This is a genomic window from Streptomyces zaehneri (assembly GCF_032248645.1).
Classification (GTDB): domain Bacteria; phylum Actinomycetota; class Actinomycetes; order Streptomycetales; family Streptomycetaceae; genus Streptomyces; species Streptomyces coriariae.
In genome coordinates this window covers 173015-229286 of record NZ_JASTTJ010000011.1, presented here as the reverse complement: position 1 = coordinate 229286, position 56272 = coordinate 173015, and the positions used below count along the sequence as shown (strand labels likewise).

General features: G+C 72.6%; 51 protein-coding genes and 2 pseudogenes (2 of these 53 cut by a window edge). 27 read left to right on the top strand and 26 right to left on the bottom strand.

What is annotated here, in order from left to right; all coding sequences use genetic code 11:
- The 3 genes in view from QQM72_RS20475 to QQM72_RS20465 are tightly spaced (at most 36 nt apart) and all read right to left on the bottom strand, a layout consistent with a single transcriptional unit that may run on beyond the window.
- Positions 1-357 carry the 5' portion of a transporter gene (locus QQM72_RS20475; RefSeq protein ID WP_314222307.1) on the bottom strand. Its footprint begins 1251 nt before the window's first position, so the window shows 357 of its 1608 coding nt (coding positions 1-357); it begins with the start codon at positions 355-357; its stop codon lies off the left edge, out of view.
- Positions 354-1124 carry an ABC transporter ATP-binding protein gene (locus tag QQM72_RS20470; protein ID WP_314222306.1) on the bottom strand — a complete coding sequence of 257 codons (771 nt, stop codon included), beginning with the start codon at positions 1122-1124 and terminating at the stop codon, positions 354-356. Before QQM72_RS20470 ends, QQM72_RS20475 begins: the two co-directional genes overlap by 4 nt.
- A gap of 36 nt (positions 1125-1160) precedes the next feature.
- Positions 1161-1823, bottom strand: coding sequence for a bifunctional DNA primase/polymerase (locus QQM72_RS20465; RefSeq protein ID WP_314222305.1), 663 nt, complete (start codon positions 1821-1823; stop codon positions 1161-1163).
- A 335-nt stretch (positions 1824-2158) separates the two neighbouring features.
- On the opposite strand from QQM72_RS20465, the gene QQM72_RS20460 reads away from it, so the two are divergent.
- Positions 2159-3544 (top strand): transcriptional regulator, encoded by a 1386-nt coding sequence (locus QQM72_RS20460; RefSeq protein ID WP_314222304.1) that lies wholly within the window; start codon positions 2159-2161, stop codon positions 3542-3544.
- A 213-nt stretch (positions 3545-3757) separates the two neighbouring features.
- Positions 3758-5662, top strand: a complete 1905-nt coding sequence (locus tag QQM72_RS20455; RefSeq protein ID WP_314222303.1) for a hypothetical protein — start codon at positions 3758-3760, stop codon at positions 5660-5662.
- A gap of 95 nt (positions 5663-5757) precedes the next feature.
- On the opposite strand, the gene QQM72_RS20450 is transcribed toward QQM72_RS20455, so the two are convergent.
- Complete coding sequence (locus tag QQM72_RS20450) at positions 5758-7086, bottom strand: ABC transporter substrate-binding protein (RefSeq protein WP_314222302.1); 1329 nt, start codon at positions 7084-7086, stop codon at positions 5758-5760.
- Between the two features lie 118 nt (positions 7087-7204).
- Between QQM72_RS20450 and QQM72_RS20445 the strand changes: the two genes are divergently transcribed.
- Both QQM72_RS20445 and purU read left to right on the top strand, forming a co-directional pair.
- On the top strand, positions 7205-7705 hold the full coding sequence (locus tag QQM72_RS20445) for an SCO4402 family protein (RefSeq protein WP_078615735.1): 501 nt from the start codon (positions 7205-7207) through the stop codon (positions 7703-7705).
- A 94-nt stretch (positions 7706-7799) separates the two neighbouring features.
- Entirely contained in the window at positions 7800-8684 is an 885-nt protein-coding gene (gene purU, locus QQM72_RS20440) for a formyltetrahydrofolate deformylase (RefSeq protein ID WP_314222301.1), read from the top strand.
- A gap of 163 nt (positions 8685-8847) precedes the next feature.
- On the opposite strand, the gene QQM72_RS20435 is transcribed toward purU, so the two are convergent.
- Together QQM72_RS20435 and QQM72_RS20430 are read right to left on the bottom strand one after the other, a co-directional pair.
- Positions 8848-10425: an anti-sigma factor family protein gene (locus tag QQM72_RS20435; protein ID WP_314222300.1), complete on the bottom strand. Its 1578-nt coding sequence runs from the start codon at positions 10423-10425 to the stop codon at positions 8848-8850.
- Between the two features lie 50 nt (positions 10426-10475).
- Positions 10476-11066, bottom strand: coding sequence for a sigma-70 family RNA polymerase sigma factor (locus QQM72_RS20430; RefSeq protein ID WP_314222299.1), 591 nt, complete (start codon positions 11064-11066; stop codon positions 10476-10478).
- Between the two features lie 317 nt (positions 11067-11383).
- Here QQM72_RS20430 and QQM72_RS20425 point away from each other — a divergent pair, with 317 nt between their 5' ends.
- Positions 11384-11764: an STAS domain-containing protein gene (locus QQM72_RS20425; protein WP_314222298.1), complete on the top strand. Its 381-nt coding sequence runs from the start codon at positions 11384-11386 to the stop codon at positions 11762-11764.
- A gap of 174 nt (positions 11765-11938) precedes the next feature.
- Positions 11939-12451, top strand: a complete 513-nt coding sequence (locus QQM72_RS20420) for an EF-hand domain-containing protein (protein WP_054243966.1) — start codon at positions 11939-11941, stop codon at positions 12449-12451.
- Between the two features lie 179 nt (positions 12452-12630).
- Here QQM72_RS20420 and QQM72_RS20415 read toward each other — a convergent pair whose 3' ends face one another.
- Positions 12631-14145 carry a class I adenylate-forming enzyme family protein gene (locus QQM72_RS20415; protein WP_314222297.1) on the bottom strand — a complete coding sequence of 505 codons (1515 nt, stop codon included), beginning with the start codon at positions 14143-14145 and terminating at the stop codon, positions 12631-12633.
- A gap of 185 nt (positions 14146-14330) precedes the next feature.
- Between QQM72_RS20415 and QQM72_RS20410 the strand changes: the two genes are divergently transcribed.
- The 4 genes from QQM72_RS20410 (at position 14331) to QQM72_RS20395 (ending at position 18656) form a co-directional block, all read left to right on the top strand.
- On the top strand, positions 14331-15527 hold the full coding sequence (locus QQM72_RS20410) for an amidohydrolase family protein (RefSeq protein ID WP_314222296.1): 1197 nt from the start codon (positions 14331-14333) through the stop codon (positions 15525-15527).
- 39 nt (positions 15528-15566) lie between these two features.
- Entirely contained in the window at positions 15567-16700 is a 1134-nt protein-coding gene (locus tag QQM72_RS20405; RefSeq protein WP_314222295.1) for an acyl-CoA dehydrogenase family protein, read from the top strand.
- Between the two features lie 9 nt (positions 16701-16709).
- Complete coding sequence (locus QQM72_RS20400; protein ID WP_314222294.1) at positions 16710-17612, top strand: acyl-CoA dehydrogenase family protein; 903 nt, start codon at positions 16710-16712, stop codon at positions 17610-17612.
- Between the two features lie 531 nt (positions 17613-18143).
- Positions 18144-18656, top strand: a complete 513-nt coding sequence (locus QQM72_RS20395) for an ATP-binding protein (RefSeq protein ID WP_399077963.1) — start codon at positions 18144-18146, stop codon at positions 18654-18656.
- A 546-nt stretch (positions 18657-19202) separates the two neighbouring features.
- Here the strand turns inward: QQM72_RS20395 and QQM72_RS20390 are convergent.
- Complete coding sequence (locus tag QQM72_RS20390; RefSeq protein ID WP_314222292.1) at positions 19203-20129, bottom strand: cyclase family protein; 927 nt, start codon at positions 20127-20129, stop codon at positions 19203-19205.
- Between the two features lie 101 nt (positions 20130-20230).
- Here QQM72_RS20390 and QQM72_RS20385 point away from each other — a divergent pair, with 101 nt between their 5' ends.
- From QQM72_RS20385 to QQM72_RS20375, 3 genes are all read left to right on the top strand, one after another.
- The gene (locus QQM72_RS20385; RefSeq protein WP_314222291.1) at positions 20231-21148 is read left to right on the top strand and encodes an SDR family NAD(P)-dependent oxidoreductase; all 918 of its coding nucleotides are present in this window, start codon (positions 20231-20233) and stop codon (positions 21146-21148) included.
- A 131-nt stretch (positions 21149-21279) separates the two neighbouring features.
- On the top strand, positions 21280-22428 hold the full coding sequence (locus QQM72_RS20380; RefSeq protein WP_314222290.1) for an acyl-CoA dehydrogenase family protein: 1149 nt from the start codon (positions 21280-21282) through the stop codon (positions 22426-22428).
- A 32-nt stretch (positions 22429-22460) separates the two neighbouring features.
- Complete coding sequence (locus tag QQM72_RS20375) at positions 22461-23510, top strand: Zn-dependent alcohol dehydrogenase (RefSeq protein ID WP_314222289.1); 1050 nt, start codon at positions 22461-22463, stop codon at positions 23508-23510.
- Between the two features lie 74 nt (positions 23511-23584).
- Here QQM72_RS20375 and QQM72_RS20370 read toward each other — a convergent pair.
- Positions 23585-24247: pseudogene (locus QQM72_RS20370) on the bottom strand (GlxA family transcriptional regulator); the annotation flags it as partial.
- Between the two features lie 268 nt (positions 24248-24515).
- Here QQM72_RS20370 and QQM72_RS20365 point away from each other — a divergent pair.
- Entirely contained in the window at positions 24516-26045 is a 1530-nt protein-coding gene (locus tag QQM72_RS20365; RefSeq protein ID WP_314222288.1) for a multicopper oxidase family protein, read from the top strand.
- Between the two features lie 36 nt (positions 26046-26081).
- Here QQM72_RS20365 and QQM72_RS20360 read toward each other — a convergent pair whose 3' ends face one another.
- The 6 genes from QQM72_RS20360 to QQM72_RS20335 all read right to left on the bottom strand — a co-directional run bounded on the left by QQM72_RS20360 (position 26082) and on the right by QQM72_RS20335 (position 35054).
- The gene (locus QQM72_RS20360; protein WP_314222337.1) at positions 26082-26717 is read right to left on the bottom strand and encodes a flavin reductase family protein; all 636 of its coding nucleotides are present in this window, start codon (positions 26715-26717) and stop codon (positions 26082-26084) included.
- 62 nt (positions 26718-26779) lie between these two features.
- Entirely contained in the window at positions 26780-27556 is a 777-nt protein-coding gene (locus tag QQM72_RS20355) for an enoyl-CoA hydratase-related protein (protein ID WP_399077959.1), read from the bottom strand.
- Positions 27557-27783: 227 nt separating this feature from the next.
- Positions 27784-30009: an acetate--CoA ligase family protein gene (locus tag QQM72_RS20350; protein ID WP_314222286.1), complete on the bottom strand. Its 2226-nt coding sequence runs from the start codon at positions 30007-30009 to the stop codon at positions 27784-27786.
- Between the two features lie 136 nt (positions 30010-30145).
- Positions 30146-31621 (bottom strand): flavin monoamine oxidase family protein, encoded by a 1476-nt coding sequence (locus QQM72_RS20345; RefSeq protein ID WP_314222285.1) that lies wholly within the window; start codon positions 31619-31621, stop codon positions 30146-30148.
- A 259-nt stretch (positions 31622-31880) separates the two neighbouring features.
- Entirely contained in the window at positions 31881-33071 is a 1191-nt protein-coding gene (locus QQM72_RS20340) for a flavin-containing monooxygenase (RefSeq protein ID WP_314222284.1), read from the bottom strand.
- 318 nt (positions 33072-33389) lie between these two features.
- On the bottom strand, positions 33390-35054 hold the full coding sequence (locus tag QQM72_RS20335; protein WP_314222283.1) for a subtype B tannase: 1665 nt from the start codon (positions 35052-35054) through the stop codon (positions 33390-33392).
- A gap of 300 nt (positions 35055-35354) precedes the next feature.
- Here QQM72_RS20335 and QQM72_RS20330 point away from each other — a divergent pair, with 300 nt between their 5' ends.
- On the top strand, positions 35355-35759 hold the full coding sequence (locus QQM72_RS20330; protein WP_314222336.1) for a Zn-ribbon domain-containing OB-fold protein: 405 nt from the start codon (positions 35355-35357) through the stop codon (positions 35757-35759).
- A 272-nt stretch (positions 35760-36031) separates the two neighbouring features.
- Here the strand turns inward: QQM72_RS20330 and QQM72_RS20325 are convergent, their stop codons facing one another.
- The 3 genes from QQM72_RS20325 to QQM72_RS20315 form a co-directional block, all read right to left on the bottom strand.
- The gene (locus QQM72_RS20325) at positions 36032-36697 is read right to left on the bottom strand and encodes a pyridoxine/pyridoxamine 5'-phosphate oxidase (RefSeq protein ID WP_314222282.1); all 666 of its coding nucleotides are present in this window, start codon (positions 36695-36697) and stop codon (positions 36032-36034) included.
- An 18-nt stretch (positions 36698-36715) separates the two neighbouring features.
- Positions 36716-37711 (bottom strand): expansin EXLX1 family cellulose-binding protein, encoded by a 996-nt coding sequence (locus QQM72_RS20320; protein ID WP_314222281.1) that lies wholly within the window; start codon positions 37709-37711, stop codon positions 36716-36718.
- Positions 37712-37916: 205 nt separating this feature from the next.
- A complete protein-coding gene (locus tag QQM72_RS20315) occupies positions 37917-39098 on the bottom strand; it encodes a thiolase C-terminal domain-containing protein (RefSeq protein WP_314222280.1) in 1182 nt (393 codons plus the stop codon).
- 115 nt (positions 39099-39213) lie between these two features.
- Between QQM72_RS20315 and QQM72_RS20310 the strand changes: the two genes are divergently transcribed.
- Both QQM72_RS20310 and QQM72_RS20305 read left to right on the top strand, forming a co-directional pair.
- Entirely contained in the window at positions 39214-40434 is a 1221-nt protein-coding gene (locus tag QQM72_RS20310) for an acyl-CoA dehydrogenase family protein (protein WP_314222335.1), read from the top strand.
- Complete coding sequence (locus QQM72_RS20305) at positions 40431-40904, top strand: nitroreductase family deazaflavin-dependent oxidoreductase (RefSeq protein ID WP_314222279.1); 474 nt, start codon at positions 40431-40433, stop codon at positions 40902-40904. Before QQM72_RS20310 ends, QQM72_RS20305 begins: the two co-directional genes overlap by 4 nt.
- Positions 40905-41147: 243 nt before the next feature.
- On the opposite strand, the gene QQM72_RS20300 is transcribed toward QQM72_RS20305, so the two are convergent.
- Entirely contained in the window at positions 41148-41762 is a 615-nt protein-coding gene (locus QQM72_RS20300; RefSeq protein ID WP_314222278.1) for a LysE family translocator, read from the bottom strand.
- 82 nt (positions 41763-41844) lie between these two features.
- On the opposite strand from QQM72_RS20300, the gene QQM72_RS20295 reads away from it, so the two are divergent.
- Positions 41845-42297, top strand: coding sequence for an Lrp/AsnC family transcriptional regulator (locus tag QQM72_RS20295; RefSeq protein ID WP_314222277.1), 453 nt, complete (start codon positions 41845-41847; stop codon positions 42295-42297).
- A gap of 86 nt (positions 42298-42383) precedes the next feature.
- Here the strand turns inward: QQM72_RS20295 and QQM72_RS20290 are convergent, their stop codons facing one another.
- A complete protein-coding gene (locus tag QQM72_RS20290; RefSeq protein ID WP_310431760.1) occupies positions 42384-43019 on the bottom strand; it encodes a TetR family transcriptional regulator in 636 nt (211 codons plus the stop codon).
- Between the two features lie 134 nt (positions 43020-43153).
- Here QQM72_RS20290 and QQM72_RS20285 point away from each other — a divergent pair, with 134 nt between their 5' ends.
- From QQM72_RS20285 to QQM72_RS20275, 3 genes are all read left to right on the top strand, one after another.
- Complete coding sequence (locus tag QQM72_RS20285) at positions 43154-43876, top strand: VOC family protein (RefSeq protein WP_314222276.1); 723 nt, start codon at positions 43154-43156, stop codon at positions 43874-43876.
- Positions 43877-44064: 188 nt separating this feature from the next.
- The gene (locus QQM72_RS20280) at positions 44065-46446 is read left to right on the top strand and encodes a serine/threonine-protein kinase (protein WP_314222275.1); all 2382 of its coding nucleotides are present in this window, start codon (positions 44065-44067) and stop codon (positions 46444-46446) included.
- Between the two features lie 165 nt (positions 46447-46611).
- Positions 46612-47160 carry a hypothetical protein gene (locus QQM72_RS20275; protein WP_314222274.1) on the top strand — a complete coding sequence of 183 codons (549 nt, stop codon included), beginning with the start codon at positions 46612-46614 and terminating at the stop codon, positions 47158-47160.
- An 11-nt stretch (positions 47161-47171) separates the two neighbouring features.
- Here QQM72_RS20275 and QQM72_RS20270 read toward each other — a convergent pair whose 3' ends face one another.
- Positions 47172-47672, bottom strand: coding sequence for an ATP-binding protein (locus QQM72_RS20270; protein WP_314222273.1), 501 nt, complete (start codon positions 47670-47672; stop codon positions 47172-47174).
- Between the two features lie 213 nt (positions 47673-47885).
- Between QQM72_RS20270 and QQM72_RS20265 the strand changes: the two genes are divergently transcribed.
- From QQM72_RS20265 to QQM72_RS20245, 5 genes and pseudogenes are all read left to right on the top strand, one after another.
- Complete coding sequence (locus QQM72_RS20265; RefSeq protein ID WP_314222272.1) at positions 47886-48800, top strand: helix-turn-helix domain-containing protein; 915 nt, start codon at positions 47886-47888, stop codon at positions 48798-48800.
- On the top strand, positions 48757-48894 hold the full coding sequence (locus tag QQM72_RS20260) for a DUF397 domain-containing protein (RefSeq protein ID WP_314222271.1): 138 nt from the start codon (positions 48757-48759) through the stop codon (positions 48892-48894). The genes QQM72_RS20265 and QQM72_RS20260 overlap by 44 nt, the downstream gene beginning before the upstream one ends.
- Before the next feature lie 280 nt (positions 48895-49174).
- Positions 49175-49557 (top strand): annotated as a pseudogene (locus tag QQM72_RS20255) (hypothetical protein); the annotation flags it as partial.
- 113 nt (positions 49558-49670) lie between these two features.
- Positions 49671-50102, top strand: coding sequence for a DUF433 domain-containing protein (locus tag QQM72_RS20250; protein ID WP_314222270.1), 432 nt, complete (start codon positions 49671-49673; stop codon positions 50100-50102).
- A complete protein-coding gene (locus QQM72_RS20245) occupies positions 50092-50478 on the top strand; it encodes a PIN-like domain-containing protein (RefSeq protein ID WP_314222269.1) in 387 nt (128 codons plus the stop codon). The genes QQM72_RS20250 and QQM72_RS20245 overlap by 11 nt, the downstream gene beginning before the upstream one ends.
- 30 nt (positions 50479-50508) lie before the next feature.
- Here the strand turns inward: QQM72_RS20245 and QQM72_RS20240 are convergent, their stop codons facing one another.
- The 3 genes from QQM72_RS20240 to QQM72_RS20230 are packed head-to-tail and all read right to left on the bottom strand — an operon-like array spanning position 50509 to position 52892.
- Positions 50509-51282: an enoyl-CoA hydratase/isomerase family protein gene (locus QQM72_RS20240; protein WP_314222268.1), complete on the bottom strand. Its 774-nt coding sequence runs from the start codon at positions 51280-51282 to the stop codon at positions 50509-50511.
- Positions 51279-51695, bottom strand: a complete 417-nt coding sequence (locus tag QQM72_RS20235) for a Zn-ribbon domain-containing OB-fold protein (RefSeq protein ID WP_314222267.1) — start codon at positions 51693-51695, stop codon at positions 51279-51281. Before QQM72_RS20235 ends, QQM72_RS20240 begins: the two co-directional genes overlap by 4 nt.
- A 39-nt stretch (positions 51696-51734) precedes the next feature.
- Positions 51735-52892 carry a lipid-transfer protein gene (locus tag QQM72_RS20230; protein ID WP_314222266.1) on the bottom strand — a complete coding sequence of 386 codons (1158 nt, stop codon included), beginning with the start codon at positions 52890-52892 and terminating at the stop codon, positions 51735-51737.
- A 100-nt stretch (positions 52893-52992) separates the two neighbouring features.
- Here QQM72_RS20230 and QQM72_RS20225 point away from each other — a divergent pair, with 100 nt between their 5' ends.
- On the top strand, positions 52993-54573 hold the full coding sequence (locus tag QQM72_RS20225) for a FadD3 family acyl-CoA ligase (protein ID WP_314222265.1): 1581 nt from the start codon (positions 52993-52995) through the stop codon (positions 54571-54573).
- 88 nt (positions 54574-54661) lie between these two features.
- On the opposite strand, the gene QQM72_RS20220 is transcribed toward QQM72_RS20225, so the two are convergent.
- Together QQM72_RS20220 and QQM72_RS20215 are read right to left on the bottom strand one after the other, a co-directional pair.
- Positions 54662-54892, bottom strand: coding sequence for a hypothetical protein (locus QQM72_RS20220; protein WP_314222264.1), 231 nt, complete (start codon positions 54890-54892; stop codon positions 54662-54664).
- Between the two features lie 201 nt (positions 54893-55093).
- On the bottom strand, positions 55094-56272 hold the 3' portion of the coding sequence (locus tag QQM72_RS20215) for an AfsR/SARP family transcriptional regulator (protein ID WP_314222263.1). Its footprint extends 1800 nt past the window's final position; 1179 of the gene's 2979 nt are visible here — the last part of the coding sequence; its start codon lies beyond the right edge, outside the window; the stop codon is at positions 55094-55096.

Sequence of the window (56272 nt, the reverse complement as noted above, 5' to 3'; positions counted from 1 at the left end):
GATGCCCACCAGGGAGGCCGCCAGCAGCGCCCGCACCAGCGGCCGGGGCCGCAGCGGCAGCATCACCAGCCGGGTCGGGTCCAGGGTCTCGTCACCGCTGGGGAAGAACAGCGGCATCACCGCCCAGCCCAGCCCCAGCACCGCCGCGAGCAGCACCACCAGCGACACCGCGTGGTCGTGCCCGCGCAACGCGATCAGTCCGAGCAGCTGAAGCGCGGCGAACAGCAGCGTGACGACGGCGGAGGCGACGTACGCGGCCCGCCGCCCACCCGACTGCCGCAGCCCGTTGCGCAGCAGGGACAGCTTCAGCCGTACGACGGTGGGGACGAGGCCCGGCGGGGAGGTCGGCTCGCTCACCGGGCCGCCCCGCCGCCCAGCCAGTCGAGGTCGGAACCGGTGTCCCGCCCCTGCGCCCCGACGAGTTCGAGAAACGCCTGCTGCAAGGAGGAAGCCGAACCCCGCACCTCCTCCAGCGTCCCGTGCGCCCGGATCCGCCCCGCCGCCAGCACCGCCACCCAGTCGCACAGCGACTCGACGAGCTCCATGACATGGGAGGAGAAGACGACCGTCGCCCCGGACGCGGTGTACCGCTCCAGCACTCCCCGGATGATCTGCGCGGACACCGGGTCGACGCCCTCGAACGGCTCGTCGAGGAAGAGCACTTCGGGGTTGTGCAGCAGCGCGGCCGCAAGGCCGATCTTCTTCCGCATGCCGGTCGAGTAGTCGACGACGAGCTTGTGCTGGGCCCCGGCCAGATCGAGGACGTCGAGCAGCTGCGTGGCCCGCTTGTCGACCTCGGGCCCCGGCAGCCCCCGCAACCGCCCGCTGTAACCGAGAAGTTCACGCCCCGAGAGCCGCTCGAACAGCCGTAGCCCCTCCGGCAGCACGCCGATCCGCGCCTTCACCTCGACGGGATCGCGCCACACGTCGTGCCCGACCACCTCGACGGACCCCTGATCGGGCCGCAACAGCCCGGTCACCATCGACAGGGTCGTGGTCTTCCCGGCTCCGTTCGGCCCGACGAGCCCGATGAACTTCCCGGACGGCAGATCGAGATCGATCCCGGCGACGGCGACCTGCTGCCCGAACCGCTTCCAGAGGCTACGCACGCGTACGGACGTCATGCACGAACCCTACGGCGGAGAAAGCGCCCCAGGGGGTCAGCGATCCCGACCGCAGGCGTAGGCGAGCGGCGAGATCAACTCCTCCGCGTCCGGCAGCCAGCGGTTCGCGGCGGTGGGCCGGCACGCCCACTGCACGGCACCCCGGGACCCGAACCGTGTGGGCGGCGCGGCGACCCACATGCCCTCGCCGAGCGTCAGGAGATCGAGCGCGCCCAGCGACCAGCCCAGCTTGCGCACCAGGTCCGGCACCTTCGCCGACGCGCCCGGCAACACGAAGAACTGCATGCGTCGGTCCGGCGTCGACGTGACGGGACCGAGCGTCAACTCCATCCGCTCCATCCGGGCCAGCGCGAGGAACCCGGCAGTCTCCGGAACGGAGATCGCGTCGAACGTACGCCCGGTCGGCAGCAGGATCGAGGCGGTCGGCTGCTTCTGCCACATCCGGCGCGCGACCGTCGCGCTGCCGGTGGCCTGGGTCGCCCAGTCGGGGCCTGCGGGGTGCGCGCCCGGCGCCGCACACGCGCCGTCGCCGCAGGAGCAGCGCTGCAGTCCGTCGACGGGTTCCAGCCAGGTGCCGGGGAACACGTCCCAATGACGTTCCTCGGCGTAGCGAACAGCGGTCTCGAGCAGCGATTCCCCGCGCTGCTTCGGGATTTGAGTGGCTTCGGCGCCCGCGATGGTGTCTTCCACGATGAACACAACTCTAGCCGTCACCAGGGGTTACGCCCGCCACAGTGCGCGGGGGAGGAGCATCGATTCCGTGTCCGGGGCGCATGGGTGCACGGGCGGGGGCGCGCGGGAGGAACGGGCGCGGGAGCGGGTAACCAGGTAGAGGGGGGCGGGCGTCCGCCGGTAACCCGGCAATTCTCTTTATTCCTCGGCAAGTCTTGGCAATCCTCACATGCCTCGCATTTTCGCTGCGGCTGTGGGGCATTGATCTTCTCGGCCGGAACTTTTCGGTGGAAGACACGTCAACTCGGTGTGTGGGCGGGCACCCGCCGTCCCGGTCACCGCAGCCACAGGGGGTAGTGCCCATGGCCGCAAGGCCGCTAGTCGCGAGGCAGCCGAACGAACGGTTGCAGGCGCTCATCCAGGAGGCGGGGTGCTCGAACGCCGGGCTCGCCCGCCGCGTCAACATGTGCGGCGCCGAACACGGACTCGACCTGCGTTACGACAAGACGTCCGTGGCCCGTTGGCTGCGCGGACAGCAGCCGCGGGGCCGAGCCCCGGCGATCATCGCGGAGGCGCTGGGCCGCAAGCTCGGCCGTACGGTCACGATCGACGAGATCGGCATGGCCAACGGCAAGAACCTCGCCTCCGGCGTGGGTCTCCAGTTCTCGCCGACGGTACTGGGAGCCATCGAGCAGGTCTGCGAACTGTGGCGAAGCGACGTGGGCCGACGCGACTTCCTGTCCGGTTCGTCCGTGGCCGCCTCCGCGTTGGTCGAGCCGAGCCGCGACTGGCTGATCTCCTCCCCCGACGCGCAGGTGGCGCGGGCTGCCGGGCCCCGGGTGGGCCTCTCCGACGTCGCGGCCGTCAAGGCGATGACCCAGGCGCTGGTCGACCTGGACCACCAGTACGGCAGCGGGCACGTGCGCCCGGTCGTCGTGCACTACCTCAACAGCGTCGTCTCGGGCCTGCTGGCCGGTTCCTACCGGGAGGCGGTGGGCCGGGAACTCTTCGCGGCCGTGGCCCGGTTGACGGAACTCGCCGGCTACATGGCCGTCGACACCGGCCAACCCGGCCTCGCCCAGCGCTACTACATCCAGGCCCTGCGGCTCGCCCAGGCGGCGGGCGACAGGGGGTACGGCGGATACGTCCTCGCCGCGTCCATGAGCCATCTCGCCGCACAGCTCGGAAACCCGCGGGAGATCGCGCAGTTGGCGCGCGCGGCGCAGGAGGGGGCGCGAGGGCGGGTGACGCCGCGCGCGGAGGCGATGTTCCTCGCCGCGGAGGCGCGCGGGCACGCGCTGCTCGGTGACGTGCGCGGGGCGCAGGCGGCGTCCGGCCGCGCGGTGTCGGCGCTGGAGGCGGCCGAGCCGTCCGCCGGGGACGACCCCGCGTGGATCGCGCACTTCGACGAGGCCTATCTGGCCGACGAGTTGGCGCACTGTCACCGCGACCTGGGCCAGGCCGAGGCGGCGGCGCGCTGCGCCGAACAGTCCCTGGCCGGGCACCCGGAGAGCCGTGCGCGCCGGCGCGCCATCGGCTACGTCCTGCTGGCCACCGCGCAGGTGCAGCAGCGGGAGATCGAACAGGCCTGCCACACGGGCCTCAAGGCGGTCGAGCTCCTCGAGACGCTCCGCTCCAACCGGGGCGCGGAGTACCTGGAGGACCTCCAGCAGCGACTGGAACCGTTCCGGGACGAGTCGGTGGTAAGGGAGTTCGGGGCGCGGCTGGAGTTGCAGACCGCGGCGTGAACGGACGGGGCGCCGGCGCGTGAACACGCGGGAAACGGCGTGGTCGCGCGGAAGGAGGCGCGGACACAGCGCACGGCGCTCCGGATCTGTCACCCGAGTCACTGTCCGACCCGGTGGGAGGGAGATCACGTTCTGAGCTGCGTGGCACGGGGTTCCGGGGACCCGGTAGCGTGAACCGACGATTCCGAAGGTCCCCCATTCGTAGGAGTCCCGGTGACGCAGAGTGGACAGGGCGAGGAGCCCTCGGCGCAACCCGCGCGCGAAGGCATCGTGCTGCCCTCCGACGGCGGGGAACCCCTGCTGCCGGGAATGACGACGAACCCGCCGCGGCCGGTACCCCGCCAGGGACCGCCGTCGGGCGACCAGTCCGGCCAGTACGGCACTCAGCAGTACGGGCAGCAGCAGTACGGGCAGGACGAGTACGGGCAGGACGAGTACGGGCAACAGCAGTACGGGCAGCCGGACTACGGCCAGCACGGCCAGCACGCGCCCCAGGGGCAGCCTGGGTACGGGCAGCAGGCGCCGGCCGGCGGGCAGACCTGGGGGGACCCCTGGGGTCCCGGCCGCCAGACGCCCGCGCCGCAGCAGTCCGCCCAGGGCTGGCCGCTCCCGGCGGACCAGACGGACGGGCCGGGCCGATCGGACCAGGGACACCGGCAGCACCAGCCTCAGTACTCGCAGCAGCAGCAGCCGCAGGCCCAGTGGGACAGCGGGCAGGCGGCGCCCTGGAACGGCGGCACCCCGGCGGGAGCGGGCCCGCTCCCGCCGGAGAGCGCACCGGCGCCGGGCACACCCCTGCCGCCCGCCGCCCCCGCTTCGACCGACGACGCCGCGACGCAGTACATACCGCCGGTCCCGGCCGACCCGACTGCCGACGGCCGTGACCCGTACCCACCGCAGTTCGCCGGACCCGGTGCCGCCGACGAGGGCGCCACCCAGTACCTGCCGCCCGTCCCCGCCGCCCCCGTCGACGAGGGCGCCACCCAGTACCTGCCGCCCGTCCCCCCCGCCCCCGTCGACGAGGGCGCGACGCAGTACATACCGCCGGTCGTCCCCGGCGCGCTGCCGCCCGAGGTTTCGGCCGAGTCGACCCAGTACCTGGGCCGTACCCCGCACAGCGCCCCGGGCCCGATGCCGGCCCCCGGAACGCAGCCCGGCGCGTACTCCGACTCCGAGCCCACGCAGTACATCCCGCCCGTCGCCGCGCAGGCCGACGGCGACCGGCAGCCGCCCGCCGAGTTCGAGAACCTCTTCCGCAGCGGGCCGGCCACCGACAGCCCGGCAGGATCCACGCAGCAGCTCCCGCGCTTCTCCGAGCCGGACGCCCCCGGACGCGGCCACGGCGGTCCGGGCGGCCACGGTGGCGCACCGGGCTACGGAGCAGGGCCCGCCGCCCGTTCCCCGCAGCCCGCCTACACCCCGCCCGGTGACCCCGCGGCGGGCGGGCGGCGCGGGGCGCGTGGGGACGGCGGCGGCCGGGGAGGCCGTACCGGCTCGCGGCTGCCGTTGTTCGCTGCGGTCGGCGTGGCGCTCGCGGTCGTCGGCGTCGGCGCGGGGGCGATGCTCGCGGGCGGGGGCGGTGGGCAGGGCGACGACAACCAGACCGTCGCCGCGTCGGCCCCCGCGACCGAGGGGTCCGCGTCGGCGTCCACCGGCGCGGCCGAGCAGCAGGCCGTCGAGCTCGACAAGCTGCTCGCGGACAGCGGCAGCAGCCGGGCCAGTGTGATCAGCGCGGTGGCCGACGTGAAGGCGTGCGGCAATCTCGCCCAGGCCGCCACGGACCTGCGGGACGCGGCGAAGCAGCGCTCCGAGCTGGTCACCAGGCTCTCCGCGCTCAAGGTCGACCAGCTGCCGGACCACACCGCGCTGACCACGGCGCTCACCAAGGCGTGGCAGGCGTCCGCGTCCGCCGACGACCACTACGCGACCTGGGCCGACCAGGTGGCCGGCAACAAGAACAAGAGCTGCAAGAAGGGCTCGGCCCGCACCACCTCCGAGACCCAGGCCGGCAACCGCGCGAGCGGCACCGCCAGCGCCCAGAAGACGCAGGCCGCGAAGTTGTGGAACAAGATCGCGCGGACCTACGGCCTGACGCAGCGCCAGCCCACCCAGTTGTAGACGCGGACCGGCCGGCGCCGTCCCAGGGGTGGGACCGGGGCCGGCCGGGTGGGGCGGGTGACAGGGTGGGGCGGCCGGGCGAAGGGTGGGACGGGTCAGTCGACGTCGGCCTTCTCCAGGGTCTTCGTCACGTCCACGAAGCCCTTCTTGGCGGCCACCAGGCGGCCCTTCTGCACGGCCTGGAGGGTGACGTCGGCGTTGACCAGGCGGGGGAAGCCGATGGAGGCGAGCTGGTCGGTGAACTCCCAGCGGAGCGTCGGCGTGAGCCCGCCCGTGGTGACCTTCAGCCCGTTGTCCAGGGCGCCCCGTACGGAGTCGGCGGTCACCTCGCCGCCGTCCAGTGACTCCACGGCCTGCCGGAACACGGTGTAGGCGATCCAGGTGGTCTGCACGCCGGTGTCGGTGGGGTCGATCCGGGTGTCGGAGAACGCCTCCTCGCTGATCACCTTCTTCATCGGCGCCCAGGCGGGGTCGCTCGTCACCGGGTACCAGCCGGTGACGTAAGCCCCCTCGAAGGGTCCGGAGGCGGCACCGGCGGCGTTGATCACCGTCTGGTCGACGCTGCCGAGGACGGTGCCGGTGCGGACGTCGGGGTAGTCCGCGCGGGTGCGCCGGAACGAGTCCATGAAGGTGGCGGTGCGGTCCCCGAGCGCGGTCACCACGCACCCCTTCCCGTCCCCGGCCGAATCGCCGGTCGCGTTCCTCATGGCGGCCTCGGCCTGCGTCGCGTACTCGGTGGCGTCCTCCGGAGCCAGCTGGTCCTCGGCCTTGTCGTGCCCGCCCGCGGTCAGTCCGGCGTTGAGCATCGGGGGCAGCGCGTCGCCGGCGAGGGTGTCGGGTCGGACGAGCGAGACCGGACCGCAGGTCGCGCCGAGCTCCTTGCCGAGGCCGGCCAGCAGCGAGGGCTGGCCGCCGTTGACGGGGTAGGACAGCGGGCTGGTGAACTCGGCGTTCGTGACGCCGTAGCCGCCTATGTAGGGGATGCCGGCGCCTTCCAGATGCGGGAAGAAGGCGTCGGAGCGCTGGCTGTAGGAGCCGACCACGGCGACCGCGTTCTCCTTGACCGCGCGCCGGGCGCACGACGCCGCGGACACGGCGTCGTTGTGGTCGTTGCAGGTCAGGACCTTGAGCTTGTGGCCGTTGAGGCCGCCGTTCGCGTTGACCCAGCGGGCGTAGGCGAGGGCGAAGGCGGGCATGCCCGGCTTGTTGGTGGCGGAGGTCTCCTCGGGCGCCCACGTCATGACGACGATCGGGTCGTCCCCGGAACCCCCCGAGACACCGGGGACGACCCCGCAGCCGACGGCGAGTGACGCGCAGGCGGCCAGGGCACCCGCCGAGAGGGCGGTCGCTCTGACGGACCTGGTGAAGCGGAAGGACCTGGGGAGGAGGGTGCTTCGCGTTGATGTGCGTCGCTTGCCGGTCATGGACACGCACGATTCCGTCACATCGCTAACCTGGGAGTGACCCACGGTCAACGACTGGTGACGGCAAGGTGAATTACGGGGGCACCTGCGGTACGTGGGACGCGGAAACGTACGATCTATGACCGTGCAAGGTTCGGAGAACTCTTCCCGTCGCGGCCGTCGCTCCCCCACCATGGGCGGCATGCCACTCAACGACATGCCGTGGTGGCGCTGGCGCAGCAATGTGCGCTCCGCGCTGCACATGCTCTCCGACCCGGTGTTCCAGCAGAACGTCTGGCTGGCCGGCGTCGAGGGGTACGGGGACGTCACCGACGCCGTGTACCGCCTCGTCGAGGACACCTGGCTCGACAACTGGTCCGCCGAGAAGTACGTCGGCACGATCTTCCGCGACTCGCAGGAGGCGGCCCTCGTGGACACCGCCGTGCTGCGGGTGCTGCGGATCATGCACCAGGTCGGGCCGGACGCCCCGGTCTCCGCGTACGTCGACCACGAGGCGTGGCCTGAGGCGGTACGGGCGGCGCGGGACGCGCACGTGCGGATGGCGGCCAGCGACGGTGACGACGCCGACGCGCCGCCGCGCACCCTCGAGGTGCTGCGGATCATGACGCGCGCCGCGTAGGCCGCGCGCCGGGCCGGGGGAGCGGGGCGGACGCCGTGTTCCGTCCTGCGGGACGATTGACCACGGCGGTGGCCGGTGTGCGACCCTGTCGGGCATGAACGCGCAGCCCGCCCGAGCCGCAGCAAACGCCGCCGACCAGTACGTCCTCACCCTTTCCTGCCCCGACAAGCAGGGCATCGTGCACGCCGTGTCGAGCTATCTCTTCATGACCGGCTGCAACATCGAGGACAGTCAGCAGTTCGGCGACCACGACACGGGTCTGTTCTTCCTGCGCGTCCACTTCTCGGCCGAGCCTCCGGTGACCGTGGACAAGCTCCGGGCGAGCTTCGCGGCGATCGGCGACTCCTTCCACATGGACTGGCAGATCAACCGGGCCGACGAGAAGATGCGCGTCGTCCTCATGGTCAGCAAGTTCGGGCACTGCCTGAACGACCTGCTGTTCCGCGCCAGCATCGGCGCGCTCCCGGTGGAGATCGCGGCCGTGGTGTCCAACCACACCGACTTCGCCGAGCTGGTGGGCTCGTACAACATCCCCTTCCGCCACATCCCGGTGACGAGGGAGAACAAGGCGGAGGCCGAGGCCCAGCTGCTTGAGCTGGTCCGGGAGCAGGACGTCGAGCTGGTCGTCCTCGCCCGCTACATGCAGGTCCTCTCCGACGACCTGTGCAAGCAGCTCAGCGGCCGGATCATCAACATCCACCACTCCTTCCTGCCGAGTTTCAAGGGCGCCAAGCCGTACCACCAGGCGCACGCGCGGGGCGTGAAGCTGATCGGAGCGACGGCGCACTATGTGACGGCCGACCTCGACGAGGGGCCGATCATCGAGCAGGAGGTCGAGCGCGTGGGGCACGGCGTCACGCCGGACCAGCTCGTCGCCGTCGGGCGGGACGTGGAGTGCCAGGCACTGGCGAGGGCCGTGAAGTGGCACGCGGAGCGGCGGATCCTGCTCAACGGGCGGCGCACGGTCGTCTTCGCGTAGCCGTCGCGAGCCGCCGTAGGCCGTAGGCCGTAGGCCGTAGGCAGTAAGGCGTCGCGAGTCGTCGCGGGCATCGGCGGGCCGTCCCGCCGGCGCTCCTGCCCGGCGCCGGGCCGCCCTTGTCCGGCCATGGCGGGCCGCAGGGGGTCACATCAGCCGCATCCGGCTACATCCGGCTCAGTGACGCCGCCGCGAACAGTACGTCCCTGATCGCCTCGCGGTCGCCCAGCTGGCCCGCCGCCGCCTCCTCCGGGGAGACGTGGCCGGCGGCCAGGCGGCAGAACTCCACGTCGTCCAGGGCGACGTGAGCCACCTCGTGGTCGGCGGAGCCCACCGCGCCCGGTGAGTCCAGCGGGATCAGCCACTGGCCGCCGCCCGAGCCCTCGATCTCCAGGCGCAGACTGCGGCCGGGGTGGCCCGCGGTCACCAGGTGGCGGGTGCGCGAGGGCGTGGTGAGCCCCGCGCGGCGGCGGGCCGCGAGGGTTTCGGGCAGCATCCGCGCGGCGAGGTCGATCATGCCGTGCAGGTGGCGTGGGGAGGGCGGCGCGTAGGGGTAGTCGACCGCTTCCGCGATGTCCTCGGCGTGCACCCAGCACTCGAAGGCCCGGTCCAGCATCGCGTCGCGCAGGGGCAGTTCGAAGCCGCCGTACGACACCGGCAGGGTGCCGGGGCCTCCGCCGGTGAAGGACACCGTCCGCACCAGGGCGTGGGTCTGTTCGCGCCAGGGGCCGCGCACGGAACGGGTGGGCGGGAAGTGCGAGCCCGCCCAGAACGACTCGGTGCGCCGGGCCGGGGTGTCCACCTGCCCGCCCGACCCGCCCGTCCCGGTCGCGCCGTCCCGCCCGTGATCCTTGTCCGTCTTCTCTGCCTCGTCCGTCTCGTCCGTCTCGTCCGTCTTGTTCGTCTCGTCGGCACCGCCCGGCCTGTCGCCGGTGGTGAACGGGGTCAGCGGGTCGTCGAGCCCGAGGGCGACGGCCACCAGCCCGTCCACGGCGAGCAGGTGGGCGATGACTCCGGCGACGGTGGTCCGGCGGCTCGTGGCCCCCTCGCCGCGGAACCAGCGCAGCCGCACCGGCGCGTGCCACTCGGCGTCCCCGAAGTCCTGGAGCAGGGCGTCGAGCCGCGCGGTCTCGGCGTCGTACGACGCCGCCCAGACGGGCACCGGGATGCGGGGCGGACGCCGGTTCAGGCAGCCGTCGAGGACGCGGGTGCGCAGGCCCGGGTCGAGGTCGAGGCTCTCCGGGCGCTGGAGCAGGCCGACCGCCTCGCGCAGCCGCCGTGCCTCGTCCGCGCAGGCTCCGCAGTCGCCGAGGTGCTCCTCGACGGCCGCCGTCTCCTCGGCCGAGCAGGCCGCCAGTGCCCAGGCGCCCAGCAGGGACTTGAGCACCGGGTGCTCGAGCGTGAGCGGTCCCGGGCCGGCCGGCTCCGCGGGCGGCAGCGGCAGCCCGCTGTCCTCCACGGAGGCGCGGGGGAGCGGGATGCGCGGCGGGCGGCCGGGTTCGCCCGCCGCGGACGTGCCGTTTCCGTCACCGGAACCGCCGCCGTCCGAGTCGCTGCCCCCCGAGTCGCGGCCCCCCGAGTCGGTGTCACCGAAGCCGTTGCCGCCGGAAGCGCCGGGGCCGCTCGGTCCGTTGTCGTGGTCGCCGGACGCCGTTGCCCCGCCCTCCTCCGGAGGCCTCTCCTGGTGCCTCTTCCCGTCCCTCTCCGTGTCCCTCTCCGGGTCCGTCTGCTGGTGCCTCTTCATGTCCTCTTCGTTTCCGCCGTCTTCGGGCGGTGGGAACCCGTTCTCGCCGCTCACGCCGCACCCCCGTATTCGGGCGGTGCCCCGGGGGCCGCCGAGTCGTGGGCGGTGGACAGGAGTTGCAGACCGAGGCGGAGCCGGCGGCGGGCCTCGTCCTCGGTGACGCCGAGGTCGGCCGCGGTCTGGCGGTAGTCGCGCCGCTGGAAGTAGTCGAGTTCCAGGGCGGCGCGCAGCGGGGCGGGCATGGCCTGGACGATGTAGTCGGCGCGGGCGGCGACGGAGGCGTGCCGCACCCTGAGCTCCAGCTCCTCGGTCGCCTCGGCGGAGCCGGGACCGGCCTCGGCCAGCGCGGCGGTCTCGGTGGCGCGCAGGCGCTGCACGGCGAGGTGGTGGGTCAACGAGGCGACCCAGGTGCGCAGCGGGCCCTGCTTCGGGTCGTAGGCGTCGGGGTGTTCCCAGACATGCGCGAAGACCTCGCGGGTGATGCCGTCGGCCGCTCGTTCGTCTCCGAGTACGCGGTGGGCGAGACCGTGCACGAGCGAAGCGAATCGGTCATAGAGCTCGCCGAGGGCGGCGGCCTCACCGCGCGCGAGTCGCTGCTGCATCTTGCGGTCCCAGCGGGGCGGTGCGTCCTTCTTCGCCATGCGGCCCCCTCACCCGTGCGCGTGCCTCTGTCTGTGTGTGTCCAGCGTGCGTCCACCGTCACCTCGAATGTAGTCGGCACGTCCGACAACGCACGCCCCTTTGTTTCAATGTGCGCCCCCTGTCCGCGAGAGGGTGGTATGGGCGGCGCGTACCCGACAGGGAGGGATCGAACCGGACGGGATAAGACTGGAACAAGCCTCTTTCTCTCCGTTTCTGTTTTTCCTTCGGTGTTTCGGGGCACGGCCGCTGGGCAGCCGCGCTGCAAGGAAGCGAAGGGACAGCTTCCGTTTTCCGCGAGCTACAGCGAGCGAAGGGCGTGGTGGTGGCCTTCAAAGTGACCGGCTGGGAGCAGGGCGGATGGGCCGTGCTCCAGGTGTCGGGCGAGCTGGACCTGGTGACGTCGCCGGTACTGCGTCAGAAGGTGCACGACGAGGTGGCCGAAGGTCGCCACAGTCTCGTCCTGGACCTCTCCGAGGTGTACTTCTGCGACTCCAGCGGCGTAGGCGTCCTCATCGCCTCGCGCCGCCTCATCCGCTCCTGCCGGGGCCGGCTGCGCCTGATACTTCCCGCGCGGGGCGCGGCGGAGGACTCCCACGTCAACCGGGTGCTGGGCGCGCTCGGCGTCCGCCGCCTCTTCGACGTCTACGGCGACCTCGATGCCGCCGTGGACGACGGGACGGAACCGCTCTCGGCGTAGGCCCGCGCGGGCCCGGACGGGGCTGACTCCGCTACACCCTCGTCCCGGAATTTCCCCGGTCTTGGCACAGGCGTCGCTTTCCCGCCGCCCGGGAGTCGTCGGCGTCGTACGCTCCCTGCCGGAAGCACTCTCAGCAGAATCTCCACGCGATGACGTAAGGCGGCCCGAGAAGACATGGTCAGCAGTGAGTACGAACGCAGGATCGCCGCCCGGTTCGCCACCTTCGACCAGGACGGCAACGGCTACATCGACCGGGCGGACTTCGGCGCGGCGGCCAAGGCGCTGCTCGCCGAGTTCGGCACGGCGGCCCGGTCCGACAAGGGGCAGGCGCTGTACGCGGGCGCCGAGGCGTTCTGGCAGGGCATGGCGGGCATCGCCGACCGGGACGGCGACCAGCGCATCAGCCGGGACGAGTTCGTGAACGGCGCGGTCAAGCGCCTGCGCGACAACCCGGAGCGGTTCGCCGAGATCGCCCGCCCCTTCCTGCACGCGGCCCTGGACATCGCCGACCCCGACGGTGACGGCCGGGCCACGGTCGCGGACACGGTGCGCGTCCTGAGGGCGCTCGGAGCGCCCGAAGAGGTCGCCCGGGGGGCCGCGGACGTCCTCGACGCCGACGCGGACGGCAAGGTCGGCGAGGCGGAGATCGTCCCCGCCTTCGCCCGCTACTTCACGGTCGCCGAGTAGCACGCGGCCACAGGCGGTCACGCGACGGCACGCAGCCGACCGGCATCCACGCGACGGCACCCGGTCGACCGGCAGCCACGCGACCGGCAGCCCCCGACCGGCGGTCGTCCGACCGGTACCCACCCGACCGGTACCCACCCGAGCCACACGCACCCGAGCCACATGTATCCGAGCCGCACTCAGCGGGAGAAGCGTTCGCGCAGCTTGTACTTCAGGACCTTGCGCAGTGTGTCGTTGCGGGGCAGGGCGTCCACCGTCTCCAGCCGCTCCGGCAGCTTGTGGACCGACAGGCCGCCCGCGCGCAGATACGAGGTCATCGACGCGAGCGTCAACGGCTCCCCGGCTCCCGGCGCCCGTTCCACCACCGCGCACACCAGTTCCCCGCGCTCCGCGTCGGGCAGGCCGATCACCGCCACGTCACCGACGGCCGGGTGGGCGGCGAGCAGGTCCTCGATCTCCTTGGCCGACACGTTCTCCCCCTTGCGGATGATGACGTCCTTCAGCCGCCCGGTGAGGACCAGGTGCCCGCTGCCGGTCACATGCCCCAGGTCGCCGGTGCGCAGGAACCCTTCCGCGTCGAACGCCTCGGCCGTCTGGGCGGGATCCAGATACCCCTGGCACACGGCTTCGCCGCGCAGCCGCACCTCGCCGTCCACCACGCGTATCCGCATGCCCTCCGGCGGCCGGCCCTCCGTCGTCGCGAGGTTCTCCGCGGTGTCGTCCGGCGCCCCCATGGTGATCATCGGCACCTCGGTCATCCCGTACCCGTGGGTCAGCTGCACCCCCATCTCGCGCACGACGGCGTGGTACACCTCGGGCGGCTTGGGCGCTCCGCCGCCCGCGAGCAGCCGCAGCGAGGGGATGAGCGGCGTGTCCGGCCGCTTGCGCTGCTCGGCTAGGAACATCGAGTAGAACGCCGTCGACCCGCCCGCGACCGTCACCCCGTGCCGCCGGTACCCGTCCAGTGCGTCCGGCAGCGCGAAGTGCTCGAACATCACCGCGGGGAAGCCGTAGAGCAGCAGCATGACGGTGTAGTCGGGGCCGGCGATGTGGGCGTACGGGAACGCCATCGAGCCGACGTCGTCCGCGGTGAGGCGCAGCGCGTGGGCGAGGCAGGAGCCGCCCGCGATCAGCGAACGGTCGGTGTGCAGCACGCCCTTGGGGTCGGAGGTGGTGCCCGAGGTCCAGTAGATCCAGCGCACCGAGGTGCCCTCGGCGGGCGGCGGCGGAAGCACGGCCGGGTCCCCGTCGGGCAGCTCGTCGTATGCCTCGAAGACGCCCTTCGCGCCCAGCCGCCGTGCCATCTCGGCATGGTCGAAGCCGCGCCAGACGCCCGGCACCGCGAAGAACTCCGCCTTCGACTCGCGCAGCGCGAAGCCGACCTCGCGGTCGCGGTAGAAGGGGATGACGGGCGACTGCACGGCCCCCAGGCGGGCCAGCGCGAAGGACAGGACGGCCGTCTCCAGGCGGGTGGGCAGCTGCCAGGCGACGACCGTGCCGGGGCGTACCCCCATGTCGTGCAGCCCGGCCGCGACCCGCTCGGCGCTCTCGCGCAGTTCGCCGAAGGTCAGGGCCCGGTCGTCCTGGAGGAGGACCCGGCGGCCGGGGGTCAGGTCGGCGCGGCGGGCGAGCAGGTCCCACAGGGTGCGGGACGCGCTCAGCTCGTGGGCGGTGGCGGTGGCGGTGTCGTTCACGTCGGCCCCCTGGTGTAACTGACGGACTGCCAGATTTTGGCAGAGCGTAGGGCTGGTCGCCTTGTCGGTCCAGGGGGCGGGGGCTAGCCTGCTGGGGAGCACTGATCTGACGGGTCATCAGATAACTCGGACATCCGGAACACGTCCATCGGACAACTGGCGTTCCGCCAGGCGGAGGGGAAGCCATGAGCACCGAACTGCCGCGCATCGTCAGCGTCGACGACCACGTGATCGAGCCCGCGCACCTCTTCGCGACCTGGCTGCCGCAGAAGTACCGGGACCGGGGGCCGCAGCCCCTCACCGCCGGGATCGGCGAGCTCGCCTACGTCGCCGGGAAGTACCAGATCACGATGGATCCGGACGGCCAGCCCACCGACTGGTGGATCTACGAGGACCTGAAGTTCCCTTACAAGCGCAACATCGCCGCCGTCGGCTTCGACCGGGACGAGATGACGCTGGAGGGCATCACCCGGGAGGAGATGCGGCGCGGCTGCTGGGACCCGAAGGCCCGGCTGGCGGACATGGACCTCAACCACGTCGAGGCCTCCCTCTGCTTCCCCTCCTTCCCCCGCTTCTGCGGACAGACCTTCGCCGAGGCGCACGACAAGGAGGTCGCGCTGGCCTGCGTGCGCGCCTACAACGACTGGATGGTCGAGGAGTGGTGCGGGGACAGCGGCGGGCGGCTGATCCCGCTCTGCCTGATCCCCCTGTGGGACGTCGGCCTGGCGGTCGCCGAGATCCGGCGCAACGCGGCCCGCGGGGTGCGCGCGGTGACCTTCTCGGAGATCCCCAGCCACCTCGGGCTGCCGTCGATCCACTCGGGCTACTGGGACCCGTTCTTCGCGGTGTGCGAGGAGACCGGCACGGTCGTCAACATGCACATCGGTTCGTCCTCGCAGATGCCGGCCGCCTCGCCGGACGCACCGCCGGCCGTCCAGGCGTCCCTTTCGTTCAACAACGCGATGGCCTCGATGATGGACTACCTCTTCAGCGGGGTGCTGGTGAAGTTCCCGCGCCTGAAACTCGCCTACTCCGAGGGTCAGATGGGCTGGATCCCGTACGCCCTGGAGCGTGCGGACGACGTCTGGGAGGAGCACCGCGCGTGGGGCGGGGTCAGGGATGTCGTCCCCGAGCCGCCGTCCACGTACTACTACCGGCAGATGTTCTGCTGCTTCTTCCGCGACAAGCACGGGGTCGCGTCACTGGACGTGGTGGGGCGCGACAACGCGACCTTCGAGACCGACTACCCGCACGTCGACTCGACCTTCCCGCACACCAAGGAGGTCGCCCTCGACCACGTCAAGGGCCTCGACGACGAGACGGTCTACAAGCTCATGCGGGGCAACGCGATCCGCATGCTCGACCTGGACCTCGACAGGTAGCCGGGGCCGGACCAGGACCAGGGCAGGGGGATCAGGACCATGGACCTCGCGGACAGCCCCGAGGACGCGGAGTTCCGGGCCCGGCTGCGTGAGTGGCTCGGCAAGGTGCTGCCCACGCTTGCGCCGAAGCCCTCACCGGACGACTGGCCCGGCCGCCGCGCCTACGACCTCGGCTGGCAGCGGACGCTGTACGAGGCCGGGTACGCCGACGTGCACTGGCAGGCCTCGCCCGGCGTCCGCCTGATCTTCCTGGAGGAGACGGAGAAGGCGGGCGCGCCCTACGTGGGGGCCGGCTTCGTCGGACTGCTGCACGCCGGGCCGACGATCGCCGCCGAGGGAACGGCGCAGCAGCGGGCCCGCTGGCTGCCGCCCATCCTGCGCGGCGAGGAGGTGTGGTGCCAGGGCTTCAGCGAGCCCGACGCCGGATCGGACCTCGCGGCGCTGCGCACGCGCGCGTGGCGCGACGGCGACGACTACGTGGTGAGCGGGTCCAAGATCTGGACCTCGCACGCGGAGGTCGCCGACTGGTGCGAACTGCTGGTCCGCACGGATCCGGCGGCGCCCAAGCACCGGGGCATCACCTGGCTGGCCATGCCCATGGACGCCCCCGGCATCACCGTACGGCCGCTGCGCACCCTCGCCGGATCCGCCGAGTTCGCCGAGGTGTTCCTCGACGAGGTGCGGGTGCCGGTCACCCATCGGGTGGGGGAGGAGAACGACGGCTGGCGGGTGACGATGGTGACGCTGTCGTTCGAGCGCGGCACCGCCTTTGTGGGCGAGGTCGTCGCCTGTCGGCGCGTGCTGGGCGAACTCGCCGTGCAGGCACGCGGGAACGGGCGCTGGGACGATCCCGCCGTGCGGCGGCGGCTGGGCGCCCTCAATGCCGAGTTCCGGGCGCTGTGGCGGCTGACGCAGTGGAACGTGAGCGCGGCGGAGGCCGAAGGCGGCCTGCCGGGCGTCGGGGGTTCGGTTTTCAAACTGAGGTACTCGCAGGCCCGCCAGGAGCTGTACGACACGGCCGCCGACGTCCTGGGCGACGAGTCCCTCGACGCCGACCGCCCCTGGGTCCACGACCGGCTCTCCTCCCTCTCGTACACCATCGCGGCGGGGACCTCGCAGATCCAGCGGAACATCGTGGCCGAACGGATCCTGGGCCTGCCGAAGGGACGGTGACTCTCCGACATGCGTTTTCGACTGACGGAGGACCAGCGGGCGCTGCGGGACGGCGTACGGGGGCTGCTGGCGCGCCGCTTCGACCGGGCGGCGCTGCGGGCCGCCGTGGACCGGCCGGGGCGGCTGGACCGGGCGCTGTGGCGGGAGCTGGGGGCGGCCGGGTTCTTCGCGCTGCGGCTGTCCGAGGCGGACGGCGGGGTCGGACTCGGTCTGCCCGAGTCCGTGTTGGCGTTCGAGGAGGCCGGCCGCGCCCTGCTGCCGGGGCCGCTCGTGGCCACCCACCTCGCGGCGGGCCGGGTGCCCGGCGCGGCCGACGGGGAGACGGTCGTGGCGGCCGTGGACGCCGGCGGGCTGGTGGAGTGGCTGACGGAGGCGGACGTCGTGTGCGGGAAGGCCGGCGGGGCCGTGCCGCTGCGGTCGGTTGATCCGCTGACGCCGCTGCACCGAGTTCCGGGCGTCTCGGCGGCCGTGGATCCCGTCGCCGTTCTCCTCACCGCGGCCGAGCAGCTCGGCACGGCCACGCGCGCGTGCGAGCTCGCCGTGCAACACGCCCGGGCGCGCGAGCAGTTCGGGCAGCCGATCGGCGCCTTCCAGGCGGTCAAGCATCTGTGCGCGGACCTGCTGGTGCGGGTCGAGGTCGCCCGCGCGGCGGTCTACGCGGCCGCCGTCACCGCCGACCCGGCCGACATCGCGGCCGCCCGGCTGCTCGCCGACGAGGCCGCCGTACGCGGCGCGCGCGACTGCCTCCAGGTGCACGGCGGCATGGGCTTCACCTGGGAGGCGGACGTACATCTGCTGCTCAAGCGGGCCTGGCTGCGCACCCGGCGTGCGGGTGGCGGTACGGAGAGTGAGGAGTTGCTCGCGGCCGACCTGCTGCCCGGAGGGGCCGTCAGGGGCGCCCGCCTGCGGTGACGGCGGGGCGGCGCGCGGACGGCCTTACGGGTGTCGCGGATTGTGGCATACCGGAATCACGGAGCGTTGATACCGGGTTGTGTCCGATGCGTGACCCGTCACGGCCTGGAGTCGGCAGGCCTCTCCGGTACCTTCTGTGGAATGCGAGTGGTTCCGAGCATGAGCCATGCCGGCGGTGCCCCTGGGGCGGTACCGGATCCGGCGGTGCGCGCCGCCGCTCGCAGGGCGGACGGGCTTCTGGAGCCCGCCTGTTCGACTCCCCGCAACGAGCGTCGCACAGTATGCCGCACGGGTACTCCTTCGCGCTGGAATATGCCCGAAGCGCTTGTTGAGGTGACTGTACGTCAACCAAGCTGTCTCGTAAGGGATTCACGTTCCGTCACCCTGCCTCTGGCTGTTGTTCTGGCCATGCAGAAAATGGCTACGATCGTGGCCCCTGTCGTCATGGTGCACACGCGGCTCGCGTGGCTTGCGTGGCGCACGGCCATGTGTCCGCCGGTTCGGATGGTGTGAGCGGTGCAGGTGCTTCAAGTGCAGCTGGAGATCCGGCCCGACCCCGCTGAGGTGGGGCGCGCCCGCAGGTGGGCCCGCTCGCGCCTCGCCGGGTCCGGGATAGGGGACGAGGAGCCGCTCGCCGAGACGCTGATCCTGCTCGTCTCCGAACTGGTCACCAACGCCGTGGTGCACACCGGCTGTCCGGCCGTGCTGCGGCTGTCCCTGCCGGGCGGGACGGCCGAGCCGTCCACCGTCCGGCTGGAGGTGGCCGACACCAGTGACCGGGCCCCCGTGCCCCGCTGCGCAGGCGACGAGGCGACCGGCGGCCGCGGGCTGGCCCTGGTCGACGGTCTCGCGGACCGCTGGGGCTGGAGCGTCGAGGGCGCGGGCAAGCGCATCTGGTGCGAACTGGACCGCTGTGCGGAGCCCGGTGAGGCCGAGGCGGAGGACGGGGGCGCGGAGAAGCGCCGAAACGTGGAGGACTGCCGGGGCGCGGTCCCGGCGGAGCCCGAGCCGGCTTACGGAGGGCTCGCGTACGAGGTCGTCTGAGCCGCGATCGGGCGGCGATCAGGCGGCGATCGGGCGGCGGGTGACCGGCGATGCGCCCGGCCCGTGGCCGGTGACGCGGGCGGTGGCGCGACCGTCGACGCGCCCGGCGGCGAGGGCGCACGGGTGTGGGGCGCCCCGCGGCGCGCGGTGCAGGGGCGCAGAAAGCGCTGTCGCGAGCCGTCCGGTCCGGCATCGGTGCGCCCGGCTGTGCTTCCGTGCGCGCCCACCACAAAGGGGACCTAAGTAATAAATCTCCGTCCGGGTGTTGACGCGACGTGTCCGTTTGATCACGCTTGTGGTCAGCGATTCGCCGCGAGGGGACGACGAGGGCTTCGGTGACGGAGGCTCTCGCCGAGTGTGGGTCGTGATTCGGCGCCGGCTCCCTCAGGGCCGAGGGGAGTCGGTGGGGGCCCCTCCCGCTCGGGCGAAGCCGGGAGCGGGGGAGGGTGCGCCGGAGTCGGATGGCGGTGCGCGGTGCCGTGCTCGGGGCGGGCAGCCGCGCACCGCCATCCGGCGTGAGGGGAACGTCTGTTCGTATGCCGGCCCCTACAGCACTGCCACCGGGGCCACCGGCGTCCCCGTGCCGCCGACGAACGGCTCGGGCATCGCCGACAGCAGGAACGCATAGCGGCCCGTTTGTCCACAGGCTGTGGACAACTCTTCGAGATTCCAGTTCTGGCCCTGGAGCATCCCCATCTCCACCAGGTCGAGCGCGTGCACCGGCAGCCACAGATCGTCTATCTCGGGCGGGAAGATCTCGAACGTGAGGGTGTCGTTGGCGACCGCCGCCACATCGCGCGCGTGGAACCACTCCGGCGTACGGACCGAGAGGCCCGGTGACGGATAGCCGTACCCCTGTTTGTCGCCGGCCAGGTAGAGCTGCACCTGCCCGGTCCGTACGAGCACGATGTCGCCGGCCCGCACGCGCGTGCCGGCCAGTTCCTCGGCCGCCGCCAGGTCCTCCGGGGTGACCGCGTGCCCGCCGTCCAGCCGGTCGACGCCACGCGCGCGTGCCACGTCCAGGAGCACCCCGCGCGAGACGACGTGCCGCGCCTTGTCGATGCCGCTGAACTCGGCGCCGCCGTGCGGGGTGACGGTGCCGGCCGGCCGGCCGTTGTAGAGCTTTCCCGAGTGCGAGACATGGGTCAGCGCGTCCCAGTGGGTGCCCGCCTGGAGGCCCATGGTCACGGTGTCGTCGCTGCACGCCACCGTGCCGGGACCGAAGATCTCCTGATTGATCTGCACCATGGCGTGCAGGGGGTTGACCCGCCCCGGGATCAGCCCGGTCTGCACGCCGTCCTCCCGCAGGGGGAGCGCGAGCGGGACGCGGCGGCCGGTGCGGACCTCGGCGACGGCCGCGCGGACGACGTCGTCGGTGATGAGGTTCAGGGTGCCGATCTCGTCGTCGGCCCCCCAGCGCCCCCAGTTGTTGACGCGCTTCGCGATCTCGTGGAACTCGACCGGCAGTGTCATTCCGTGCCTCCCCGGGGCTTGTCCCCGACCGACGGACGGGTCAGTCTGGACCTCGCATCCAAATCTAACGGTCCGTCAGAAACTGTGGGAGGGGGCCGGACGTGGGGAACTTCCTGACCGGCAAGGTCGTCGCCGTCACCGGGGCGGGACGAGGCATCGGGCGGGCGGTGGCGCTCGCCGCGGCGGCCGAGGGCGCGCGGGTCGTCGTCAACGACTACGGCGTCTCGGTGGACGGCGCCTCACCCACCAGCGAGGTCGCCCAGGCCGTCGTCAAGGAGATCGAGGCCGCGGGCGGGGAGGCGGTCGCCGTCGCCGACGACGTCTCGACGATGGCCGGCGGGCAGCGGGTCGTCGACACCGCGCTGGCGTCGTACGGGCGCCTCGACGGAGTCGTCTGCGTGGCCGGGATCCTGCGGGAGCGGATGCTGTTCAACATGTCCGAGGACGAGTGGGACCCGGTCGTCGCCACCCATCTCAAGGGCACGTTCACCGTCTTCCGGGCCGCGTCGGCGGTGATGCGCGGACAGCGCTCCGGCACGCTGATCGGCTTCACCAGCGGCAACCACCAGGGCTCGGTCTCGCAGGCCAACTACAGCGCCGCCAAGGGCGGGATCATCTCGCTCGTGCGGAGTGCGGCGCTGGGTCTGCACAAGTACGGGGTGACCGCCAACGCGGTGGCCCCCGTGGCCCGTACCCGGATGTCCGCGGGCGTGCCGACGGAGTTGGCGGAGATCGGTGAACCCGAGGACGTGGCCGCGTTCGTGGTGTACCTGCTGTCGGACCGCGCGCGGGAGGCGAAGGTCACCGGGCAGGTGTACACCGTCGCGGGGCCGAAGATCGCGGTGTGGGCGCAGCCGGTGGAACTGCGTTCGGCCTACGCGGACGGGGGTTCCTGGACGCCGGAGCGGATCGCGGAGGTATTGCCGACGACGGTGGGGGTCGATCCGATGCCGATGCTCGCGCGACTGGAGGAGATGGCTCGGGCCGCGCGGGAGGGAAGCCGGCCCAACGCCCGGTAGCCCGGGGGTGTGCGTGGTTCGGCGGCCGCGGGTGCGTCGTGGTTGTTCGCGCCCACGCGGCGCAGCCGCACATCGATGCAGCCCCCTCGCCCCTGAGGTGGCGGCGGTCGCCCTTTGCCCAGGAGGTCAGCGTGGATTTCGGTTTTGCTCCGGCGGACGACTCGTTCCGCGCGGAAGTGCGTGGCTGGCTCGACGCGCATGCCCCGCATGCCTCCGATCGGCGTTCCTGGGAGCGCACCCTCGGCTCGGCCGGGTGGATCGGGATCGGGTGGCCGGAGGGCGGGTTCGGGAACCGGACCGGCAGTCTGACCCAGCAGGTCGCCTGGGCCGAGGAGTACGCGCGGTCGGGGGCCCCGGCCCGTTCCGGGCACATCGGGGAGAACCTGCTCGCGCCGACCCTCCTCGCGCACGGCACGGCGGAGCAGAAGGCGCGCTTCCTGCCGCCGATCGCCGCCGGCGCCGAGCTCTGGTGCCAGGGGTACAGCGAGCCGGGCGCCGGGTCCGACCTGGCCGGGGTCCGTACGAGGGCCGAACTCGACCCCGACGGAAGGTCGTACCGCATCACCGGTCAGAAGATCTGGACCTCGCTCGCGCATGAGGCCGACTGGTGTTTCGTGCTCGCCCGCACCGACCCGGAGTCCAGGCGGCACCACGGACTGACCTTTCTCCTCGTCCCCATGGACCAGCCGGGACGGATCGAGGTACGGCCCATCCGGCAGCTGACCGGCACCAGCGACTTCAACGAGGTCTTCTTCGACGGGGCGCACGCGCGCGTGGAGCACGTCGTCGGCGCGGCGGGCGACGGCTGGCGGGTGGCGATGGGCCTCCTCGGCTTCGAACGCGGGGTGTCGACCCTCGCCCAGCAGATCGGCTTCGCCCAGGAACTCGAACGCGTCGTGCGTACGGCGGTGCGCACGGGGGCGGCCGACGACCCCGTCGTACGCGAGCGGCTGGTGCGGCTGTGGGCCGAACTGCGGACCATGCGGTGGAACGCGCTGCGCACGCTGGGCGGCTCCGGCGGGCCGGGCGCGCCCAGCGTGGCGAAGCTGCTGTGGGCCGGCTGGCACCAGCGGCTGGGGGAGGTGGCGGTGCAGGTGCGGGGGGCCGCGGCGAGCGTCGGCCCCGCGGACTGGTCGCCCTCCTCGCCGTACGAACTCGACGACGCGCAGCACCTGTTCCTGTTCTCCCGGGCCGACACCGTCTACGGCGGCTCGGACCAGATCCAGCGCACGATCATCGCCGAGCGGGTGCTCGGCCTGCCCAGGCAGCCCAAGGGATAGCGACGGGAAACGGACAAGGCGGTGGGGACGCGATGCGAGGCGTGGTGTTCGACGGGAAGCGGGCCGAGGTCGTCGACGATCTGGCCGTCCGCGATCCGGGGCCGGGCGAGGTGCTCGTCGCGATCTCGGCGGCCGGGCTGTGCCACAGCGACCTCTCGGTCGTCGACGGGACGATTCCCTTCCCGGCGCCCGTCGTGCTCGGCCATGAGGGCGCGGGGGTCGTCGAGGCGGTCGGCGCGGGGGTCGGTCATGTCGGGCCGGGAGACCATGTCGCGCTGTCCACGCTCGCCAACTGCGGCACGTGCGCGCAGTGCGACCGCGGCCGGCCGACGATGTGCCGGCAGGCCATCGGGCGCCCGCGGAAACCGTTCACGCGCGCGGGGAGCGCGGTGTACCAGTTCGCGTCCAACTCCGCCTTCGCCGAGCGCACGGTGGTGAAGGCCGTACAGGCGGTCCGGATCCCGAAGGACATCCCGCTGACGTCCGCCGCGCTGATCGGGTGCGGGGTGCTGACCGGGGTCGGGGCCGTGCTCAACCGCGCGCGGGTCGGGTACGGGGAGAGCGTCGTCGTCATCGGGACGGGCGGGATCGGGCTGAACGTGGTGCAGGGAGCGCGGATCGCGGGCGCCTCGCGGATCGTCGCGGTGGACGCGAACCCGGCGAAGGAGGCGGTGGCCCGGCGGTTCGGCGCGACCGACTTCCTGACCTCGACGGACGCGGTGCGGGACGTGCTGCCCACGGGCGCGGACCACGTCTTCGAGTGCGTCGGCCGGGTCGAGCTGATCCGGCAGGCGATCGACCTGCTGGACCGGCACGGGCAGGCGGTGCTCCTCGGGGTGCCGCCGGCCACCGCCGAGGCGTCCTTCCTGGTCTCGTCGATGTACCTGGACAAGTCGATCCTGGGCTGCCGGTACGGTTCGTCGCGCCCGCAGCGGGACATCGCGCTGTACGCCGAGCTGTACCGGGCCGGCCGGCTGCTCCTCGACGAACTGGTGACGGACACCTACCCGGTGGAGGACTTCGCGAAGGCGGCGGCGGACGCGGAGGCGGGGAGGGTGGCGCGGGCGGTGCTCACGTTCTGACCATGAGCCGCGGGCTGCCCGAAGCACCGCGGGCCGCGGTCGGCTGGTGGGGTGAGGTGCGGACCGCCGGGAGGTCAGCGCAGGGCGGTGGCGTCGACCACGCCGTCGCCACCGCTGCCGGGGCGGACGGTGCGGAAGGTGCGGCGATACGCGGTGGGCGTGACCCCGAGGGCCGTCTGTAGGCGCTGGCGCATCGACTGGGCGGTGCCGAAACCGGCGTCCCGGGCGATCCGGTCGACGGAGCGGTCGCTGGACTCCAGCAGGTGCCGGGCCCGTTCGACCCGTTGCTGGGTGAGCCACTGGCCGGGGCTGATGCCGACCTCCTCGCGGAAGCGGCGCGTGAACGTCCGTACCGACATGGCCTCCTGCTCGGCCATGTCGCGCAGCTGGATCGGCTCGTGGAGGCGGCCCAGCGCCCAGGCGCGGGCGGCGGTGGTGGTCGCCTGCTGCGGGTCGGGCACGGGGCGTTCGATCTGCGCCTGGCCGCCGTCGCGGTGCGGCGGTACGACGGTGCGGCGGGCCACCTCGTTGGCGACCGCGGCGCCGTGGTCGCGGCGCAGGAGATGGAGGCAGAGGTCGATCCCGGCGGCCACCCCGGCGGAGGTGAGGACGTCGCCGTCGTCGATGAACAGCACGTCCGCGTCGACCCGGATCTTCGGGAAGAGCCGCTGGAAGTGCTCGGCGTGCATCCAGTGCGTGGTGGCCGGGCGGCCGTCCAGGTAGCCCGCGGCGGCGACCGTCCGAGGCGGCGACCGCCCGAGGCGGTGCCTGTCCTGGCCGGCGACCGTCCGAGGCGGTGCCTGTCCGAGGCGGTGCCTGTCCTGGCCGGTGGACGGTGAGGCGGAGGTGGTTTCGGGGCTCCTTTACGTATCATATGGGTACATTCCGACACGGATGGCTGCGTTGTGCGGCCTCCGTGTCGCCGTTCTGTCCGTGCACGGCAGTGCACTGCCGTGCACGGCAGTCCGCTGCTCTCGCTGCCGTTACTGCCCCTGGAGGCGATACGTGACTTCTCTGGCCCGTCGTGGCGTGCTGAAGTGCCTGCCGTTCGCCGCCGGGGCGGTCCTGACCGGCGTGGCGGCGAGTCCGCGAGCGACGGCGCGACAGGAGGCCGACGCCTCCTTCCCGCAGCCGGAGACCCGCAGGACGCCGCCGCACACGGGACGGCTGGAGACCGGTCTGACCATCGCCTTCACCGAGCAGGTGCTCCCCGGGGTCGGCACGGTGACCACGCGCACCTACGAAGGGGCGATCCCCGGGCCGACGTTGCGGGTGCGTCCGGGGGACTCGCTGGAGATCACGCACGTCAACGCGCTGCCGCCGAACGGCGGGGCGGCGCAGCACGACATGAACGTCCCGCACCACTTCAACACGTTCAACCTGCACACCCACGGCATGCATGTGGACCCCACGGGCGAGTCCGACAACATCTACCGCACGTTCGAGCCCTCCGGGACGCCGGGGAGCACCACCACCTACCGCAGTGTCGTCGACGTCCCGGCGGATCATCCGGCCGGCACGTTCTGGTACCACCCCCACCATCACGGGTCCACGGCGACCCAGCTGCTGGGCGGCCTGGGGGGTGTGCTCGTCGTCGAGGGGGACATCGACGAGGTGCCCGAGATCGCCGCCGCCGAGGACGTCGTCGTCTGCGTCAGCGAGCTCAAGCTGTCCGGCGGACGGGTGCCGGACCTGACCTCGCACGGCGCCTACGAGGGCATCGCCTCGACCTTCCTGGTCAACGGCGCCAGGAACCCGGTGCTGACCATCGCCCCGGGGGAGGTCCAGCGCTGGCGGATCGTCAACGCCGGAGCGATCACCGCTCACTTCCTGAGCCTGCGCGGGCACGAGCTGCACCAGATCGCCTGTGACGGCATCACGCTCATGGAGCCCGTCGCCACCACCGGACTGACGCTGCCCATGGGCGGGCGCGTCGACGTGCTGGTCCGCGGGGGCGAGCCCGGTGTCTACCAGCTGTCCGGCGGGGGCCCCTCGCGGACCCTGCTGACGCTCGTCGTCACCGGTGAAGCCCGCCCGATGGCGCTGCCGACCGCCCTGCCCGGCAGGCCCGCCAGCCTGCCCGAGCCCACCCGTACCCGGAATCTGACCTTCCGCAGCTACGAGAACGTCTTCTCAGGCGCCTTCCCGAACGCCTACCGCATCCTGGGTGACGGCGAGACCCCGCCCGCCGACCCGCGGGCCGGCCGCCGCGACCTCGCCTGGGGGCGCCTCGCGCCCGACTTCGTCAACCAGCGCGTCCGGCTGGGCGAGGTCGAGGAGTGGACGGTCGTCAACGACTCCCACGCCCACAGTCATCACCCCTTCCACCTGCACACCAACCACTTCCTCCTGACCGCCGTCGACAACCGCCGCCTCGCCACGCCGGTCTGGCACGACACGGTCGGCATCCCGCCGAACGGCTCGGTCACCTTCCGGCTGCGCGCCGAGGACTTCACCGGCCGCTCCATGCTGCACTGTCACCAGCTCCAGCACGGCGACGAAGGCATGATGCAGGTCGTCGACTACGTGCGCTGAGCGGTCGCACGCCGAGCGGGGCGCACCGGCCGACGCTCAGAGGAAACGGCCCCGGTGGAAGAGCAGGGGCGGTTCCTCCGCGCCCTCGCCCGTCCCCAGGGCGGTCACCCGGCCCACGACGACGAGATGGTCGCCGCCCGTGTGGACGGCGTGCACCGCGCAGTCGATCCAGGCGAGGGTCCCGGCGAGGCGGGGCGCCCCCGACACCGGGGCCGCGTCATGGGCCACCCCGGCGAACTTGTCGGTGCCGCTCGCCGCGAACGCACGGCACAGGCCGGCCTGGCCGGCGCTCAGCACGTTGACGCAGAAGACGCCCGCGCGGGCGATGCGCGGCCAGGTGGTTGAGGTGCGGCCGACCATGAAGGCGACCAGGGGCGGATCGAGGGAGAGGGAGGAGAAGGACTGGCAGGCGAAGCCGGCGGGGCCCGCACCGCCGTCCTCGCCCCCGACGACGGCGGGGCCCGCGCCGCCGTCCTCGCCCCCGACGGCCGGTGCCGTCACGACCGTCACGCCCGACGCGAAGCTCCCCAGCACCCGCCGGAACTCGCCCTGGTCCACCGGTGCGCGTTCGTCCTCGCGGACACAGCGCAGCTCCGGGCGTGGCAGCGCCTCGACCGTGTGGTCCGCCCTGAGGTAACGGACGGCCGCGGCCGCCATTCCCGCATGTCCCATCATGTGTCCCATTGAAACTGACGACATGTCAGATAGGAAGGGCCAGGGCCGCCGGGACCGCGTCACCGGCCCCGGAACCTCGGCTCCCGCCGCTCCACGAAGCTCGCCACACCCTCCCGCGCGTCCGCCGTCGTCATGTTGATCTCCTGCGCGGCGGCCTCGGCGGCGAAGGCGGTGGCCCGGTCGCCGTCCAGGGAGGTGTTGACCAACTGCTTGGTGAGCGACAGGGATCGGGTGGGGCCGGCGGCCAGGCGTGCCGCCCACTCGCGGGCCGTCTTGTCCAGCTCGCCGTCCGGGACCACCCGGTTGACCAGGCCGAGGCGTTCGGCGTCCGGCGCGGTGAGCGCGTCGCCGAAGAACATCAGCTCCTTGGCCCGGCGGGGTCCGATCAGACGGGGGAGGAGATAGGCGCCGCCGCCGTCCGGGACCAGGCCCCGGCGGACGAACACCTCGATGAACCTCGCCGATTCCGCGGCCAGCACCAGATCGCAGGCGAAGGCGAGATGGGCGCCCAGGCCGGCCGCCGTGCCGTTCACCGCGGCGATCACCGGCTTCTCGCAGTCGAGCACGGCGCCGACCAGGCGCTGGGCGCCGAGTCGCAGGGTCCGGCTCACGTCGCCTGCCACCCGCTCACCGCCCGTGGAGCCACCCCGCAGATCCGCTCCCGCGCAGAAGCCGCGGCCGGTGCCGGTGAGGACCACCGCCCGGACGTCCCGGTCGGCCGAGGCCTTCGCGAACAGGGCGATCAGATGGTCCCGCATCCCGGGGGTGAGGGCGTTCAGGGTCTCGGGGCGATCGAGGGCGATGTGGCTGACCTGGCTGTCGGTCCGGTGGCGTATCGACGGCTCGGGCTCTGGCTCGGGCACGGTCACGCTCCGCTCTCCGTTCTCGGCTGTCGGCTGTCGGCTGTCGGCTGTGGGCTGTGGGCTGTCGGCTGTGGGCTGTGGGCTGTCGGCTGTGGGGACCACGCCGGCGGCTGTCCGAGCTCCAGGCGAGACGGCGTGACGGAAACCCGCGACCGCGGCACGTTCGGTGGGCTGTCGTCCTCGTCCGTGAGGTCTGGTCCTCACCGGCAGACCGCCAGTGCGTCCAGCGCCACCGCGCCCTGCCCCCAGGGCAGGACCACCAGGGGGTTGATGTCGAGCTCGGCGAGGTCGTCGCCCAGCTCCAGGGCCATCCGCTGCACGCGCAGGATCACCTCGACGAGCGCGTCCAGATCGGCCGGCGGGCGGCCCCGTACGCCGTCCAGCAGCGCTCTTCCGCGCAGTTCGGCCAGCATGTCGCGGGCCTGGTCCTCGCCGAACGGCGGCACGCGCACGGCGGCGTCGTGCAGGACCTCCACCAGGACCCCGCCGAGGCCCACCGTCACCGTCGGGCCGAACAGGTCGTCGTGGGTCACTCCGACCACCATCTCCACGCCGCGCTCGACCATCTGGCACACCAGGACGCCGTCCAGCGAGACCCCCTCGTAGCGCGCGATGTCGGTCAGCTCGCGGTAGGCGTCGCGGACCTGGCTGGCCGAGGTCAGGCCGACCTTCACCAGGCCCAGCTCGGTCTTGTGGGCGATCTGCGCGCCGGACGCCTTCATCACCACCGGGTAGCCGACCAGTCCGGCCGCCCGCACCGAGGCCGCGGCACTGGTCACCAGCTGCTCGCGCGGGACCCGGATGCCGTACGCCCGCAGCAGTTGCTTCGCCGCGTGCTCGCTCAGCTGCTGACCCGGCCGCATCAGCAGCTGCGCCTTGCGGAAGGACGGGGACTGGGTGCGCGGGGCCTCGTCGAAGGGGGAGTGGTAGCCGCTCACGAAACGGTGGTGCTCGAGGTGGGCGCGGACGGCGGAGATGCAGTTGGCGAGGGTGCGGAAGGTCGCCACCCGGGAGGAGCCCAGCAGGACTTCGCGGTAGGCCGGTTCGGTGCCCACCGGCGAGCCCCAGACCACGCACACCAGTTTGTCCGTCCGTTCCGCCGCGTCCACCAGGTCCTGGACCAGGCGGTCGCTCAACGGGGGGAACGGACCCGTGATCGGGCAGATCAGGACACCGACGGCCGGGTCGGCGAGGATCGCGTCGATGATCTTCCGGCCGCGCTCGTCGCCCACCGGGTGGCCGCCGTTGTCGACCGGGTTGGCCACGTTCAGGTACGCGGGGATCCACTGGTGCAGTTCGGCCTGCCGGTGCGCCGACAAGGTCGGCAGGGTGAGGCCCGCCGCCGTCGCCAGGTCGGCCGCGTGGGCGCCGGTGCCGCCCGAGATCGAGTAGACGACGACCCCGTCGGCCCGGGGCGGCCGGGCGCGGGCCAACAGGGTCGCGGTGTCCTGGAGTTCGTCCAGACCGTCCACCCGGATCACGCCGTACTGGCGCATCGCCGCGTCGACCACCTCGTCCGCGCCGGTCAGCTTGCCGGTGTGGGAGGCGGCGGTGCGGGCGCCGGTCTCGGTGCGGCCGACCTTGACCGCGACGACCGGCACCCCGCGCCGGGCGGCCCGGTCGGCGGCGAGGAGGAAGGACCGGCCGTCCTTCAGTCCCTCCACGTAACAGGCGATCGCGCCGACCTCGGGGCGCTCGGCGAAGTAGGAGAGGAAGTCGGCGGTCTCCAGGTCGGCCTCGTTGCCGGTCGGCGCCCAGTGGGAGAGGCGGATGCCCAGTTCCTGGAGGGCGAAGACCGGGCGGCCCTGGTGGCCGGACTGGGTGATCAGCGCGATCGACGGGCCGGGGAGGTCGTCGCGGAACCGCTCGAAGGCGTTGAGGTTGGTGTTGGGGCCGAGCAGGCGGATGCCCGAGCGGGCCACCGCCGCCGCGAGGCGGGCCTGCGCGGCCGCGCCCTCCTCGCCCGTCTCCGCGAACCCGGAGGCGAAGACGACGGCGAACTTCACCTTGGTCTCGGCCAGTTGCTCGATGACGGGCAGTGGGTCGGCGACCAGCAGGACGGCCAGGTCGACCTGTTCGGGCAGGTCGGCCACGGACGGCGAGCAGGGCAGGCCGAAGACGCTCGCGCGGGTGGGGTGCACGGGATGCAGCCGCGCCCCCACCCGCTCGGCCCAGCCCACCAGTTGCCGGGTGACACCGGTGTTCGGGCGTCCTTCGGCGTCCGAGGCGCCGATGACCGCGACCGACTCCGGCCGGAAGAACCGGTCCAGGTCGGGGACGGCCGCGTACAGCGGACGGCCGCTGACGTCGAGGTCGTCCGCCGCGGGGGGCCGGCCGTGGACGGCGGGCCCGGGGTGCTCGCCGCACGCGATGACCCGGGCCCGGCGGGAGTCGGTGGTGAGGGTGCCGTGGGTTGATCCAAGCATCGGTCCGCCCGCTCCTGTGTGACTGCCATGAGTGACCGTCAAGTAACTGACGCTCTGTCAGGTTACATACCTGACGGAGTGTCAGGAATGGTCGTGCACACAGAAAGGAGCGGGCGGAGGTGGACGCGGACGACGACTACAGCGCCGCCAGCACCTCCTTCGCCACCCGCTCGCCCGACCGCACGGCGCCGTCCATGAAGCCCATCCAGTGGACGGAGGTCTCCGTGCCCGCCCAGTGGATCCCGCCGACCGGCTCGCGCAGGGCCGGGCCGTACTGCGTCAGGACACCCGGTGCGGCGATCGAGACGGGGCCGCCGCGGGTGTAGGCCTCGTTGTTCCAGCGTTGCAGGACGAAGGACGAAGGGGAGGCGGCTTTCTCGCCGAAGTACGTCACGTAGTCCTTCAGCACGGCGGCCCTGACCTCCGCCTCGCTCGCCGCGTCCAGCTTGCGGGCCTCGTCGGCCTCGATGAAGCCCATCAGAGCGCCGTACGAGGCGTCGGGCGGGGAGTTGTCGAAGGTGGAGCTGATCACTCCGGTGTCGCTGACGACCTGGCCGTTGAGGCCGTCGGCCCGCCAGAAGGGGGTGTCGTAGATCGCGATCGCCTTGCCGACCGAGGCCATCGGCAGGCGCTGGGTGAGCTGGTCGCGGGCGGCCGGCAGCAGCGGCTCGTACCGGATGCGGGCGGCGAGCGGCGGAGGCACGGCGACGACGACCCGCCGGGCGGTGACGGTGATGCCGTCGGCGGTGACGACGTACTTGCCGCCGGACCGGGCGATCGTGCGCACCGGGGCGTTCGGCACCACCCGGTCGCCGAGGGTGGCGGCGAGTCTGACCGGCACCAGCTGGGAGCCGCCGACGAAGCGCAGTTCCTGGGCGCCGTTCGCGGTCTCGGTGAGGCGTTCCAGGGTGCCGGGGGTCGTCTCGTTGCCGGCGGCCGCGATGTAGAAGAGGACGAAGAGGAGCGAGAGTTCGCGGGGCTCGGCCGAGAAGATCGAGGTGCAGGCCACGTCGAGGAGGAACTTCGCCGACGGGACCACCGCGTTGGCGTTCAGCCAGCTCTCGAAGGTCTGCTTGTCCCACTCGGCGGCCTTGGCGGCGGTCCAGGGCGCGTCGACCGGCACCTGCTTGGCCATGTCGTCCAGCGAGGCCTGCACGATCGCGGCGTTGGCGAGGCCGGCGACGTCGACGGGCGGGACCGAGCCGAGGAGGCCGTCGGTGGCGTACGGGGTCTTCTTGCCGTCCTTGTAGAGGAGGTTCTTGCCGGTGTTGTAGGTGGCGAAGGTGGCCACGCCCAGGGAGTCGGCGAGCGCCTTGATGCGGTCCTGGGTGGGGCCGATGAACTCGCCGCCGCCCTCGGTGACTCCCCCGCCCGTCAGGGGGAGGTTGACGACCCGGCCGCCCACGCGGTCGCGGGCCTCCAGGACGGCGACCGTCCGGCCGGCGGCCACCAGGTCGCGGGCCGCGGTGAGGCCGGCGAGTCCGCCGCCGACGATCGCGACGTCCACGTCCCGGGTGGTGGCCGCGGCGGCCGTACCGGCGGCGGCCGAGGTCACGGCGGTGGCGCCGGCGGCCACGGCGGCGGTACGGCCGAGCAGGGAACGGCGGGACATGCCGGGGGAATGCTGTCTTTCACTTGCCACGTGCGTCCTCCGTCGAGCTTCGGGAGCGAGCGAGGGTGGAACCAAAAGATGAACAGTGCTCACATTCTGGCTCCGTGGGAGGGCGCGGGACAACGTTCTCGTCACATCTGGCACAGGTGTAACGGGCAGCGAGGTGAGGGGAGTTGACCCCGGGAGCCGGCGGCCACGGCCTGCCGGGGCGGGCTTTCGGAGGTGGCGGGGGTGGGCCGGCGGAGGTGGCAGGGGTGCGTTACCGGAGGTGGCGGCGTACGGCCTTCGCGATCTTCTCCGCGTCGATCGCCAGCTCGCGGAGCGTGCCGCTGATGGGGGTGGTGAAGCCGGTGAAGTACAGGCCGGGGGTGTCCTTGGGGGCGCGGGCGCCGTGGCCGACGGGTCTGCCGCGGTCGTCGAGCACGCCGAGGTGGCCGACCAGGCCCTCCAGGGCGCGGACGTACCCGGTGGCGGCGACCACGGCGTCCGGGGTGATCCGGGTGCCGTCGGCGAGGACGATCTCGCCGCCCTCCTCGAACCCGGCCACGGCGGCCACGACCTCCACCCGGCCCTTGCGCACGGCGTCGATCAGGCCGACGTCCTGCACCGGGATGGCGCCCTCCTTGACGCGGGAGTACAGGCCGCTGTCGGGGCGGGGCAGACCGTGCGCCGACAGGTCCGGCACGCTGAGCCTCGCCATCGGTCGCGCGAGCCGGTCGACGAGGCGGACCGGCAGCCGTCGTACGAGCACGGCCGTGTACTGCGCGGCCCAGCCGGCCGTCGAGCGCCGCACGATGTGCGGGGCGGTGCGCACGGACAGCCGCACCCGGGCCGCACCGCTCTCCACCAGGTCGACCGCGATCTCGGCGCCGGTGTTGCCGACGCCGACGACGAGGACGTCCCGGTCGGCGTACTCCTTGCCGCTGCGGTAGGCGGCGGCGTGCGCCAGCTCGCCCGTGAACTCCTCGCGGCCGGGCCAGTCCGGCAGGTGCGGGGTGTGGTTGTAGCCGGTGGCGACGACCACCGCCGAGCCGACGAGCTCGCGCCCGCCGGTGGCGCGCAGCAGCCAGCCGGTGCCGTCCGGGGTGCGCTCGACGCGGGAGACCTCGACGCCGGTGACGATCTCCAGCTCGTGGACCTCGGCGTACTTCTCCAGGTAGCGCACCATGTCGTCGCGCGCCACCCACCGCCCGAACCGGCGCGGCATCGCGAGCCCGGGCAGGGCCGACAGGCGCCGGGTGGTGTGCAGATGCAGCCGGTCGTAATGGCGCCGCCAGGACGCGCCGACCCCGTCGGCCTTCTCCACGACGACGGCCCGTATGCCCTGGGCACGCAGCGCGTACGCGGTGGCGAGGCCGCCGGGACCGCCGCCGATGACGTAGACCGGGCGGTCGGCCGGGTTCGCGGTGGTGATCGCCTGAGGGGCCGGGCGCGGTGCGGAGTCTTCCATGAGCGCGAGCGTAATCACGCGTGCCGTTGATGGGTCTCGGTCAAGACCGGAATTGGTTGCGGATCGATCACGCATGGGGGAAGTGGGGGCAGGACCGGTGACGTAGACCACTCGGTTGTGCGCGACCGGGCGGATCGGTGGGGAAACCGGTGGGGAGGCGGCGGGAATCCGGTGGGGAGGCGGCGGGGAAAGGGGACGACGCCTGGCCCGGGTGCGCTCGGGCCAGGCGTCGCGTGCGGACGGCGTCGGTGACTATGACGGGAAACTGACGCCGCCGCGTCCAGGGTGCCTCCCGGAGGGGCCGGGAGGCATGCGGAACTACTGCTTCTCGACCTTTGCGCCGGCCTTGGCCTTGTGGCCCGTCACCTTGGCGATCCACGCGATGAAGTCGCCCGGGTCGGTGTTGGCGCCGTGGCCCTGGTCCCAGTAGTAGAGGTGGTCGACGTCGTCGCCGAGGCCGTTCGCGGCGGCGGCGATGTTGGCGGAGACCGTCAGCGAGGTGTCGGAGTCCTTGGTGCCGAGGCGGATCCACCAGTGCTTGCTGCGGCCCGCGTTGGGCTTGTCGGCCAGGAAGTACATCGGGTTCATCAGCCGCAGCATCTCGGGGATGTCGCTGTCGAGGCGCTTGGCGGTGAGCCCGGTGGTGTCGTTCTTCAGGCTGTAGGCCGTGAAGTGACGGGAGATGACCGTGCCCTTGCCGAACTCGTTGTTCTCGCCCGCCGACAGGTCGAAGGCGTCGAAGGCCGGGGTGTTCTTCTTGCGGGCGCCGACGTGGGTGAGGAAGTCCGCCCAGGAGAAGCCGGCCCTGCCGTTCTTCCAGGTGATGAAGGTGTTGGCGGCGAGGTACGTCTCGCGGGCGGTGTCGGACAGCGCCGCGAGGTAGGTGGTGGCCGACGGCTCCAGGTACTGCTTGACCAGGTACTCGTCGTAGTTGCGGGCGTTCAGCGTGCCGAAGCCGTTCAGGCCCTTGAGCTTCAGTCCGGCCTGGTACTCGGCGAACTGCGACCGGAGCGCCTTCGACACCGTCTGGTCGACCTGCGCGCCCGTGCTGAGCGCGTTGCCGCCCCAGTTCCACTCGTAGGAGCCGTCGGCGTGCTCCAGGTCGGTGATCGGGCACCAGGCGCCGGTCGCGAAGATCGCGTCGGAGGCGTCGGCCGCGCCGAGCTCCTCGAGGTACTCGGCGTAGAGCGGGCTGTCGCCGGACGCGCCGAGCAGCGAGGAGAGCGCGCCGCCCGCGCTGGTGCCGGCGGACACGATCCGGTCGGTGTCGCCGGGGATGACGCCCTTGTTGGCCCGCACGTACCGCACGGCGGCCTTGAGGTCGACGATCGCGGCGGGAGCCACGCCGTAGTACTCGCCGGCCGAGTTCTTGAGCGTACGGCCGCGGGCGCCGGGCTCGACGACGACGTAGCCGGCGGCCAGGGCCAGCAACTGGTTGGAGGACAGGGCCCCGCCGGTGGCGTTGGTGTTGCCGTTGGCACCGGGGGCCGAGGCGGAGGCCGAGGCGGAGGCCGAGGGGGAGGACGAGGGGGCTCCGCCGGGCGCTCCGCCGCCCATTCCGCCGCCCATGCCGCCGGCGCCGATCCCGGTGGCGTCCGCCACGGAGGACGGCATGTAGCCGCCGACGGAGTTCGCGAACAGGATCGGCGCGTTGCTCGCGTCGACCGCCGTGCCGTCGATCTCGACCGGCACGCTCACGTTCAGCGACTGGTAGGTGGCGTCCACCGGCTTGGCGACGTAGGTGATCGCCTTCCAGAAGTGGTACTTCACGGCGTGCTCGTCGCCCGCGGTGTCCGTGACGGTCGTCGTGAGCTCGGTGTAGGCGTCCGGGTCGAAGGCCAGGGAACCGGCGTCCGAGGACGAGGACGTCGACGTGCCGCCGGACGCCTGCGCGCTCAGGGCGATGCCGCCCACTGCCGCGACACCCGCGGTGGCGCCGAGCCCCAAGACGACCGACCTGCGCTTGACTGCCCTGTGCTTCACGATGCTGCCTCTCGATGAACCGGGTGGTGACTGCGTGCTCTCCGGGCTTGCGTTGGTGAACGTAATTCGGAGCCAACAAAATCGTCAACAATCTGCGGGACATTCACGGGCGACGCACAGTTTCATGGTGAACGCACAGGGATCTCTCATGCGAGATGCATGCGGAAGGGTGCGGGGAGGGGGACGGGAAGTGGTACGGGAAGTGGTACGGGAAGTGGTACGAGGGTGCCCTGGGGGATGCCTCGGGAGGGCGCGGCCTTCCCGGATCGGATCGCCTGACGTACCGTCAGATACATGGAGATGGGCAACCGTTTCGACGTCCCCGAGGCCGACGCCTTCACGCGCGCGTACTGGGACGCGGCCGTCGGGGGCCGGCTGCTGATCCGGCGCTGCGGGGCCTGCGCGCGGGCCCACCACTACCCCCGGGAGTTCTGCCCGTTCTGCTGGAGCGAGGACGTGACCTGGGAGGACGCGAGCGGCCTGGCCACGCTCTACACCTGGTCCGTCGTCCACCGCAACGACCTGCCGCCCTTCGGGGGGCGCACGCCGTACGTCGCGGCGGTGGTCGACCTGGCGGAGGGGCCGCGGATGTTCACGGAGATCGTGGGGGAGGCGGCCGGGGAGGTGCCGGCGGGGCTGCGGGCGGGGCTGGAGCTGGCGGTCGCGTTCCGGGACGGGGTGCCGGTGTTCCGGCCCGCGCCGTGAAAGTGGCTCAGCAGGTGCGGGAGAACACCTACCGTGGCCGGAGTGTCATGCGTACGGATCCGGGGCCGGCCGCCGAGACGCCTCGGCACCACCGTCTCAAGGGCAGCCTGGCACACGGCACGCACCGGGGGCGGACCTGCCGGCAGTGGCAGATCGAGGCGACCGGGGGCGGGCGGGTCCGGTATCTCCTCGACACGTCCCGTGCCGCCTGTTGGATCACCTTCGCCGGGACAGGGCACCCTCGGGCCACGGACCGCCCCTGAGAGGTGTCCTCAGGGCCACAACCGCTCCCTGGACCAGGACTCTCCGGACCGGCGGTAGCGCAGCCGGGCGTGACGGCGGGCGGCGTCCCCCTGGAAGAACTCGACCTCGTCCGGGCGCAGCCGGTACAGGGTCCAGGTCGAGGACTTGGCCGTCGGGTTCGCGCGGGCGTGTTCCCAGGCCGCCTCCGACGCTCTCGTCAGTTCCTCCGCCGAGGCCAGGACCTCGCTCTGCCGTCCGGTCAGGGCGGCGGCCAGGGCGCCCGTCGAGCGGGCGTGCAGGTCGGCCTGGGCCTCCTCGGAGGGTGCGGAGGTGACCGGGCCGCGCACCCGGATCTGGCGGCCCAGCACCGGCCAGTAGAAGGTGAGGGCCGCGTACGGGCGCGCGGCGAGCTGACGGCCCTTCCGGCTGGTGGCGTGGGTCGCGAAGGCCCAGCCGTCCGCGTCGGCGCCGTGCAGCATCACGATGCGGGCGTCGGGAAGGCCGTCCTCGCCGACGGTGGCGAGGGTCGTCGTGTGCGGTTCCCGCTCGCCCGCCGCCACCGCCTCGGCGAACCAGTCCGTGAAGAGGGACAGCGGCTCGGCGGGGGCTTCCTCCGGGGCGAACGGCGCCAGCGCGGTCACCTCCGGGTCCCACACCCGCAGCGACCTCAGCAGTTCATGAAGATCCTTGGCCATACCGCGAGGGTAGGCGGTCTAGTGCCGGGCGAACTGGACCCGCGTCGACTGCACCACGTTCGCCCGGACGGCGATCCCCTCGACCGTCAGCCGCTCCCCGTAGATGTCGGTGAGCCGGAGCGCGCCGCCGCAGCCGGTGCCCTGCTCGGAGAGGAAGTAGTTGTAGTCGGTGCGCGCCAGAGCGGTCCAGCCGGCGCTCGTGCGGACCTCCAGCCGGGCCAGCGGGTTGCGGTGGCCGATCGCCTGGATGCCGCACCAGTACCGGGTGGAACCGGTCTTGTAGCGGATCGAGACCGTGTCGGACGTGGCCGGGCTCAGCAGGCTCCAGGTGACCGGGATCCGGCCCGCCGAGAGCGGGGCCAGCTTGGCGAAGGCCTGTCGGCTGAGGTCGAGTTGGCCTGCCTCGCAGGGCGCCGGGCACTCGTTGGTGATGCGGACCGTGATCGACGCTCCGCTCCCGGTCCGGACGAGGACGTACGCGCCGCACGCCTTGGACGTCTCGTAGTCGGCGGTGTTCATCGCCGCGGTCATGACGTCGGAGGTCGGGCCGTAGGAGCAGGCGCCGTTGCCGTCTCCGACGTCGTACGAGGTGGCGACGCCCCGGTAGGAGGTCCCGGGCGCGATCCGCCCCGCCGACGGTGCCGTGCCGGACGCGGTCCGCGCGGCGGGCGCGGCCGAGCGCCCGCCCGACGAGCCGGACGCGCCGGACGGGGTGGCGGCCGGCGTGGACGCCCGGCCGGCCGTCGCGCTCGGGGACGCGGTCGACGGCTTCGGCTTCGGCGACGGCGACCCGGTGGTCCCGGTCGCCGTCGGCGAGCCGCTCACCCCGGCCCCGGCGGCGGGCACGACCGTGCGGGCCCCGCCGTCGGCCCCGGTCTCGGACCCGCCGTCGGGTCGGAAGGCCACGACCAGGGACACGACGAGCGCGACGGCGGCCACGGCGACCACCGTGACGACGGGCACGCGGCGCGTGCGCCGCTCGGGGCGGGGCCGGCGGTGTGAGGAGGATGCCACGGATGAATCCTTACGCGGTTCGGCGAAGCACGTCCTGGAAAGCTTTCGACTCGTCAGTCGTCGCCGGACCCGGAAAGGTTGCCGTGCCCGCCGGAAAGCCCGGCAAAAAGCCCGGCCGCGCCCGAGTCCGCGCACTCGGGCGCGGCCGGGCCGCCGGACCTGACGGGCCGCGCCCGACCTGCCGGGAGGGGCGGTGCGGCGGGCCTCAGTCCCGTCCCAGGACCACGGTCCCCGACGAGCAGAACCACCCGCCGGTCCCGGAGGCGACGCCCAGCCGGGGCAAGCCCCCGTCCGTCGCCCTCACCTGTCGGTCCCCGCCCTCGCCCCGCAGTTGCCGTACCGCCTCCACCAGCAGGAACAGCCCCCGCATGCCCGGGTGCTGGGCCGAGAGACCGCCCCCGTCCGTGTTCACCGGCAGGGCGCCGGACAGGGTCAGCCGCCCCTTCTCGACGAACGCGCCGCCCTCGCCCTTCGCGCAGAAGCCCAGGTCCTCGAGGGTCACCAGCGTCATGTAGGTGAACGCGTCGTAGATCTGGGCGAAGTCCATCTCCCGCGGACGCAGCCCCGCCCGCTCGAAGGCCAGCCGGCCGCTCACCGCCGCCGGGGAGACCGTGAAGTCGTCCCACTCGGACATCGAGGCGTGCGAGACGTGCTCACCCGTACCCAGGATCCACACCGGGGCCGTGCGGCAGTCGCGTACGTACTCCTCGGCCGCGAGGAGGACCGCCGCGCCGCCGTCGGAGCGCAGGCAGCAGTGCAGTTTGGTGAAGGGGTCGGCGATCATCGGGCCGGACAGGACGTCGTCCACCGTCACCGGGTCGCGGAACATCGCGTCGGGGTTCAGGGCCGCGTTCGCCCGTGCCTGGACCGCCACCTCCGCCAACTGCTCGATCGTCGTGCCGTACTGGAGCATGTGGCGGCGGGCGGCCATGGCGTACTTGGCGACCAGGGTGTGGCCGTAGGGGACCTCGAACTGGAGCGGGCCGCGGCCGCCGAAGGCGAAGGTGCCGGTGCGGCGGCCCGCCTTCACGTCCGCGCGGGCCGTCGAGCCGTACGCCAGCAGGACCGCGTTCGCGTGACCGGCGGCGATCGCGTCGGCCGCGTGCGCCGCCATGACCTCCCAGGTCGAACCGCCGACGGAGGTGGAGTCGACCCAGGTGGGCCGCAGGCCCAGGTAGTCCGCCACCTCGACGGGGGCCAGCGTGCCGAGCCCGGCGGACGCGAAGCCGTCCACCCGTGACCGGTCGAGCCCCGCGTCCGCCAGCGCCCGCCGGGCCGCCTGGGCGTGCAGGGTGTAGGGGGTGGCGTCGTCCACTCGGCCGCAGTCGGAGAGGGCGACGCCGACCACGGCCACTTTCCGGGTGCCGGATGCGGATGCGGATGCCATGAATCTGACGGTACATCAGATACCGCCCGCCCTGACAGGTGCCGCCTCTCTGGGCATTCCCGTCCCCCCGCCCTAATATGACGCACCGTCAGATATGGATGAGAGAGGGGTGGCCATGGACCCCGGCTTCACCGCCGAACAGGACGGGATCCGCCGCACGTTGCGCGAACTGCTGCACAAACGCTGCGGCCCCGAAGAACTGCGCGCCGCCCTGGACACGCCCCTCGGTCACGACCCCGCCCTCTGGGCCGCCCTCGCCGAGCAGCTCGGGCTGCCCGGCCTCGCGCTGCCCGAGGCGTACGGCGGCGTCGGCTGTCCGGCCACCGACCTCGCCCTCGCCGCCGAGGAGACCGGCCGGGCGCTCGCGCCCTCCCCGCTCCTCGCGACCTCCGTCCTCGCCGCGCCGCTGATCCTCGGCCTCGGCACCGACGCCCAGCGCGCCGACCTGCTGCCCCGGATCTGCGACGGCACCCTGACCGCCGCCCTCGCCGTGCCCGCGCCCGCCCTGGCCACCGCCCTCGCCCTGACCGGTCCCCAGGACGGCGACTGGGCCGGCGGCGGGCGCGCGGGCGGGATCCAGGCCCGGCGGGTCCAGGGCGTCTGGCGGCTGTACGGCGAGGCCGCGCAGGTGCTCGACGGGCACGGTGCGGGGGCGCTGCTGGTCGCCGCGCACACCGGGGGGTTCGTACGGTCGCGCACCCTGCTGTTCGTCGTGGCGGGGGACGCCGCCGGGCTCGTCCGCACCCGGCAGACGGCCCTGGACGCCACCCGCCCGCAGGCCCGGGTCCAACTTCGGGACGTGCGAGCCGAGTTGCTCGGGAGCGAGGAGGAGGCGTCGGGCGTACCTGAGGCCCTCCGCCGCGCCGGAGACTTCGCGGCCGCCTTCCTGGCCTGCGAGGCCGTCGGTGCCGCCGACCGCGTGCTGGAGCGGACCGTCGAGTACCTCGGCCGACGGGAGCAGTTCGGGCGGGTGATCGGCTCCTTCCAGGCGGTCCAGCACCGGCTGGCCGACGTGTATGTGCAGATCCAGGCGGCCCGGTCCGCCGCGTACTACGCCGCCTGGGCGGCGGGCGGTCCCGGTGGTCCGGCCGGTCTCGCCGCCCCGGACGGCGGAGTCGGCGCGCTGGCGCTCGCCCAGGCGCTGGAGGCGTTGCGCCGGGCCGCCGCCGAGGGCATTCAGCTGCACGGCGGCATCGGCTTCACCTGGGAGCACGAGGCGCACCTGTTCTTCAAGCGGGCGGCCGGTGACGAGCTGCTGTTCGGGCCGGTCCACCGGCTGCGGGCGCACGCGGCCGAGGGGGCCCGGCTCTTCGAGCGGACGGAGGTGTCGGTGTGATCGGCGTCCGGGTGGTGCAGAAGGTCTCCTCGACGAGGGTCTTCGCCAAGGTGGCACCCCATGTCATCCCGGCCCTCGACCGGGCCGTCCATCGGCTCACCCGGGGAAAGGTGCTGCTCAGCGCCCAGATGCTGCCCGGGGTGATCCTGACGTCCACCGGGGCGAGGAGCGGGCAGCCGCGTCGTGCGCCGCTGGCCTGCATGCCCGAGGAGGGCGGCGGGAGCTGGATCCTGATCGGCTCCAACTTCGGCCGCACCGGCCACCCCGCCTGGACCGGCAACCTCCTGGCCCACCCCGACGCCGAGATCAGCTGGAAGGGCAGGGACATCCCGGTGACGGCCGTGCCGCTGACGGGGGAGGAGCGGGCGGCCGTCTGGAGGGAACTGCTGGCCTTCTGGCCGCCGTACGCGACGTATCAGGCCCGGTTGGAACGCGAGATCCGCGTGTTCCGGCTCACCCCGAGGGCGTAGCGGGGCTAGCGGGGCTGGGTGGCCCGAGGGTCCCAGGTCAGGCGGCCCTGGGGGCGAGGCGGGCTCGAGGAAGGAGGGGCTGCGGGGGCGGGAGGGAGCTCGGGCAGGCCAGGAGGGCCGGGGGCCCGGAGGCCGGGAGGCCGAGAGAGGCCCGGGGGGCGAGGAGCGCCCGGAGGTCAGGCGGGCCGGGGCCTGGAGGCCAAGCGGCCGGGGGCCCGGGGGCCAGGAGGCCCGGACGACGGGCTACAAGGCGTGCTGGAGCAGGAGGAACGTGCCGATGCCGAGCATGGCCGCGCCGGAGGTGCGGGTCACCGCTCGTGCCGCCGCCGGGCGGGCGCCCAGCAGTCTGCGGGCCAGGACGCCCACCGTCAGATAGACGGCGGCGCAGCACGCCATGTGCAGCAGGCCGAGGGCGGTCGTCTGGGCGGCCACCGGCAGGTGCCCCTCGCCCGCGGTGAGGAACTGCGGCAGGACCGACAGGTAGAGGAGCAGGCCCTTGGGGTTCAGGCCGCTGATCGTGGCCCCGCGCAGGAACACCCGGGCGCCGCCCGCCGTGATCTCCTCGCCCGCGCCCGGGGTCCCCGGCCGCCGCAGCACCGCCCACCCCAGCCACACCAGGTACGCCGCGCCCGCCACCGTCAGCCCGGTGAGCAGCGTCGGCGACCCCGCGACCAGCACCGCGAGGCCCGCCGCGGCCAGCGCCGTGTGCAGGGCGTACCCGCTCACCAGGCCGCCGACCGCCGCGCCCACCGAACGGCCGCGCAGCCCGGCGGAGATCACGTACGCCCAGTCGGCGCCCGGCACGCACACCAGCAGCAGGTCGACGGCGAGGAAAGAAATCAGCGTTCCCGAGTCCATACCGGGGACATTAGGCGCGATGCGGCCGAAAGTGTTCCCGAAGTTTTCGCAGATCGGTGCTATTCGGGGGAAGATCTGCCTCATGGATGACGTGGACCGGAAGATTCTTGCCGAGCTTCAGCAGGACGGGCGGCTGACCGTGACCGAGCTGGCCGCGCGGGTGCGGCTGAGCGTCTCGCCCTGTCACCGGCGGCTACGGGAGCTGGAGCGGTCCGGGGCGATCAGCGGCTACCGGGCGGTGGTGGAGCCGTCCGCCGTCGGGCTGACCTTCGAGGCGCTGGTCTTCGTCTCGATGCGGCAGGAGGACCGGGACACGGTCGCCGAGTTCGAGCGGGCGGTGGGCGAGGTGGAACACGTCCTGGAGGCGCAGCGGCTGTTCGGGGAGCCCGACTACCTGCTGCGGGTGGCCACCGCCGACCTCGCGGCCTTCCAGCGGCTGTACGACGAGCGCCTCGCCACCCTGCCGGGGGTGCAGCGGCTGACGTCGACGCTGGTGATGAAGCACGTGGTGAAGGACCGGGCGCTGCCCGCCTGAGGCCGACAGCGCGGCAGGCGGCAGCTCACCCGGGTGAGCTGCCGCCTGGCAGACAGGACTTGACCGTAAATCGAGTGGGGGCCGGGCTACTTCGTCGGCTTCTTGCCGGTGATGCCCAGGTGCACCAACAGGGCCAGGTTCGGCTTGAGTTCAGCCTGCTTGACGCCCCACGTCTGGAAGCCCTTCTGGTGCGAGGCGACCGCGGCGAGCATCGCGACGAGCGCGCCGGCGACCGCGCCCGGGTTCACTTCCTTGTCGACCTTGCCCTTGGACTGCAACTCGGCGACCGCGTCCGAAAGGGAGTTGTTCACCGAGTTGAGGATCTTCATGCGGAGTTTGTAGAAGCGCTTGTCCCCCTCCGCCGCGCCGAGGTCGACGACCCGGAGGATCGCGTCGTTCTTCCGCCAGAACTCCAGGAAGCCGTCGACGAGTTCCTGCGCCGTCTGCCAGCCCGCCTTGCCGACCCATGACCGCCCCTCGACGAGGCCGGTCAACTCGGCTCCCTCGGCGGCCATTTGCTCGGCGATCTCCAGTACGGCGCCTTCGACGTCCGGGAAGTACTGGTAGAAGGTCGCTGGCGAAGTGCCCGCCTTCCGGGCGACGTCGATGACCTTGACGTCGCGGTACGGAGAGGAGCTGAGCATCTCGCTGAGGCAGTCGAGCAGCTTCTGCCGCGTCGCCTGCCCGCGCCGACCGGCCACGCGGCCGTCGACGGTACGCACTTGTCCTGTCATGCCGTCAGCTTACCGAGGGGTGATCGGAGCGCTATTCGGCCGACTGCAAATGGGGTGCGAGGGGGTGCGGAGGCGGGTGTGCCTGGTCTGCGGCTTGCGTGCGACGCCGTTAGTTTGGCTGCATGGCCGAAAACAGGGCATCGGTGTACGCAGAGGGCGTCCCCTGCTGGGTGGACGCGCAGCTCCCCGACGTGGACGCGGGCAAGCGGTTCTACGGTGAGCTCTTCGGGTGGGATTTCGAGGAGGCGTACGGCTCCTCCGTGTGGGCCCGGCTGGAGGGCGAGCCGGTGGCCGCGCTCGCGCACAAGACGGACGGCCGGATGCCCACCGTCTGGACGGTGTACTTCGCGACCCCGGACGCGCAGGAGACCGCCCGCCGTATCCAGCACGCCGGCGGGCAGGTCATCATGGCGCCGCTGCCGGTCGGCGGGGCGGGCACCAGCGTGCTCGCCGCCGACCCCGAGGGTGCGGTCTTCGGCCTGTGGCAGCCGGCCGGCCACCCCGGCTTCGGCGTACGGCACCGGCCCGGCGCCTTCGCCTGGGCGCAGCTGTACGCCCGGGACACCGAGGCCGCCAACACCTTCTACGGTCATCTCTTCCACGAGGCGCTGTTCGGTCCGGGCGCCGAACCCGACTTCGGGCGGGCGCCGGTCGCCGATGTCTTCCCGGAGGTCATGCCGCCGCACTTCCTCGTCCACTTCGGCGTGCAGGACTGCGAGGCGGCGCTCGGTGCGGTGAGCCGGCTCGGCGGGCGGGTGCAGGCGGGTCCGTTCACCGCTTCGTACGGAACCGTGGCGGTCGTCACGGACAATCAAGGGGCGTCGTTCGCGCTGCTCCAGCGCTGAGAGGCGCCGTATGCGTGCTGTATGCGCGGATATGAAGTGAGACACCCCGATTGCCCCCGGGTTCGCAACCGGCCGTCCGGCCAGGAAGAATCAGGGTGCGTGCCGCCATGGCGGTGCGGTGGTGAGACGCTGCACGGGGCCGTGTACACAAGTGGGTGACGCGGTTCGTACGGGGAGGTGGCAGGCAAGTGGTGGATCAGCTGACGCAGCACGATCCGCGGCGGATCGGGCCGTTCGAGGTGCTGGGACGGCTGGGGGCCGGCGGCATGGGGCTGGTCTATCTGGCCCGCTCGGCCTCGGGCCGGCGCGTGGCGATCAAGACGGTCCGGACCGAGCTCGCCGAGGACCAGCTCTTCCGGGTGCGTTTCACGCGCGAGGTGGAGGCGGCCCGGGCGGTCTCCGGCTTCTACACGGCCGCCGTCGTCGACGCCGATCCCCGCGCCGCCGTGCCCTGGCTGGCCACCGCGTACGTGCCCGCGCCCTCCCTCGAGGAAATAGTGAACGACTGCGGGCCGATGCCGGCCCAGGCGGTGCGCTGGCTGGCGGCGGGCGTCGCCGAGGCGCTTCAGTCGATCCACGGCGCGGGGCTGGTCCACCGTGACCTCAAGCCGTCCAACGTGCTCGTCGTCGAGGACGGCCCCCGGGTGATCGACTTCGGTATCGCGTCCGGCGTCTCGAACACGCGTTTGACGATGACCAACGTGGCGGTCGGCACCCCCGCCTACATGTCCCCCGAGCAGGCGAAGGACTCGCGCAGCGTGACCGGCGCGAGCGATGTCTTCTCGCTCGGCTCGATGCTGGTCTTCGCCGCCACCGGACACCCGCCCTTCCACGGCGCCAACCCGGTCGAGACGGTCTTCATGCTGCTGCGCGAGGGACCGGACCTGGCGGGCCTGCCGGACGAGCTGCGCCCGCTCATCGAGTCCTGTATGCAGATGGACGCCACGGCCCGGCCCAACCCGGCCGACCTCCAGGCCCAGCTCGCCCCCCACCTCTTCGGCTCCGGCTCCGACGACAGCGGCACGGCGTCGGCGTGGCTGCCCGAGAAGGCGGTCACCCTCATCGAGACGCGCCGTGGCGGCCGTCCGGTGAAACCGGCGCCCCCGAGCTCCCGCAGCGGCGGCGGAGGCGGCGTGGGCATGGCCCGGCCCGCCGTACCGGCGGTGCCGCCCCCGCCGTCCCACGCCCCCGTGGTCCTCTCCCGCCCGGCGCCCGCGCCCGTGGCCGTCGGCGCCCCCGACATCGGTCCCGTCCGGCTGGCGGGCGCCGCCGTGCCGATCGGGCCGGGGCCGCGCGTCGCCGACGTCCGTGCCGCGGCCGCCGTGAAGGCGCCGGTGGCCGAGCCCGGCCTGGTCGCCAACTGGTCCCGCCCGCGCCCCGGTGTCAACGGCGCCGACACGACCGTGCCGGCCCCGCAGGGCGCGCCCTCGGAGACCCCGGCGGGCTGGCGGCCCTGGCGATTTCGCATGTCGAACGATGTGTGGGGCACGCCGGCCGTCGCCGGGGACCTCGTCTACGTGACCTCCTTCGAGGTGCACGCCCTGGATGTGGCCACCGGCCGCCGTCGCTTCAAGACGCGGGACGTGGCCTGGTCGATGGCGGTCGCGGACGGCAGGGTGCACGCCTCCGACGGACCCACCCTGTTCGCGCTGGACGCCCGTGAGGGCGGCGACCTGTGGCGGCTGTCGACGGACGCCTGGGTGTACTCGCTCAAGGCCGACCGGGGCACGGTCGTCACCGGCACGCGCGGCGGCGGTGTCCAGGCCTGGGAGGCCTCGGCCGGCCAGAAGCTCTGGGAGATCACCGGCTGCCAGACCGACTTCGAGTCCCCGGAGGCCGGGCCGGTCCTGCACGAGGGCACGGTCTACGTCTGGCAGGACGCGCGGCTCAGAGCCCTGGACGCCCGCACCGGCGAGGAACGCTGGTCGTACCCCGTCGGCGACACGGCCTCCTGCGGCGGTGTCCCGGTCCGCGTCACCCCCGCCCCCGACGGCTACGTCTACCTCTCCGCGGGCACCCGCGTCCTCGCCGTCGACGTCGCGAGCGGCATGGTGCGCTGGCACTTCGAGGCCCCGGCGGTGTTCCTGTCCCCGCCGACCTTCGTGCCCGGCCCGGCGGTGACCGGCGGCGGCGTCTACCTCGCCGACTACCTCGGCACCGTGTACGCCATCGACGCCACCGACGGGCGCGACCGCTGGCGCATCGCCACCGAGGCCCGCGCCTCCGTCGACCCGGTGCTGGTGGCCGCCGGCCATGTGCACGTCGGCAGCGGCAAGGGGCTCTACACCCTGGACGCGGTCACCGGCACGCCCAAGTGGCGCTTCCAGGCGGGCGGCGACATCGTGGGCGCCCCGGCGGTCGCGGAGGGCCGTATCCACTTCGGCTCCACGGACCACCTGCTGTACACCCTTAAGGCCGACGACGGCAGGCTGCGCTGGAAGCTGGCGACCGGCGGCGAGATCACCGGCTCCCCGGTGGTCCGCGACGGCGTCGTGTACGCGTCCAGCAAGGACCGCTGCGTGTACGCCCTGGACGCGGAGAAGGGCACGGGCACGGCGCGGACGGCCTGAGCCGACCGCCCACCGCCGCGAGGACGGTCGTCGTGCCGGGACGGCCGTCGTGCCGGGTGCACGGAAGGGACCTGGACGGCGGCCGCCACCGCAGACGCTACGCCGGGGACCGGCCGGTCGCCACGCGGTGACATGACCGTGACAGGCGGTGCCTACGCTGTCGGTATGGATCGACGGGGGCGGAAACTCAGGTTCGCAGCGGTGGCGGTGTGCGTCGTACTGGCGCTGACCGGCTTCTCGACGAGCAGGGGCCACGGCAGGAGCCACAGCGGCGGGGGCGGCGGAGGGTGCAGCAGCTCCGACCAGAACCACGACAGCTCGTCGTCGACGTCGGGTTCGACGTCCAGCGGCTCGTCCGGCAGCACGTACCACGACTACGACGACGATGACGACTACTCCGACGACACCTACGGCGACGGCGGCTCCTCGAGCACGTCCACGGCGCTGAGGGACGCCACGGTGGAGCTGATCGACTGCGCGACGCCGAGCGAGGCGTACGCGACGGTCGAGGTCACCAATCCCAACTCCACCGGCGGCTACTTCACCGTCACGGTCGACTTCCTCGACGCGGGTTCCGGCCGCCTGGAGGAGCGGAGCGAGGAAGCGTACGTCTCGGCGAACGACTCGGCGACGGTACAGGTCGACCTGTCCGCCCCGGCCGTCGCGGCGAAGGTCGACACCTGCGACCCGGAGCCGTACGCACCGGCCCGCTGACCGGACTTCTCTCAACGGGCCGACGCCTCCACGGGCACCTCCGCCCACACCGTCTTGCCCACCGGCACGCGAGGAGTCCATCCCCACCGCAGGGCCAGGACGTCCACCAGGAGCAGTCCGCGACCGGACTCGCCCTCGGGGCACACCGGGGGCGGCAGGGCGGGCGGCCGCTTCCCGGAGGCGGCGTCCGCGACCTCGACACGGACCAGGCCCGCGGCCGCGTCGAGGACGAGCCGCAGGCCGAAGTCCCGCCCCGGCACCCGCCCGTGCCGCACCGCGTTCGCCGCGAGCTCGCCGACGACGAGGGCGACCGCGCAGGACGCGTCCGACGTCGACGGATGGCCCCACTCCTCCATCCGCCGGACGGCGAGCCGCCGGGCGAGCCGCGCACCCCGCGCGGTGGCGGCGAACTGCTCCCCGAACGAGCGGAGTTCGCGCGGCTCCTCGTCCGCGGCCCCCTCGTCCGCGGCCTCCTCGTCCGAGACTCCGTCGTTCGAGGCTTCTTCGCTCACGGCCTCGTCGTTCGAAGCGGTCGTTCCTGTCAGCACGGCTTGTCCGTCCCTGTTCGTAGGGTCCGCGACGCTTCACGGTGTACGCGAATCGTCACTTTCTGTGTTCAAGAGTCGTCGGATCGCCCTACGCTCGACAGGTGACACAGCCTTACTTTTCATCCCGTAAGGAACGGAAGTGACGCTTTGGCCAACGGAATTGATCCCAGTGCGTCGATGGCGGCCCTCTTCGGCGCACGGGTGCGCAGGCTCCGTACGGCGGCCGGGCTGACCCAGGCCGAGCTCGGCGACCGGACGCACGTGGTGAGCACGCGGATCACCCAGATCGAGCGGGCGTCCGGCGCGAAGCCGACGCTGGAGCTGGCGCGTGCGCTGGACACGGCCCTCGGCGCGGACGACCTGCTGGTCGAGCTGTGGCCGTACGTGTACCGGGAGGCGTTCCCGGACTGGTCGCGGAAGTTCATGGAGTACTCGGCGCGGGCGGTGGCCATCAGGCAGTACGCGGCTCATGTGGTGCCGGGTCTGTTGCAGACGGAGGACTATGCGCGGGCGGTGCTCAGCCTGGACGCTCTGTTGGACGACGAAGAGCAGCTGGAAGAGCGCGTCACGGCCCGAATGGGACGGCAGGGACGCCTGAGCTCGCCCGACCGGCCGGAGCTGTGGGTCATCCTGGACGAGGCGGTACTGAGGCGTCCGATCGGTGGCGACGCCGTGATGCGTAAGCAGTTGGCGCGGCTTCTCGACGCGGCAGCAGAACGCCACATCACCGTGCAGGTACTGCCGTTCGACCAAGGCGGACACGAGGCCATGGGTGGCTCGCTGACGGTCCTGACCCTGCCGGACGGCTCAGAGGTGGCCTACACGGAGGGTTCGGACTACGGCCAACTGATCGAGGAACCAGCCAACGTCAGCCGCTACAAGGTGATTTACGATCGGCTGCGGGCGGCAGCCCTGCCCCCGCTCATGTCACTCGACATGATCCGGTCCACGATGGAGGGCAACTACCGTGGCTCGAATCTCCCGTCCCGATCTGAACGGCGTCGCCTGGCGCAAGAGCAGCTACAGCAATCAGGCGGGGGGCGACTGCGTGGAGGTGGCCGACGGGTTCCGGGCCGTCGTCCCGGTCCGTGACAGCAAAGCCCCGCACGGTCCCGCGCTGTGCTTCGGAGCAGCCTCCTGGGCCGCTTTCATAGGCGAGTTGAGGACCGGCCGCCACCGCCCCTGAGGCGACCGGCCCCCGGCCGCCGTCCGCGTTCCGGGCTCACCGGACCCTTGTCCGCGAGGGTCCGGCGGGACGCTGACCTCCTGAAAGAACCGGGGGAAAGAACCTCCCGCCCACCCACCCTCCCCGGCCGCGAGGCCCGCGTCACCCGTGCGGGTGACTGGCTTGCAGCAGCGGGACACGGGCCGTTACGTTCGCCGCGACAACCGCAAACAGATACGGCCCCCGGCCGGGACTGGCATCCCGAACGAGGGCCTGACCGATCAGGAAGCAGACCTTCCCGATGGCTGAATCGCAGTCTAACGCGCGCCTTCGCGCCGACGCCGGAGCTCCGTCCTCCGGCGTGATCCATGTCCGCACCGGCTCACGGCCGACTTCACGGTGATCTCCAACGCCCTCGCCCAACGGCGTGGCAGCGCGGTCACGATCGGCGTCGCGGCGTACATCGCCTCCCTGCCCGACGGCTCCCCCGTGACGATCACCGCACTGTGCGCGCACTTCAGCGAGGGCGAGATCCTGATCTCGCGAGCGCTGAGGGAGCTGGAGGCGGCCGGACACCTGGAGCGCCGCCGCGAGCGAACGCCCACCGGACAGGTCCGTACCCGAACATACTTCTACGACGTACCCGACGGCGCGCCGCATCGTGGCTCAAGGGCAAGGCCGCCGGAGCGCCACTGGTCCACCAGGTTGAGCCGGCGCGGAAGGGGCAGCCTTCGGTGCCGTTCATCGCGGTGGCCGAGGCACACGTGCTCCGCTCTCTGCGTTCCCTCGGCCTTCGCATGAGTGAGATCAAGGAAGCCGCCGCCGTACGGGACGCCTTCGACACCCCTTACGGCCTCGTGTCGAAACGCATCGCGACGGACGGTGTGGACATCTTCGTCGAACACGGTCTCGGAGATCTCCGCAGAGCCCGGGACGGCCAGGCCCCTATCCAGGAAGTGGTCTCCAGCTATCTCCGTAACCTGAACTGGGACGCTGGCGACGACTTTCCCTCCAGCCTGCGGCTGAGGCAGTACGGGGAGGTCCGCGTCGTGATCGACCCCAGGTTCGGCCATGGTCTTCCCGTGGTGGCGGCCAACCGCGTCTCGGTCAAGGCGATCACCGACCTGTGGGAGGCCGGGGAGAGCGTCGAGGACATCGCGTACGACTACGCCATGACGCCTGAGCAGGTGGACGCGCTCTGCCAGGCAGTGGTGCGTCTTGCCGCCTGAGTTCTTCCTCGACCGGAATCTCGGTCGTCGTGTCGCCGAAGGACTGAGGACTTGCGGGTGGACCGTTCACCGCATCGGCGACGTCTTCCCGGACGACGGGCAGGACGTCGCCGACGAGGAGTGGATCGCGCACGGTCTCGACCGGTCGTGGGTCCCGCTCTCGAAGGACGGCCGGATCAAGACGCGGGACCTGGAGATCCAGCCTGTCCTGGAGCGTAAGGCAGTGCCTTTCTATCTCGACAATCAGCAACTTCGCACCACCGAGATGATCGAACGTCTCGTGGCACGCCGTGACGCGATCCACCGGGCTGTGGGGAGCGGCGGGCCGGCTGCCTACGCGGTGAGGAGCGACCGCATCGAGCGCACCTGGCCGTGACGGGGCGAACTGCGCGCCGGCGGCGGGGGCTCAGCGGATCCGGGGTTCGGTGGTCGAGCGGGCGGTGAACAGTTCCGTCTGGCGGGCGGTGGGCAGGTTGCCCAGCGAGATGAGATGCGGTGCCTGCGCGAACCCCATCGCGCGGGCCGTCTCCTTCGCCGACCACAGTGCCCGCACGGTGCCCTGGATTCCGGCGGGGGGATACCCGGCGATGACGGCGGCGCAGGCCACCGCGGCGGCCGATGCCCCTCCGGTGTCGGTGAGTTCGGACACGAGTCCGATGTCGTGGGCGCGCCGGGCGGAGATCCGTTCCGCCGTTCCCATCAGCATCATCCGCGCGACCTCCCCGTACGGCATCCGCTGCGCCAGCAGCACCGACTCGTACGCGCTGACCATCCCGTACGTGGTGTGCGGGTCGAAGAACACGGCGTCGGCGCCCGCGACGACGAACTCGCACTCCCCGAGCAGGTAGAAGGCGCCCCCGCAGGCCATCCCCTCCACGGCGGCGACGACCGGCTTCCACAGGTCGTTCGCCTTCGGGCCGACGGTCAGCAGCGGATCGTCCTGCATGTACGGGGAGCCGGGCTGCGGCACGACGGCGTCCCGGTCGAGGCCGGTGCAGAACGCCCGCTGTCCGGCCCCGGTGAGGACGACGGCCCGTACCGAGTCGTCGAACCGCAACTCCCGCCAGATGCGCCGCAGTTCGCGGACGGTCTCGAGGTCGAGGGCGTTCAGCCGGGCCGGCCGGTCCAGGGTGACCACGGCCACGCCGGTGTCCTTGTCGAGGTCCAGTCGCACACTCACGGCCGCTCCAGGATCCACTGCGGAAGCCCGTCGCCGTCGAAGACGACCTGTACGCGGGCGCCGATGCGGATGCGGTCGGGGGGGAAGGAGTCGATCGGCGCCCCCGGTCCGCTCACCAGGTTCCCCACCAGCCGGATGCGGGGCGCCTCGGCCAGCTCGACGAGGATCACGTTGTAGGGGGCGTGGGCGGCGTAGTCGGGCAGCAGGGGCGGGTGCGGGACGACGTAGGACCAGATCCGGCCGCGTCCCGACATCCGCCGCCACCCGCTCGCGAAGGACTGGCAGTGCGGGCAGCAGGGGCGGGGCGGGAAGCGGGGTTCGGCGCAGTCGGCGCAGGCCTGGACGCGCAGTTCGCCCTGGGCGGCGTACCGCCAGAAGGGGGCGCCGTCGGCGTCGGTGACGGGGGTGAGCATCGCGGGATCAACTCCTCGGTGCGTTCTCCTCGGTGCGGTTCAGTTCCTGAGCAGCAGGGCGGAGGTCGGGACGCCCTCGCCGGCGGTGACGAGGCAGGTCGCGGCGCCGGGCACCTGGGCGGTGCTGGTTCCGCGCAGCTGCTTGACGCCCTCGTTGACGAGGTTGAAGCCGTGGACGTAGGCCTCGCTGAGTCCGCCCCCGCCGGTGTTGAGCGGCAGCCGTCCGCCGGTCTCCAGGGCGCCTCCCTCGGTGAACGCGCCCCCCTCTCCCCGGCCGCAGAACCCGTACCCCTCCAGGGAGAGCGGGACGAGGGGCGTGAACGCGTCGTAGATCTGCGCGACGTCGACGTCGGACGGGGTGAAGTCGGCGTGTTTCCACAGGTGCCGGGCGGCCGCCCAGGCGGGGCCGGTGAGGGGGTCGTCGTTCCAGTAGTTGACCATGCCGTGGTGCTGGGCGGGCAGGCCCTGGGCGGCGGAGTGGATGTAGACGGGTGCCCGTCGGCAGTCCCGGGCCCGCTCGGCGCTCACCACCACGCACGCCAACGCCCCGTCCGTCTCGAGGCAGTTGTCGTACAGGCACAGGGGCTCGCTGATCCATCGGGACGACATGTACATCTCGCGGGTGAGCGGCCGTTCGTACATCACCGCGGCCGGGTTCTGGTTGGCGCGGTTGCGGCAGGCGAGGGCGACGTTGAAGAGGTGGTCGCGGGTGGCGCCGTACTCGTGCAGATAGCGGCGGGCGAGCATGGCTATCTCGTCGGCGGGCCGCAGCAGCCCGAAGGGCCGGGTCCACTGGGCGGGGGTGGGGAGCTGGACGGCGGTGTTGGTCCACGGACGCGGCCCGGAGCCCCGTTTCCGCGACCGCCAGGCGACCCCCACGGTGGCCTGTCCGGCGGCGACGGCGGCGGCGAGGTGGGCGACGGTGGCGCAGGAACCGCCGCCGCCGAAACCGATCTTGCTGAAGAAGGACAGGTCCCCGAACCCGACGGCCTTCGCGAGCTCGACCTCGTCCGTCTCCTCCATGGTGTAGGAGGCGAGGGCGTCGACCTCGCCGGGGGCGATCCCGGCGTCGTCGAGGGCGGCGAGGACGGCCCGGCAGGCGAGCGTCCGTTCGTCCTCGGGGAGGTGCTTGGCGAAGGACGTCTGCCCGATGCCGACGATGGCCGTGGCGTCCTTGATTCCGGTCACTGCGGGCATGCCGCACCCACCTCCACACGGCGACAGTGCTGCTGACAGTCCGTCAGGTTACCGCTAATCTGACGGTCAGTCAGCTAGTGGTCGGGTGGGGAGGCTGGTCATGCGCGGTGACATGGAGTGGGGGACGATCCCCGGCCTGGTCCGCTGGTCCGCCGAGCGGTACGCGACGGCCGAGGCGGTGGTGGAGGGCCGTACCCGGATCTCGTACGCCGAACTCGGCGCCCGCGTCGAACGCGCGGCGGCGGCCTGTCTGGCGAACGGGGTGCGGGCGGGCGACCGCGTGGCCGTCTGGGCCCCGAACTCGCTCGACTGGATGGTGGCGGCGCTCGGCGCGGTGAGCGCGGGAGCGGTGCTCGTACCGCTGAACACCCGCTTCAAGGGCACGGAGGCGGCGGACGTACTGCGCCGCAGCGGGACGCGTCTGCTGTTCGTGACGGGCACCTTCCTCGGGACGTCGTACGTGGCGTCGCTGCGGCGGGCGGCGGCGGAGGGCGCCGGCGGCGGCCCGCTGCCTGGGCTCCCCGCGCTGGAGCAGGTGGTGGTCCTCTCGGACGACGCCCCGGCGGACTTTTGGACCTGGAAGGACTTCCTGGCGAGCGGGGAGGGCATCGGGACGGCGCAGGTCCGGGCGCGAGCGGACCGGGTGGCCGGGGAGTGGCCCTCGGACATCGTCTTCACCTCGGGCACGACGGGCCGCCCCAAGGGCGCGGTGATCAGCCACGCGCAGACCCTGCGGGCCTACGGGATCTGGACCGACCTGGCGGGGCTGCGACAGGGCGACCGCTACCTGATCGTGAACCCCTTCTTCCACACCTTCGGCTACAAGGCGGGCGTGATCGCCTGTCTGATGCGGGGCGCGACGATGATCCCGCAGCCGGTGTTCAACGTGGACACGGTCCTCGCGAACGTGGCGTCGGAACGGGTCTCGGTCCTCCCCGGCCCGCCGACCCTGCACCAGTCGCTCCTGGACCACGCGTCCCGGGACAAGCACGACCTGTCGGCGCTGAGGCTGGTCGTCACGGGCGCGGCGGTGGTGCCGCTGCGGCTCGTCGAACGCCTGCGGGGCGAACTGGGCGTGGAGACCGTCCTGACGGCGTACGGCCTCTCGGAGGCGAGCGGTGTCGTCACGATGTGCCGTCGCGGGGACGACCCCACGGTCATCGCCTCGACGTCGGGCCGCGCGATCCCCGGCACCGAGGTGCGGGTGGACGCGGCGCCGGGCGAACCCGGGGAGGTCCTGGTCCGGGGCTTCAACGTGATGCGCGGCTACTACGAGGACGAGACGGCGACGGCGGAGGCCCTGACGGCGGACGGCTGGCTGCGCACCGGTGACGTGGGCGTCCTGGACGCCTGCGGCAACCTGCGGATCACCGACCGTCTGAAGGACATGTTCATCGTCGGCGGCTTCAACGCCTACCCGGCGGAGATAGAGCAGCGCCTCGGCCTGCACCCGGACGTGGCCGACGTGGCCGTGATCGGCGTCCCCGATCCCCGCCTGGGCGAGGTGGGCAAGGCGTACGTGGTGCGGCGGCCGGGCGCGGTCTCCACGGCCGACGACCTGATCGCCTGGGCCCGGCGGGAGATGGCCAACTACAAGGTGCCGAGGGCGGTGGAGTTCGTGACCGGCCTGCCCCGCAACGCGAGCGGCAAGGTGGTCAAGGGCGAGCTGCGCTCCCGGTGACCGCGCGGGCCCCGGACACGCCTCGGCCGCGGCGGCTCCCCTCCGCGCCGCCGCGGCCGATCCCCGTCGAAGTGGTGACGGGTGGTGCCTACTTGCCGCCCAGGGCGGGCGGGACCGGCGAGTGGTTCTCGAGCGTGGTGATCTCCTCGCCGGCCGACGTGGCCGACGTGGCCGACGTGGCGGACGCGGTGGACGCGGTGGACGCGGTGGTCTCCTGCGTCGTGGTCTCCTGCGTCACCACGTCCTTGAGGGCGGGCGGCACGGGCGAGTGGTTCTCCAGCGTGGTGATGTCCGTCGGCTGCTTCTCGGTGCTGCTCATGTTCACGCTTCCCCTGTGAATGGTGTTCAAGTGAATGAGACGCCTCTGTCCGGCGATTCCCCCGAGTATCGCCGGACAGAGGCGTGGGCCGGAGTCCACCCCCATGGACTCCCCGGCCCGCATGCCCCCCGACGCGACGGACCGTTGGGTCGATTCTGTCGGCCGGTCATAAACGTTTGATGAACGCCGCCCGCGTCGGACTCATGACGCGTCCAGAGGGGCCAGCAGCCGACGCACCTCGGCGGCCTCGGGCGCCCCCGCATTCTCCAGCAGGAGCAGGGCCTCGTGCCAACAGGCGCGCGCCCGGTCCGACTGGCCCAGCGCCCGCAGGCTCTTGCCCAGCGTGTTCAGGACGCTGCCGCGGATCAGGTCACCCCCGATGACCCCGATGGCGAGGGACTGCTCCGCGTGCTGAGCGGCCTGCGCGGGACGACGGGCGGCCAGGTGCAGCTGGGCGATGCGCAGATGTGTCGTGCCCTCCCACAGCCGCTGCCGGTTGGAGGCGAAGATCAGCATGGCGTCGGTGAGCTGGGCCAGACCCTCCGGCAGGCGCCCGGCGCGGGTGAGCGCCACACCCAGGGAGTAGCGGCCGTTCGCGAGGCGCAGGCTGAGACCGAGCTGCTGGAAGATGTCGACGCCCTGCTGCGCGAGCGAGACCGCGCTGTCGGCACGGTCCATGCGCTGGTGCAACTGAGCGAGGTTGCACAGCGCGCTGGCCTCGCCAGGACGGTTGCCGTCGGCGCGGTACCCGTCGCGCGCCGTCGTCAGCAGCCGCTCCGCCTCCTCGTACCGTCCCTGGTTGAGGGCGATGATCCCCCGGTCCGTCGCCGCCCAGCTCACCGGCGTCGCGTCGTGCGCCGCCGTGGCGAGTTCGATCGCGCGCCGGGCCTCGTCGTCCGCCTCGGAGTAACGTCCGGCGGCCAGATGGACGTGGGACAGCGCCGTCCGCGCGCGGCTCTCCGCGCGGATGTCGGCGGCGTCCTGCGCGGCGTCCCGCAGGGCCGTGGCCGCCCACTCGTACTGCTTCGCGTTCGCGCCCGACTCCGCCAGGTCCTTGGCGGCCCAGAGCAGATCGACGGCACGGCGCAGCCCGCTGCCCGACTGCTGCTGCCGTGCGCACGCCAGCAGGCACTGCGCCTCCGCGAAGAGCCAGTCGAGGGCCTGTGTCCGCTCGCCGAAGGACAGCCCCCGGTACGACGTGGGCTCCAGGTGGACGACCGTGCGGTCGCCGGGCCGCTCGATCGCGTACACCCCCGCCGCCGTCGCCAGATAGAAGTCCAGCAACCGCGACAACGCCGTGCCGCGCTCGCCGGCCGGCTCGTCGCGGTCGGCGCAGGCACGCGCGTAGAGCCGTACCAGGTCGTGGAACCGGTAGCGGCC

Coding starts and splice junctions, on each gene's coding strand:
- QQM72_RS20285 (WP_314222276.1), top strand. CDS start 43,154: ATGGCCGAAAACAGGGCATCGGTGTACGCAGAGGGCGTCCCCTGCTGG.
- QQM72_RS20420 (WP_054243966.1), top strand. CDS start 11,939: ATGGTCAGCAGTGAGTACGAACGCAGGATCGCCGCCCGGTTCGCCACC.
- QQM72_RS20400 (WP_314222294.1), top strand. CDS start 16,710: ATGCGTTTTCGACTGACGGAGGACCAGCGGGCGCTGCGGGACGGCGTA.
- QQM72_RS20460 (WP_314222304.1), top strand. CDS start 2,159: ATGGCCGCAAGGCCGCTAGTCGCGAGGCAGCCGAACGAACGGTTGCAG.
- QQM72_RS20295 (WP_314222277.1), top strand. CDS start 41,845: ATGGATGACGTGGACCGGAAGATTCTTGCCGAGCTTCAGCAGGACGGG.
- QQM72_RS20450 (WP_314222302.1), bottom strand. CDS start 7,086: ATGACCGGCAAGCGACGCACATCAACGCGAAGCACCCTCCTCCCCAGG.
- QQM72_RS20430 (WP_314222299.1), bottom strand. CDS start 11,066: ATGGCGAAGAAGGACGCACCGCCCCGCTGGGACCGCAAGATGCAGCAG.
- QQM72_RS20315 (WP_314222280.1), bottom strand. CDS start 39,098: ATGGCATCCGCATCCGCATCCGGCACCCGGAAAGTGGCCGTGGTCGGC.
- QQM72_RS20300 (WP_314222278.1), bottom strand. CDS start 41,762: ATGGACTCGGGAACGCTGATTTCTTTCCTCGCCGTCGACCTGCTGCTG.
- purU (WP_314222301.1), top strand. CDS start 7,800: ATGAACGCGCAGCCCGCCCGAGCCGCAGCAAACGCCGCCGACCAGTAC.
- QQM72_RS20265 (WP_314222272.1), top strand. CDS start 47,886: ATGGCGGCCCTCTTCGGCGCACGGGTGCGCAGGCTCCGTACGGCGGCC.
- QQM72_RS20330 (WP_314222336.1), top strand. CDS start 35,355: ATGGGCAACCGTTTCGACGTCCCCGAGGCCGACGCCTTCACGCGCGCG.
- QQM72_RS20220 (WP_314222264.1), bottom strand. CDS start 54,892: ATGAGCAGCACCGAGAAGCAGCCGACGGACATCACCACGCTGGAGAAC.
- QQM72_RS20345 (WP_314222285.1), bottom strand. CDS start 31,621: ATGTCCCGCCGTTCCCTGCTCGGCCGTACCGCCGCCGTGGCCGCCGGC.
- QQM72_RS20360 (WP_314222337.1), bottom strand. CDS start 26,717: ATGGGACATGCGGGAATGGCGGCCGCGGCCGTCCGTTACCTCAGGGCG.
- QQM72_RS20225 (WP_314222265.1), top strand. CDS start 52,993: ATGCGCGGTGACATGGAGTGGGGGACGATCCCCGGCCTGGTCCGCTGG.
- QQM72_RS20250 (WP_314222270.1), top strand. CDS start 49,671: ATGAGTGAGATCAAGGAAGCCGCCGCCGTACGGGACGCCTTCGACACC.
- QQM72_RS20235 (WP_314222267.1), bottom strand. CDS start 51,695: ATGCTCACCCCCGTCACCGACGCCGACGGCGCCCCCTTCTGGCGGTAC.
- QQM72_RS20470 (WP_314222306.1), bottom strand. CDS start 1,124: ATGACGTCCGTACGCGTGCGTAGCCTCTGGAAGCGGTTCGGGCAGCAG.
- QQM72_RS20405 (WP_314222295.1), top strand. CDS start 15,567: ATGGACCTCGCGGACAGCCCCGAGGACGCGGAGTTCCGGGCCCGGCTG.
- QQM72_RS20325 (WP_314222282.1), bottom strand. CDS start 36,697: ATGGCCAAGGATCTTCATGAACTGCTGAGGTCGCTGCGGGTGTGGGAC.
- QQM72_RS20350 (WP_314222286.1), bottom strand. CDS start 30,009: ATGCTTGGATCAACCCACGGCACCCTCACCACCGACTCCCGCCGGGCC.
- QQM72_RS20445 (WP_078615735.1), top strand. CDS start 7,205: ATGACCGTGCAAGGTTCGGAGAACTCTTCCCGTCGCGGCCGTCGCTCC.
- QQM72_RS20340 (WP_314222284.1), bottom strand. CDS start 33,071: ATGGAAGACTCCGCACCGCGCCCGGCCCCTCAGGCGATCACCACCGCG.
- QQM72_RS20310 (WP_314222335.1), top strand. CDS start 39,214: ATGGACCCCGGCTTCACCGCCGAACAGGACGGGATCCGCCGCACGTTG.
- QQM72_RS20375 (WP_314222289.1), top strand. CDS start 22,461: ATGCGAGGCGTGGTGTTCGACGGGAAGCGGGCCGAGGTCGTCGACGAT.
- QQM72_RS20275 (WP_314222274.1), top strand. CDS start 46,612: ATGGATCGACGGGGGCGGAAACTCAGGTTCGCAGCGGTGGCGGTGTGC.
- QQM72_RS20230 (WP_314222266.1), bottom strand. CDS start 52,892: ATGCCCGCAGTGACCGGAATCAAGGACGCCACGGCCATCGTCGGCATC.
- QQM72_RS20435 (WP_314222300.1), bottom strand. CDS start 10,425: ATGAAGAGGCACCAGCAGACGGACCCGGAGAGGGACACGGAGAGGGAC.
- QQM72_RS20390 (WP_314222292.1), bottom strand. CDS start 20,129: ATGACACTGCCGGTCGAGTTCCACGAGATCGCGAAGCGCGTCAACAAC.
- QQM72_RS20410 (WP_314222296.1), top strand. CDS start 14,331: ATGAGCACCGAACTGCCGCGCATCGTCAGCGTCGACGACCACGTGATC.